Origin of the sequence: Pedobacter frigidisoli, assembly GCF_032678525.1 — a bacterium.
Taxonomy (GTDB): domain Bacteria; phylum Bacteroidota; class Bacteroidia; order Sphingobacteriales; family Sphingobacteriaceae; genus Pedobacter; species Pedobacter frigidisoli_A.
The window spans coordinates 1-57,671 of the sequence record NZ_JAVTSE010000007.1 but is presented as its reverse complement, the minus strand read 5'-3'; the positions used below and the strand labels follow the sequence as shown (position 1 = coordinate 57,671).

Sequence of the window (57,671 nt, the reverse complement as noted above, 5' to 3'; positions counted from 1 at the left end):
ATCGAAAAGATCCATGAAATGACTCACCGACCCGAAAAATAAAGGCCCGGAAACTTGATAGATCGTAACTCCATTTTGATCAACACTTTTACTAGCGCGGATTTGCTTAGCACTTTCCCATGCAAATACCAAAGCGGAAATGATTACCCCAATTAATACAGCCAGGGCAAGATTATGCAACCAGATCGTAATCAGGGCAACAGAAATCCCAATAAATATATCTTGTTTTGGCATTTTATTAATTACCTTAAAGCTCATCCATTCAAATGTTCCTATCGCAACCATCATCATCACGCCTACAAGTGCAGCCATAGGAACCCTGTCGATTACAGGCGCACCCACGAGTATGATAAGAAGAATTGTTAAAGCAGCTATAACTGCAGACAATCTGGCTCTTGCGCCCGCCGATAGATTGACAAGTGTTTGAGCAATCATTGGGCAGCCGCCCATTCCAGTAAAAAAACCATTGGTTAAATTAGCAATCCCCTGGGCTATGCTTTCGCGGTTTCCATTACCCTTACTATCGGTAATCTCATCAACCAAATTCAGGGTAAGCAGACCTTCGGTCAATCCTACACCTGCCATAATGAGTGAATACGGAAATATGACTTTCAACATATCGAGTGTGAGCGGCACGTGAGGGATATGAAATGGAGGGAACCCACCACTAACAGACGAGATATCCCTCACCAACTTAGTTGGTATATTAAAAATCAAAACCAACACAAAAACTACAATGATAGCAACTAAGGAAGAGGGAATGGCTTTGGTTATTTTAGGAAGAAGTATCACAATAGCAATGGTTAATGCCACCAGGAAAAGCATGATGTAAAGCGGCATTCCGGTAATCCAGGCCTCACTTCCATTAACAACTGACTTAAATTGGGTGAGCTGTGAGGTGAAGATGATGACTGCTAACCCGTTAACGAAACCAAACATAACAGGCTGTGGAACTAATCGGACAAATTTCCCAAGCTTAAACAGTCCTACAAGTATCTGAACTAAACCCGCTAGTGCAACTGCAGCAAATACATATTCCAGCCCATTACTTTTCATCAATGCAATAAGCACAATTACTGTTGCACCAGCTCCACCTGAAACCAGACCCGGCCTGCCGCCAAGTACCGCAGTAATCAGCCCCATAATAAATGCAGCATACAAACCAGTTAGCGGTGGAAAACCTGCAAGAATGGCGAAAGACAATGATTCAGGAATCATGGTCATTGCAACGGTGAGGCCTGCCAGCACTTCTGTTTTATAGTTCACTTTTTTTGATAAATCAAAGAGCTGCAGATAGGGCTTCATATTATATTTTAGTTTACCTGCAAATATCATATTTTACAGTGATAAGTGCTTTAACAAATCAATGGATAACATTAAAAATACCAACGCAGCTAATTGGCCTTATAGAAAAATCAGGCAACTTAAACACAGCACAAACAGAAGCCTTACTCACGAGCATGAGCAAGGCTTTTTGTCAACAATTAAAAAATTATATGAGGCGATAATTGAAGCTTGATTTACTGATGTGCTTTAAGCCATTCCAACCTCCGCTGATCGGGAAGGTGTTCAACCTTAAATTTTTCGAATCGGGCTTCAAAACCATTTCCATCCGGACTTGCCGCCATTAGCCCCACCATCACCGGCGAATTATCCTCTAAGGGAGCATTGCGGGTCATCACATAGGTTTTATCATCCAAAGAATAAAAAATCTCCACTGCATCAAGTCGACGTATCACTTTAATCCAAATGAAAGGAGGAACCCGATCTAAAGTAAGTACGCTCCAGTCGCTTTTATCATGAGTCACTACAGTACTTACATTAAATTTTCCATCAACAAACTCAACACCGGTTTTAATGTAATTTTTATGATCAGCACGGATCATTAATCCCATCTGATCGAAACGGGCCTTGTAGGCACCAGTAAGTTTAACCTTCACCTCAAACTCCCCGCCGTAATTTGAATACAAAAAGGGCGCGTCATCTACTGTAAATCCGTAATGTGAAATGCGCCAATAATCACTATTAGGCGTAACCTGCATCACTAAGCTGTTATTCTTAATTTCCCATTTTGCGGGCTCATTAAACCACTGCATTTTCTCCAGTGTCTGTGCATTCAATGTATTCAGATTAAGCAACAGGATTAAGCAAAAAAATAATCTTTTCATTATATATTCCGATAGAAGTTTAATTAAGTTCGCAAAGTTATTTACCTGTTCTGTTTCATTCAATGGTTATAAATAACCATTACAATTGCTGCCCGAAATGCGAAACCTGCTCGACATAAAACTATTTTCTCAACCATTTGAAAGCGACCGTAATCAGGAAATACAGCTTGAATACGGAAAGCTAATTGCAGGAATGTATGCCAGAATGGAAAATAGCATTAGTGTTTTAAGTGACATGAAAGCCAGAAAAAGCTATATCTACTATGCTCCGGTTGCTGATGAACTGGGGTTGCATAAACGTGAAACAGAAATCAATTCTATCTGGGAAGATGAGCTGCTCAATAAAATCCACCCCGATGATTTGTTAAAAAAATACCAACTCGAATTTCAGTTTTTTCAAATGTTGAATTCCATGCCGGTTAATGAAAGAGTAAGCTTTGAGTTGATTACGCGTTTGAGGATTAAAAATAAAAAGGATCAGTATATCGCGCTAAAACACCGCCTCTTGTACATTGGAAATGCCAGTGATGGCAGCATATGGCTGGCACTTTGCCTTTATAATTTCATTCCTGACCATCCCGATTTTGTGGTTCCGCACGGGATAATACTAAACAAGAAAACAGGAGAAATTATCGACCAAAATGAAAATCGTTTCAACACAATATTATCGGTAAGGGAAAAAGAAATCATAAAACTCATTAGTACAGGCAAAAGAAGCAAAGAGATTGCCGAAAAATTAGATTTAAGTATTAATACCGTTAATCGTCACCGGCAAAATATATTTGTTAAGCTTGGTGTAACCAATGTAATAGAGGCCTGCAGGATAGCTGCAAATACAGGAATAATCTAGCGTTTGACCAAAGCCACTAGTTTTGTCAGACCTGAAAATATTGGAACAGCCACTAAACCGGCCACCAACCCCACACCAAACTCTTTAATAATGGACGGAAAATCAGGAAGAAAATGATGAAAAAACTCAATGTTATGTACAAATATTCCACCTCCAACTAAAATTAAAGCGATTGTACCTACTACCCCTAGTATTCTGATAATTACTGGTAGGGCTTTGATTAAAAAATTCCCTAAATAGGACAAGAAACCTTTTTTACCTGAGCTTTTAAGTAATTTGTACCCAGCATCATCCATCCGCACAATAAGGGCAACAATGCCATATACACCAACAGTAGCCAATAGTGCCACCACAGAAACTGTTATGATTTGTATAGTAAGGCTTTTATCTAAAACGGTCCCTAAGGCAATAATCACAATTTCAATAGATAAGATAAAATCAGTGGTAACAGCAGATTTTACTTTACTTTTCTCAGCAGCCTCTCCCTCTTCCACTACCTCTTCTGTATGTTCTTCACCACCCTTTGACCGGTGAAATAAAAATTCAATTATTTTTTCCACCCCCTCATAGGCGAGATAAAAACCTCCTAAAATCAAAATAACTTTTATGGCAACAGGAAAGAATGCATTTAGCAAGAGGGCGATGGGTACAATGATCAATTTGTTCAGTAACGATCCTTTGGTAATGGCCCAAAGAACAGGCAACTCCCTCGAGGCCAAAAAACCTGTAGCCTTCTCCGCATTTACGGCCAAGTCATCTCCTAATATGCCTGCTGTTTTACGTGTAGCAATCTTACTCGCAACTGCTACATCATCCATCAAAGAAGCAATATCATCTAATATTGCAAAAAAACCTGAAGCCATCCTTATCTAATTTGATGGCGCAAAATAGAAATTCGATTCCGGATTCGTAGGTAGATCCTGTTTATTTTTTTTTTAAAACCTTTTGCTACTAAAGGGATGATAATACGAACGGCTCCTGAACTAAATTCAAAAGCCGCCCGGATAAATATTATTACCATTAGTGTCGCCCTTTTTTGTCATTGTGGTTGCCTTGATCTCTGTCAGGGCGATTATTTTTTTGACCATTATTGCCTTTCGAAACCTGATTTGGTCTTGCACCAGCTGATGGCCTGTTATTCCGCGGAGTATTTCGGTTGCCACCGCTGGTATATCTCGAATCTCTGCTATCACGAATAACTGGTTGTTTAGCTTTATAATTTTTAAACTTACCATATTGTGTAATGTGCTTATTATGCGATAAATAAGGTTTTGGCGTATTCATTACAACTTTGTAACCGTTGTACAAATCATAGTTGGCATATCTTGGCGGCAAACTATTTCTCCATACCCATGCACCATTATCTTCGTAAACATATTGTCTGCTTGGTACATAGTAATAAGCATCAATATCAGGCAAATAGTAATAATCAACGTGATCATAACCAGTGGGCCCCCAATTTGGCTGTTGGCCAATATTTATACTTAAACTAACCTGAGCTTTCGTTGGCATGCTGCTAATGGAAGCTACTCCCAATAAAACAGCGAATATCATTCTTTTCATTTTCATTGTGTTTACACAACAAGTCCAATTTAGAGACCAAAATCTCCGGGCAAGCCAGGAATGAGACTAATGGAAGAAGTGTAACGACGAAAGAACGAAATGTGTCGACCAAGAATGAGGTATTTAAACCCAGATCCTGATCTCAAAAAAAACTACTGAATAAATTTTAATACAATCTCCTAATTCCACTTACCTTTGTAACTTCAATATTAACTACACTGGCAAATGAAAATGATATTTTAGAAACATCATTTAAATATTAATTACCGATCCATGTCTGGCATTTACATCCATATCCCTTTTTGCAAAAAGGCTTGTCACTATTGCGATTTTCATTTCAGCACCTCATTAAAATACGCGGATGAAATGGTAGACGCCATTTGTAAAGAGATTAAGATGAAAAAAGACCGGATTGCAGGCCAGGTTGGTTCCATCTATCTTGGGGGTGGAACACCTTCAATCCTTTCTCAACAGCATCTGCAGAAAATATTTGATTCGATTAACCATACCTTTTCGGTTGATTCAAACGCCGAGATTACCATCGAAACTAATCCAGATGATTTAACCGCTGAAAAGATCAGGGAACTTAAGCAACTCCCCGTTAACCGGTTTAGTGTCGGTATTCAGTCTTTTTTCAATGAAGACCTGATCTGGATGAATAGGGCGCACAATGCAACCGAAGCTGAAGATTGCATCAAAAGAAGTCAGGATGCGGGTTTTGAAAACTTAACACTCGACCTGATTTATGGCTATCCTTTGTTAACAGATCAAAAATGGCTGAGCAATATCGCAAAGGGAGTCAGCCTTCAGGTTCCCCATATTTCGGCTTATGCACTTACTGTAGAGCCCCGAACAGCCCTGGCACACGCCATCAAAAATAAAAAGCAAACTCCGGTAAACGATACTCAATCTGCTGAGCAGTTTGTCAATTTAATGGAGAAACTTAACGAAGCAGGCTTTGAGCATTACGAAATCTCTAATTTCGCAAAACCGAAAGCCCGAGCCGTGCATAATACAAATTACTGGAAAGGTATTGACTATATTGGAATTGGCCCTTCAGCCCACGGGTTTGACGGCAGAAACAGATACATGAATCCAGCCAACAATGCCCAATACCTGAGTGATCTTAACGGAAATAAGCTCCCGGAAATAGTCGAAGTATTAACTGTAAACGACCGTTTTAATGAATATGTGATGACATCCCTGAGAACAATCTGGGGCATCAACCTTGATAAAATCGAAACTGATTTTGGAAAAGACTTTCTGGAAGAAACCTTACATAATCTTAGCCATTTTGAAGGTAAAGATTGGTTAGTCAAAACACAAAATAATATAAGGCTAAGCCATAGTGGAAAACTCTTTGCAGACCATATCGCATCCGAACTGTTCATCATTGATTAACCAGAAATATGTTATCATTCAAAAATTCAATAACTGAATAGTATGTCTAAAATCATCTGGATTACAGGAGCATCGTCCGGCATTGGAGAAGCCCTGGTTTATAAATATTTTAAAGCCGGAAATAAACTGATCATCTCCGGACGCAACCGTGATGAATTATTTCGTGTTAAAGGAAATTGCCAGAACTCCTTTAACGTACATGTGCTGCCTTTCGATTTGACTGAAATTGATCTTCTGCCTGCAAAGGCAGAAGATGCCATCAGGATATTTGGAAAAATTGACCTGCTGATCAATAGTGGTGGCGTGAGCCAGCGTAGTTTAGCCCTTCAAACAGATTTGAAAATAGAGCAGCAAATTATGAATACCAACTTTTGGGGTACAGTAGGTATAACGAAAGCAGTGGCAGCATCAATGATCAAAAACGGCGGCGGACAAATTGTGATCGTAAGCAGTCTGGTTGGTAAATTTGGCACCCAGCTTCGTTCTGCTTATGCTGCATCTAAACATGCACTTCATGGCTACTTCGATTCCATGCGAAATGAAGTGTACGATAAAAATATTACTATCACAATCATTTGTCCAGGCTTTATTAACACAAATGTTTCTGTTAATGCATTAACCGAAAGGGGCGACAAACAGGGTGTTATGGATGATGCACAAGCTAACGGAATGAGTGCCGAACTTTGTGCCGCTGAAATCATTAAAGCAATTGAAGCAAAAAAGGAAGAGGTTTATATTGGTGGTAAAGAAACTAAAGCAATTTGGTTAAAGCGATTTTTCCCAAAATTATTGTCGAAGAAAATAAGAGAAGCGAGAGTGACTTAAATTCATCAACGTTTAACCACCCTGGTTTAAACATCATTTACAGCAAACACTTAAATTTTAAAAAACTAAATATCAAGCAATTACAAATCATTTTTCTTTTCAGGAAACCGTAGTACTGTAAACCTCCGTAAATGGAATCAAATAACAGAACTTAAAAAAAAGAAATAATGAAAAAGTTAATCCTATCTGTATCTGCCGTAATTGTTATGGCATTTTCAACCCAAGTTTACGCTCAAAAAAACCCGATGGTAGGTGGTGCTGCCATGTATGCAACTAAAGATATTGTAGACAACGCGGTAAATTCAAAAGACCATACAACACTTGTTGCAGCAGTAAAAGCAGCAGGCTTAGTGGAAACACTGAAAGGTGCAGGTCCTTTTACCGTTTTTGCACCTACAAACGCAGCTTTCGATAAACTCCCAGCAGGCACAGTTGACATGCTGGTTAAACCTGAAAGCAAAGCAATGCTGACTAAAATTTTAACTTACCACGTTGTTGCAGGTAAAATGGATAGCAAAGCCATTGCAAAAGCAATCAAAGCTGGTGGTGGTAAAGCAGAACTAACTACTGTTGAAGGCGGTAAACTTTGGGCCTGGATGGAAGGTAAAAAATTAGTTTTAAAAGATGAAAAAGGTGGAATGAGTACAGTAACAATTGCCGACGTTAATCAAAAAAATGGTGTTATCCATGTTGTTGATACCGTTCTCATGCCTAAATAATCAAAAACATAAACTACCTGTGATATTTTAAAACGTTTCCACTCCGTGGAAGCGTTTTTTAAATTTTAAAATTTTTCATTATTTCAAAAACCATAAATTGTCTGTGTTCGTATATTAACCTAAAGCATAGATAATCCTAAGAAAAACATATCACGTCCCAAATGATTCAAATGAACGTTCCCGCAAGTTGTGGGAACGTTTTTTTTAATCACAAACAACGCTATTTGTCAGCTGTGTTTAAAGTTTTAAAATAGATATGTTTAGCAGGTCCTAACTGTTTAATTTTGACGCTCAAATACTAAGTAACAGGAAATTCGGTTGATATAATTAGCCTGCTACAAATCAACAACATATGCATCACAACATCGTAAGGATTAAGCAAAACATTGAGCCTTTAAGGCAACAAATTATTAACCATAAAGTTTATTCCGCCATCAATGAACTTGAGGACCTTCAGGTTTTTATGGAGCATCACATTTATGCCGTTTGGGATTTCATGTCTTTGCTAAAAGCGCTACAGATTAATTTAACCTGCACAACTCTACCCTGGTTTCCAGTGGGCGATGCCGTTACAAGGCAGTTGATCAATGAAATTGTAGCAGGTGAAGAGAGTGATCTGGATACTGATGGAAATGTGAAAAGCCATTTTGAGTTATACCTGGATGCCATGGTACAGTGTGGGGCCAACATAGCGCCAATTAACCATTTCTTGCGATCTTTACAAAATGGCCGCGATTTTGCCATGGCTTTCGAGCTGGCAGATGTTCCACAGGCGGGACGTAATTTCATCAGCTCCACTTTCGAAACTATTAATAGTGGGAAAACACATCTGCAGGCTGCGAGCTTTACTTTCGGACGCGAGGATTTAATTCCTAATATGTTCTTTAGCATGGTGAATGATCTGAACAGCACACAACCTGAAAAAGTATCCATATTCAAATATTACCTTGAACGTCATATTGAAGTTGATGGAGATCACCATAGCCACTTAGCGCTTTCGATGACAGAAAAATTATGCGAGAAAGATGAGCAATTCTGGATTGAGGCCGAAGCAACAACCAAACTTGCACTGCAAAAACGAATCGACCTTTGGGATGCTGCATATGACCAAATTGTAAGCCGAAAGGTGCTGGTTTAGATTAACAAATGGTTAACAAATAGCGAGAGTTAGATTAAGTAATTTGCGTCACTTTTCTTTGCAGTTATATTATTTGTAAAATAAAATTTACACATTTGTTGTTTGGCAACAAATAACCGATTTATTCGCATGAGCTTCATTTTAAAACCTGTTGATATCGTAGAGAATATTACTCCCGAAGATTTCAAAAAGAACTACTTAAAGACTAAAAAACCATTGGTAATCAGAGGCCTTACAAAAGACTGGCCGGCGAGAGAAAAATGGACCACCGAATACTTGAAAGAGGTTGGTGGAGAGTTGGAGGTTCCGCTATACGATAACTCGAAAGCTGATCCGTCAAAGCCTATTAACGCTGCTACGGCGCACATGAAGTTTGGCGATTATTTAGACCTGATCAAACGTGAGCCAACAGAACTGAGGATATTTTTCTTTAATCTTTTCAAAAAAGTTCCTAGTTTAATCAACGATATCAAAATCCCTAAAGATTTAATGGGTGGCTTTATTGAAAGCATGCCTGCCATGTTCTTTGGAGGATCCAACTCAGTAACTTTCTTACATTACGACATCGACTTACCTCATATTTTCCATACACACTTCGGTGGCAGAAAACACATCATCCTTTTCGATTACAAGTGGAAAGACAGATTATATTGTCTGCCTAACGCAACTTATGCTCTGGAAGATTATGATGTCGCCAATCCTGATTTCGAAAAATTCCCTGCGCTGAACGGCGTAGAAGGATATGAGGTTTTTCTGGAACATGGTGATACGTTATTCATGCCTACAGGAATGTGGCACTGGATGAAATATGTTGACGGATCATTCTCATTAAGTCTCAGGGCATGGGATCAGTCCATTAGCCGCAAAGTGGCCAGCGTTTGGAGCTTATTCACACATGGCGCTATTGACAGCTTAATTAAAATGACTTTCAAAGAAAAGTACGCTCACTGGAGAGAGAAGAAAGCAGTTAAAATTGCAGAGAAAGCTCTCGCAAAAGGAAGACCTTAAAATAAATTTCAATAAAGTCCGTTATAGGATTTTGGGGAAAGCAATTTCAGCGGGGAGTCGGGTTTCGATAGCCCCGTTTTTTGTTTTACAACATCTGAGACATTGCCATTCTTATAATCTTTTCTACCTTCGGGTTATGGAAAACGAAATACTTAGCGAGAAACAAAAGATGCTTGCCGGAAAGGCCTACCAGGCGGGCGATGCCGAACTATCCAAAGAAAGACTAAAAGCAAGAGAGGTGGTTTACGAGTTCAATAACCTGGCACCAAAATTCATCAAGCAACGCAAAGAACTTTTAAAGCGGCTATTCGGTAAAACAGAAAAAATGTTTTACATCGAACCCCCATTTCGCTGCGATTACGGTTACAACATTGAAATTGGCGACAATTTTTACGCAAACTTTAATCTGGTTATTTTGGACTGTGCAAAGGTAAGTATCGGAAACAGCGTTTTTATTGCCCCAAACGTAGCAATATACACTGCAGGTCACCCTATACATGCACACCTACGTGATCAGGAGCACGAATGGGCACAGGAAATCACAATAGGAAACAGCGTCTGGATTGGTGGAAACGTAGTCATCAACCCTGGTGTAAAAATAGGTTCAAACGTGGTAATTGGCTCGGGAAGTATAGTTACCAGAGATGTGCCGGATAATGTTTTCGCAGCAGGAAATCCTTGCAGGGTGATCAGGGCAATTACAGACGAAGATAAAGATTACTATTATAAAAACTTTAAGCTGGGAGAATAACCAGCTTAAAATATGTTTTTGTGCCTTTGTTGCCTGGAATTGTTAGCTGGAATGATCTACAAAAATTTTCCACTCTCCCGATATCTTTTTGAATAACAGCGTAAAATATCCCTTAGGTTCATCTTTCTCCCGTTTCAAATGCCAGCTCCCCAATACAAAAGCAACATCCTTATTTAAAAAGTCAACCTTTTTAATTCCAAAAGTTAAAAAACCCATCCCAGCTTTGCCCTGATAAGTTTTTTTATAATTATCCAGTGTTTTTTGCCATCCGTAAGTGGGCCCGCTACCACCAACAAAGAGCAGGCTGTCGCTTTTCACATACCCTTGCATAAAAGCTTCCAGATCGCCTTTATTCCAGTCGCCACGCTGTTTTTCCAATACGTTCAGTATAGCCTGTTTGTCTTTAGCCGTTTGTGCATGAGTTCCAATTGAAACCAGCAGGAAAGCGATAATTAAAAGTCTTTTCATAATATTGATGCCTGATTGTAAAGATATAAAACAAATTATTTCGTTCCATGCATAAAAATTGTTTCTTTACATTTTCAATCTTCATCATATGCAGCATAAAGTAATTACAATTGGCGAGATACTATGGGATGTTTTTCCTGAGGGCAAAAAAGCAGGAGGCTCTAGCATGAATGTAGCTTTGAACCTTCACAAGCAAAGCATCGGAAGTAGTTTCGTTAGTGCCGTTGGGGAGGACGATAACGGAAAAGAGTTGCTGAGCTTTCTGGTAGGTAATCAGTTTAACACTGACTTGGTTCAAATACATCCAACTCTGCCTACCAGTACAGTAGTTGTTCAGCTGGATGAAAATCACCAGGCTACCTATACCATTAAACAGCCGGTAGCATGGGATGATATCGCCGTGAATGATGCAAACGTTCAGGCGGTCAAAGAAGCTGATGCTTTGGTATACTGCAGTTTAACCTGCCGGGAAGAAAAGTCAAGAAACACCATATTTTCATTGCTGGACAGTGCCAAAATAAAAATATTCGATATTAACTTACGGGCACCTTTCTATGAAAAAGAACTGATAGGAAAGTTGCTATCGAAAGCCGATATTTTAAAAATTAATGAAGATGAAATTATTTGGGTGCGCGATAGTTTCCAATTGACAGGCAATGATGAGGAACAAATCCTTAAACAGTTATCAGCTCAGTTTAATATCGACGTCATATGCCTCACCCTGGGCGATAAGGGCGCATGTGTACTGAAGGATGGGAAATTATTCCGTCATTGTGGATATAAAGTTCAGGTTGCCGATACGGTTGGGGCTGGAGATGCCTTCCTGGCTACCTTTACAGCTTGTTATTTACAAGGCTACCCTATGGAAGCAACCCTGGATAATGCTTGCAAAGTTGGTGCATTTGTGGCCTCCCAGGCAGGAGCAAATCCAGACTATAACAAAAAAATTTACCACATGGCATTAGGTAACTGACATTAATTGTTCCTGTTGTTTTACATCCCAGATCTTATGCTCCGCTCTTTGGCCGAAATATGACATCCTGCTTAAATTAGTCAGTTCTCAAACCTTTATCTTTAATTATTCGTTAATACAAATACATGAGAGGTTTTCGTTTTTCTGATTATAAGCCTGGCGATACGCCAAAAGGTGGGTTTGATGAGTTGTTGAAATTATTCAGCGAACTGCTGAACTATACAGCGGGTGATGCAGCGGAGGCTTTAAGCTGGCTGAATGAACTCGATAAACAATACAAATTAACCAATAATGACTATGGCATAGGAAATTTCATTGATGACCTTAAAGACAAAGGTTACCTGACTGAAGACAATAAATCCGGTGAGTTTAAAATAACGGCCAAAACCGAACAAACCATTCGCAAATCTGCGCTGGATGAAATTTTTGGAAAGCTTAAAAAATCTGGCAGAGGAAATCACAACAGCAATCAATCTGGCATTGGTGAAGAAAAAAATGCCGACAGGCGAGAATATAATTTCGGCGATAGTTTAGACCAGATCGACATGACGGCATCCATACAGAATGCTCAGATTAACCATGGCATTGGTGACTTTACGTTAACCGATAGGGATTTAGAAGTCGAAGAGAAAGATTTTAAAACCCTTACCTCCACCGTTTTAATGATTGACATTTCCCATTCGATGATCTTATACGGAGAAGACCGGATTACTCCAGCGAAAAAGGTGGCAATGGCGCTCGCAGAACTCATTAAAACAAAATATCCTAAAGACACATTGGATATTGTGGTTTTTGGTAATGATGCATGGCCAATTACGGTGAAAGATCTCCCTTATCTACAGGTGGGGCCATACCATACCAACACTTTTGCAGGTCTTGAACTGGCTACTGATTTACTACGCCGAAGAAAAACTCATAACAAGCAAATCTTTATGATTACCGATGGGAAACCAACCTGTTTGAAGGAGAATGGGAAGTATTACAAAAACAGTATGGGCCTGGACAGAAAGGTGATTAATAAAACCTTAAATATGGCTGCACAATGTAAGCGACTCAAAATACCCATCACCACTTTCATGATTGCCAAAGATCCATATCTTCAACAGTTCGTCCGACAATTTACTGAGATTAACGGGGGCAGAGCTTTTTACAGTTCACTTAACGGGCTCGGTGAGTATATTTTCGAGGATTACATTAAAAACAGAAGGAAAACAGTGAAATAAAACTTAAGCTCCAACATTTATTCTTTAACCATTTCCCATACATGCAAAATACAACTTTAGGCCAGTTAAAGGCAACAGATTATAAATCGAGAAGCGTCAAAGAAGAGCTTAGAGAGAATCTGATTAAAATACTTCGTGATAAGAAAACACAATTTGAGGGAATTATCGGTTATGATGAAACGGTAATTCCAGAACTGCAAACAGCAATACTTTCCCGGCATAACATTTTGCTTCTTGGCTTACGCGGGCAGGCGAAAACTCGTATAGCCCGCTTAATGGTCAATTTGCTCGATGAATATGTTCCTTATGTGGCAGGTAGCGAGATATTCGATGATCCTTTGAATCCAATTTCATGGTATGCTAAAAATGAAATTGCTAGCAAAGGCGATGAAACTGAGATTGCCTGGTTACACCGCAGCGAACGTTATACAGAAAAACTGGCTACGCCTGATGTTACTGTTGCTGATTTGATTGGCGATGTCGACCCGATTAAAGCTGCTACCTTGAAACTCACTTACAACGATGAACGGGTAATCCATTTTGGTTTAATACCACGTGCTCACCGCAGTATTTTTGTGATTAATGAATTGCCCGATTTGCAGGCCCGTATCCAGGTGGCACTCTTTAATATGCTACAGGAAAAAGATATTCAGATCCGCGGGTTCAAATTACGTTTACCGCTGGATATTCAGTTTGTATTTACCGCAAACCCTGAAGACTATACCAATCGTGGAAGTATTGTGACACCTTTGAAAGACAGGATTGAAAGTCAGATTTTGACGCACTATCCAAAAAGTATTGAAATCTCCCGCAAAATCACTTTTCAGGAAGCTAAACTTACTGCCGAACAGAAAGCAAGCATCGAAGCTGATGGCCTGGTAAAAGATTTAGTAGAGCAAATCGCATTCGAAGCACGTAAAAGTGAATATATCGACCAAAAATCCGGTGTTTCAGCAAGGCTAACCATCTCAGCCTACGAAAATCTAATTAGTACTGCTGAACGCAGAATGCTAATATCGGGCGATAAGAATACATTTGTCCGCTTATCTGACTTAGCCGGTATTATCCCTGCTATCACTGGTAAAATAGAACTGGTTTACGAAGGTGAACTTGAAGGTCCTGCGCATGTAGCTACGACACTGATTGGTAAGGCTGTTAAAACGCTTTTTGCCCGTTACTTCCCGGATCCTGAAAAAGCGAAAAAAAGCAAAACTGCAAACCCTTACACGGAAATTACAGAATGGTTCACAGAGGGAAATAATGTCGACGTTACAGATAGCTTAACCAATGTACAGTACAAAAAAGAACTGATGCTAGTGCCCAGCTTATATGATACCGTTAAAAAATTTCACCCAAAGCTAAGTGAAAATCAGACATTGTTATTGATGGAGTTTGTGTTACATGGACTAGCCGAATATTCTCAGTTGAGTAAAAACTTCTTAAATGGTGGGTTTGGATTTTCAGATATGTTTGGCAGCTTATTCAACGCCGAATTTGATGAAGAGGAGGATGAAGACGACTTCAGATAATTAATAAATTGCACATTTTTTATAGCTTTGATTGATTCTTCGTACGGAGTAAGAATCAATCAAAGCTTTTTATTTACCAAAATCTAATGGGAAGATTACCTTTTATTATTGCCGCCTGTGTCCTCATTACCGCATTCGATGTATATTTCTATAAAGCAATAGTTGCCGTTTTTAAAAAATGGAAACCACTCACAAAAAAAATATTTGCCATTGTTTACTGGAGCTACAGTTTTCTACTCATTATTGGGGTCTTCGCCGGAATTTACCTGAACTTGTTTTTAACACTTAGGGCCATTATTTTAGTCGCTTTCTTTTTAACAGTAGCCTGCAAAATGGCCATGTTGCCTTTTCTGATTCTGGATGATTTACGGAGATTATTCGTCAGGATTTTTAAAAAGAAAGAAGTCATAAAAGATCAACCCGTTAGTGAGGTTGAACCTATTTCACGTTCAGAATTTTTAGTTAAAGCGGGTTTGGTTGCGGCAGCAGTGCCATTAACTTCGCTCAGTTGGGGAATTATTTCTGGCGCTTACGATTACCAGATCAGAAGGGTAAACCTAATCCTTCCAAATTTACCTAAAGCGTTTGACGGGATCACTATGGGGCAGATTTCGGATATCCACTCAGGAAGTTTTTACAATAAAACCGCTGTAAAGGGAGGCGTAGAAATGCTGTTAGCTGAAAAACCAGACTTCATTTTTTTTACGGGAGACCTTGTTAACAATTTGACTAACGAAGTAAGAGACTATCAGGATATTTTCTCAAAAGTAAAAGCGCCGCTTGGTGTATATTCTTCTTTGGGTAACCACGATTATGGAGACTACTATTTTGGAAAAGAATCTTCTCCGGCGAAAGTGAAGAACCTTAAGGATATGGTCGACGTTCACAAGATTATGGGTTACGATTTGCTGATGAACGAAAACAGAAAACTAAAAGTTGACGGAGAAGAAATAGGAATTCTAGGAATCGAGAACTGGGGCATGGGGCGTTTTCCCAAATACGGAAAAATGGAACTGGCAGTACAAAATACGGATGACTTGCCTGTAAAACTATTGCTAAGCCACGACCCCTCTCACTGGCGTGGAGAAGTCTTACAAAAATATCCGCAGATAGACGCCATGTTTAGTGGACACACCCATGGCATGCAGTTTGGTGTTCGTTTGAAAGAATATCAGTGGAGCCCGGTTCAATATATTTACAAAGAGTGGGCAGGCCTTTATCAGGAGCAGCAGCAACAACTTTATGTTAATGTTGGCTATGGCTTCTTGGGCTATCCGGGTAGAGTAGGTATCCTTCCTGAAATAACCATATTTACCCTTAAGCGCGCATAACAAATGAGTGGGTTTTTAAGCGATTGAATGAGTAAATGTTTGTAGCGTCAGGCTAGCAGTCATTCACTCATTCAATTATTCAATTAACCTGCATTAAAACGATATCCTACCCCCCTTACAGTTTGCAACAGCTGAGGGTTATCAGGATTTAATTCAATTTTTTTACGTAAACGTACAATGTGCATGTCAAGCGTGCGGGTATTTACATCAGAGTTGTATCCCCAAACCACTAGCATTAGTTCGTCGCGGTTAATTACTTTCCCGGGATTCCGCAAGAAATAAAGTAGAATACGGTTCTCTAAAATAGTAAGCTCTATTTTCTTTCCGTCTCTAAATAAAGTATGGATATTTGGATGATGCTCCATATTTCCAAACCGGTGAATTTCAGCCGAATCTTTATTTACAATGAATTTAACCTTACTATCTAACATCGCCACCAATACATCCATGTTAAATGGTTTGGTAATGTAATCTGAAGCGCCAAAGTTATAAGCATCAATCTTATCAACATCCTGTGCTTTGGCAGTCATCATAATCACCAGATTTTCGAAACCCTGCTTACGTACATTTTCGCATACCTCTGCACCTTGCTTGCCGGGCATCATCCAATCCAATAAAACGATATCTGGCTGGTCGGCGATGATCATTCGCTCTCCTGCATCACCGTCATTAGCTTCCAATACACTGTATCCCTCGGCTTTTAAGCGGTGTGCCACAAGAAAACGAAGATTCTCATCATCCTCTACAATTAATATTTTTACTTCTTTAGACATTTGTATTTGTGTGTTTAATTTTAGAAGATGTTAACAATACGCTTTACGATACCTCTTCATTTTAACTATTATAGGGGAGCACAATTTTAAATTCCGTACCTACCCCTACTTTACTTTTTACAGTGATTTCACCATCCATAAAGTTAATCAGTTCTTTGCAGAATGCCAAACCCAGGCCAACACTTCCCATCTGATTATATTCGTTCTGAATCCGGAAAAACTTTTTAAAAATATTATTCAATTCAGATGAGGCAATTCCTATACCTTTATCCGTAAAACGGAAAACCAATACCCCCTTAATCAGCTTCGCAGAAATGTGCAGCTTCTTATTCTCAGGCTTGGAATATTTGTAGGCATTTTCTGCAAGGTTATCAAACAAGCTACCCAATAACACAGGATCACTGATAAAGGTTTTGAAGCCCACAACCTCATAGGTCATTGCAAAATCAGGATGCTTCAAGGTGTGCGACTCAATAGTACTTTCTATAAAATCAACGATATTGACTGATTCCTGGTTCAGTTTTATTGCCTTATTCTCAATTTGAGTAAAAGCAAGCAGCTTATTCATTAGTCCGTTGAGTTTATCTGCCTCTTCATCCAAAATCTTACCGTAAAGCTGTTGTTCTCTTGCACTTAGTGTACTTGCGCTCTTGATATTATTACCAGCTATCTTGATTACACTGACGGGTGTTTTGAATTCGTGGGTAAGGTTATTAACAAAATCATACTGCAGCTTAAACATTTTGCTGTTGATATTCAGGTTGCGGTAAATTAAAAATGCCACCAGCAACAAAACGCCATAAACCAAAAGCAGCACCAGCGCTATAGGCATAAAATATATGAAAATCTCTTTCTTAATATATGATTTGGAAGAAACCAGGTAAAACTTAAAATCTGAGAAAGCACCTGGCAATGCAATTTCGGTTGTAATTTTTTCTTCTGATGTATCAATAGGATCATAGGTTAACGGCTCTATTTTAATGCTTTGATACAGCAGGGGCCTTGTATTTATAATCTTGATTTTTGATGCGTCCAGGTTAAAGACCAAAACATCCTGTTGATAAACGGGCGCAGGATTTAACTTCTTCCTGATCATATCTTTGTAACTTCTCAAGTCTTCTCCCCTGGGGATGTTGAGGTAGGTAATCTTATTATCATTGGAATTAACGATAGAAAAATTAGTAAAAAGCTCTTCCTGACTGGGTACCGATGCCGTATCAAGAGACTCAACAAAGGTAGCCAGCTTAATAGCCATGGCATTAAAATCACTACCAACATTAAATGACCGGGTATCTTCCGCTGAATAGAGCTTTACGGAATCAGGGCGAATGCCTTTGCCAAATTGATAAATGGCCTTCGGACCAATACCCAGATGGTTGGCATTTACACCATCCTTTACCGGCATGTTTTTTACTTCGGTATCATAAAAAGTTACCTTTGAGATGAACGGATATTTTAACAGGATGGTATCAACAAATTTAGCAGCGGTTGATGAATCCAGAAATCCATTGTAATAGGACACCTCAGGCATTTTATTTTGAAAGAAATCATTATAAGGTTTTATACTCTGTTCTAACACATTCACCTTTTCAGACACAAAATCATTCTCGATCGATTTCTTACTGTAGTTAAAAGCTAAGAAAAGAGATAGGATAAATAATATCGAGATGAGGGAAATGAAAGTAACGCTAAGCGAGAAATTCTTTCGGTAACCACTTTTTTTGTCTAAAGCCATTCCTACTTCTTACTTAGATTCTCCTGCAAAAACACTTCTAATGCTTTGTATAATGCTGTTCGTCCCTGTTGCCGCATAACGGGATTCGGGCCTTCTTCCTTCTCAATGTAAGTAACTGGGACATTCCGCTTTTTGAGCTCCTTTATAAACTGAACCCCTTCAGCTACATTAACGCGCGGATCTTTGGGATTCTGAGCAATGAATACGGGCGATTTAAAACGATCAGCATGGAAAACCGGCGAGGCAAAACGCATGTATTCTGTATCAGTAATGGGATTGCCTACAATTTCGTAATACATCTGCAGATTGGTTTTCAAAAATGGTGGAATGGTTTTAAAATAGCTAAATAAATTAATAACGCCGGAATTTGATCCCCCGCACTTATAAATATCGGGATTTTTGTATAAACAATTCAAAGCAATATAACCGCCAAAGCCATTCCCATAAATGGCAATCTTTTTAGGATTGGCAACCTTTTGATCAATTAACCACTGCACGCCATCATTAACATCCGACTGAATCTTATCGCTCCATTGCTTGAAGCCTGCGGCATAGAATGATTTTCCGTAGCCTGTAGAGCCACGGTAATTTACCTGTAAAACAGCATAACCACGGTTGGCTAAAAACTGAACCTCCGCATTATAACCCCAGTTATTCCTTCCCCCCGGACCATTATGTGGTAAAACGACAACAGGAAGATTGGTGGCTTTCTTGACCCTGGGCAAGGTGAGGTAACCATTAATGGTTAAACTGTCTTTACTTTTGAAACTAATTGGCCTCATAGCACACATTGATTCCTGTTTTATCGCCGGGTTAATGTCAGTTAGCTTCTTGAGTTTATTATCCTGTGCAGTATACAAATAATAGGAACCTGGGTTTTTGTCGGTAAACGTACGCACTACAAAAACATTGTCCATTTTGTCCTTATCCATAATACGCCATTCCGTACCTGGCAATAACCTGTCTATTTTGGAATAAGTTGTCCGGGTGCTGTCATCAAGATAGAATTTCTCTTTCTTCCAAGTTTCACAGGTTACAAAGAGCATTTTCTTTTGCGTCCGTGAGTATTTTGCATCCACCACATTGAGCGTATCGCTGGCGAAAAGAACCTGTTTTTCTTTACCGGTTTTCAAATCAAGCGCAACAAGGGCATTCTTATCCCGGTTCACATTGGAAATCGCATACAACACGTTCGCTTCCTTTTCCGAGAAAGCAATGGGTTGCAGGGTGGTCTCGAAGTTATTCGTGATAACAGGTGAAAACTGCTGACTTTCATTTTCCCTGTACATAAGCGTTTCATTCACGCCATCACTGGATACTGCAATTTTTAAAACACCTTTATTATCCGTTATCCACTCTGTAATATTGCCTGGGTTTTTAGCGGCAATATCCATTTTACCATCCCTGACATTCAGGCGGTAGACATCGAAAACTGTCGAATCTCGTTTATTTGAAGCTACAATAATATATTTGTCGTCTATCAACTGATCTTCAATTACATGGAGGCGGCTTTTCTCATTGGAGCTTAACTGAACCTGCTTACTGCCATCCTTGTTGATCACGAAAATATCCGAACGCCTTTCCTTCGATTCATCTTCAGTATAATATATCAGTTCATTATTGCTGGTCCAAAAGTAAAAGCTAATACTTTTTTCTGTCAGATGTGTTAACTGAACACTATTCCCCGTAGCAATGTCTTCTACAAATAAATCAAGCTTTTTAGCTTGTAATTTTAAGTATGAAAGGCTTTTGCCGTCTGGAGATAAGCGATAATAAGCCTTATCCTGTGTTTTGAAGAAATCATCAACAGGTATAATCCCGTCATTTTTATTGCCATTACAGGCAGAAATGACAGCAACTATAACAATTAAAAATATCCTCTTCAACATAAACAAATAATTACGGGATGACAAAAATACGCATCACAATAACTTAAGCATGATTTACACCAACAATGTTACTTATGCAACGTTTATTATGTCAGTGCGTTCAATTTAATATTTATACCATACACGTAAAATAAAAAGCAGGTAACATTTAAAATACGTTTGATGCAGGGAGCTGATTTAGCTAAAATTGTATTAAAATGTTACATTTAAACCTTATAATGCAAGCTTATGAACCGCTTAATCCTCATTTTTCTTTTCCTGGCATCATTTGGGGCAAATGCACAGATTTTTCGTCAAAATCAACAAGTTGCACAAGACGATATTTCCCTTGCCATCCAATTCTACCAGGACGGTGATTATGAAAAAGCTGCAGTATTGTTAGAGAAACTTTTAGAACGCCCGAACAATGAGGGTTATTTTGACATTTATTTCAACTCGCTCATTAAGCTTAAAAGATATGATGTTGCCGAAAAATTAGTCAAAAAACTAATTCGTCAAAACCCTGCCAATGATGGCTATGACATTGCCCTGGGTAAACTTTATCAGGAGAAAGGTGACGTACAAACGGCCAACAAAATTTTCAACGAGGCCATCTCCAAACTTCCTAAAGAGGAATTTAAAATCAGGAACCTTGCAAATAACTTTTACCGCTTTGAAAACTACGATCTCGCCATACAAGCCTTCAAACAAGGAAGAAAAATTCTGGGTAATGAGCAGGCATTCACATTTGAACTTTTAAATATATACCGCTTTAGAAAAGATAAGTCTATGCTCATGCAGGAATACCTCGATGTACTGGAAACAATGCCGCAGGTATTGCCACAGGCAGAAGCGGTATTATCATCTGTTTTCGAAGATAAAGCAGACTATCAGACTTTTCAAACCGCTATCTTGCGTAAAGTGCAAAAATCGCCAGATGCAGAAGTTTACATTCAACTCTTAACCTGGAATTTTATTCAGCAGCAGGAATTCGACATGGCTTTACGTCAGCTCATTGCTTTTGATAAAAGAACAAAGGCGAGTGGCGAAACACTCTTTAACACTACTAATATTTTCGTGGATAACAAAGCATATGAAACCGCGATTAAAGCTTACGAATATTTATTAACAAAAGGCAAAGACAGCCCTTTTTATCTCCCATCGCAGATTGAATTGTTAAATACTAAATATAACTTACAAACATCTGGAAAGTATACAGCGGCAGATTTAGCTACTCTGGCGAAAGACTATCAAGTACTGATAGATGAAAATGGTAAGAACAAAAATACTTTGTTCGCCCTAAAGAAGCTGGCCAACTTGCAGGCCTACTATCTGAGTCAACCAGACAAAGCAGAGAAAATTCTGGAAGATGCCATTCAGATGCCTGGCCTGAGCACCCAGGATATTGGCCAATTGAAGCTCGACCTTGGCGATGTTTACATTCTTACTAACGAACCCTGGGAAGCTTTTCTAGTTTATGAGCAGGTAACCAAACAGTTTGAAGGGCAGCCAATTAGTAATGAAGCCCGTTTCAGAAGCGCAAGACTTTCCTTTTATCAGGGTAATTTTGAATATAGTAACGGGCAATGTTTAGTGCTCAAAGCTGCAACCTCTCAACTCATCGCTAATGATGCACTAAATTTAAGCCTGTTAATTTCAGATGATATTCAAAGCCCTGCAGACAGCAATGCCTTAAAGATGTATGCCGATGCTGAAATGCTTGTATTCAGAAATTTACCAACCCAGGCGATCAAAAAACTCGATAGTATTTCCATCGCCTTTCCGGGAAATGGTTTGACAGATGCTGTGATGATGAGTAAGGCCAGAATCCTGATTAAATCCGGCGAATTTCTGCCAGCATCAAACATTCTAAAAAAGATCACAGAAGATTTCAAAGATGGCATCTGGACGGATGATGCCCTCTTTACGCTCGGGGATCTTTATGAAAAGAACCTGAACGACATTGCACAGGCGAAAATTTATTTCCAAAAGCTGATAACCGATTATCCGGGAAGCATGTTCAGTGGAGAGGCAAGGAAAAGATTTAGAAATTTGAGGGGCGACGGGGTTTAAATTCAGCACTTCTTGCTAAAACCCTGTTTAAGCATCCAGTGCGATAATCACCAATGTAAGCAGAAGTATCAGGCAAATACCAGACAGGATCAGGATTCTGGCCCCATGTTGTCGGTCGCTTAACGAATAAGCAAATCCCTTTTCGCCAGTGGCAAGAGAACGGCGTTTTTTCATTAAATCCCATCCTATTACAACACCCAATAAACCACCAAAAATAGCGGTAAGGTATCCGGTATAAACATAGTTTCGGGTTGAGTTATCTACTTTGTGAGCGTTATGTGACAGCATTACTAAACAATAGGGTTGTGCAAATTTAATTTTTTGCAAATAATTAAACGAAAGAAAAATGATATTCTAATGTTTTTTTTAACATTTCCCAAATGGTTATCTTTGCAACATGCTTTTATATAATGTCACTTTAATTTTAGAAGAAACTGCTGCGGAAGACTGGTTGAAATGGATGCACGAAGTTCATGTTCCCGCGGTTATGGCCACCGAGATGTTTGTATCAAACAGACTCCTGAAGGTTTTGGATTCGCCGAATGAAGGAGTAACCTATTGTGCCCAGTATGTTGTAGAATCTGTTGAAAATTATAACAAGTATCAGGAAGTTTATGCTCCCACCCTTCAAAACGAGTTAAATGAGAGATATAAAAATCGTTTTGTTGCTTATCGTACTTTAATGGAGTTTATTCCTCCAATCGCTTAGCAAGCTTAAGGGTTAATCTTTTTGTTGTGCTTATGCCGGTCTGCATCGCGGATACTTTTCTTTTCCAGGTTTTTCTCCAGGGCTGCAGTAAGATTGATCCCTGTTTGGTTGGCCAGGCATATCAGCACAAACATGACATCAGCCATTTCATCGGCGAGATTAACCTCCTCATCGCTTTTTTTAAAAGATTGTTCACCGTATTTCCGGGCCATGATCCGGGCAACCTCTCCTACCTCTTCCATCAAAATAGCCGTGTTTGTTAATTCGTTAAAGTAACGGATTCCGGTAGTTTTAATCCATTGATCAACTGTTTCCTGTGCTTCTCTGATTGTCATAAATGAAGTTATCTCTTATTCTTTATCTTTTGTATCAATTAAAATGGTAACTGGCCCGTCATTCAGAAGCGAGATTTTCATATCGGCCCCGAAAATACCAGTTTCTACTCTCTTACCCAGTAATTGTGAAAGCTTTTCGACCATTTTTTCATATAAGGGAATAGCAACATCGGGCCGTGCAGCTTTCGTGAAACCCGGTCTGTTACCTTTTTTAGTAGATGCAAATAAAGTAAACTGACTGACCAGAAGAATATCACCGTTAATGTCTGCCAATGCTTTATTCATTAAATCATTTTCATCAGCAAACACCCGCATGTTCACAATTTTTTGTGCCAGCCAATCTATATCCTCACTATTATCAGCATCCTCAATACCTAAAAGTACTAAAAAACCAGTACCAATCTGTCCTGTAATGTTGCCATCGACAGTGCAACTTGCCTGTGTAACCCTTTGTAAAACTGCGCGCATTCTATGTAGCTAAAGATGAAAGATTAAAGCGAAGATAACATTTGGCTACAAAACAGCAAATGCGATCACCACCTGATTAATGCGCTGGCCCAGGTAAAGCCCGATCCAAATGCAGCAAGGCAAATCAAATCGCCTTCTTTGATCTTACCAGCTTCCCAGGCTTCACATAAAGCTATAGGAACTGATGCTGCGGTGGTATTTCCATATTTCTGGATGTTATTAAAAACCTGATCGTCCCTCAAGCCTAATAACTGCTGTACATATTGACTGATTCTTAGGTTAGCCTGATGAGGCACCAACATGTCGATATCTTTCTCGGTTAAGTTGTTGGCCGCAAGGGCTTCCTTAATCACCTCAGGAAATTTAACCACTGCCTTTTTAAAAACCGATGGCCCGTCCATGTAAGGCAGGGCTGCTCCGCTTTCTAAAATTTCGGGAGTCATAAATAAACCACCAAGCTCCTGATCAGGAAAAGCAGGCTTATCCTTCATCCATTTATTGGCGTGTGAACCCGGATAATACATTGCCAGTATTTCGGCATCGGCACCATCACTATGCAGGTGTGTACTTAAAATCCCCTTACCCTTATCATCTGTTGGCTGTAAAACAACCGCCCCGGCCCCATCTCCAAAGATGACAGAAACATTTCTGCTCCGGGTTTCAAAATCCATCGCAAACGAATGTTTTTCACTACCTACTACCAAAACATTTTTATACATACCGGTTTTAACAAACTGATCGGCTACTGATAATGCATAAACAAACCCTGAACACTGATTACGGATATCCAGTGCCCCAATCTCGCCCATTTCCATTTCACGTTGCAGTAAAACACCACAACCGGGAAAATAATAATCGGGACTCAATGTGGCAAAAACAATAAAATCCACGTCTTTTGCGGTGATCCCCGCACGCTCTATCGCAATCTTCGCGGCTTCTATGCCCATGGTAGTCGTTGTCTCTTCATTGCGGTCCGCAAAACGACGTTCCTTAATTCCGGTCCGTTCCTGTATCCATTCGTCGCTTGTTTTCATAAAACGACTCAAATCATCATTGGTATATACATTTTTAGGAACATAGTAGCCTATTCCCCCTATTTTGGATTGGTGCATGTTTATTGCTTTATATTGTGGTTACACAAAGTTAATCATTTATTGCCGAAGCCATTATTATTCACAAACGAACAAAATCTTAAAACATGATACTAAATACTTGATAGTAATGTTTATTTTTGCACCCATGTCTACAGAAACCAAAGAAGAGACCTTTACGCTCGAAGAAATTCTAACTTCCCTAAAAACCGTACATCGCCTTATTTTGTGGAATGATGATGTAAACACCTTTGATCATGTTATTCATTGCATGATGAAGTATCTGGATTATAGTGAATCTCAAGGCGAAAAAATTGCCTGGAAAGTACATAATGAAGGAAAATGTCCGGTATTGGAAGGATCTTTTACTGAAATGGAAGTTTACAGAAAAATTCTGCAGCAAGAAGGATTGACAGTTTCTGTCGATTAGACTCAAGTAACTGAAAGCAATTTATTGGGGCAATTATTTTTCCAGCCCCTTCAAAAGTTCATTCAATTCTGATTGAGTACTTTGCGTTTTATCTTTAGCATACCATCCGTGCAGTTTCTCAGCAAGTATTGGCATTTCAGTACTTTCTTTTTTCCACTCTTTTAAAAGTTCCTGTAAAACCTGAGGACGTGGCGCCCAGGTAGCCAGCACCCGATCTGCATTTTCATCGAGTATAATCAAAACAGGAATTGCTCTGCCACCATTAGTTAAATGTGCATCAATTAACGGCAGGTTTTGATCCCGAAGGACAAATTTCAGTTCAATTTTGCCCAGTGATGCAATAGCAATTTTATTGAAAACCGGAATAATCTGTGCAGCATCGCCACACCATCCCTCAGTAATTACTAAAAATTTATACCTGGCTTTAAGGCTTTCAATAGTTGATACAAACTCATCAGATAAGCTAATAGTCTTATCAACGCGGCTCATCCTTTGCACATTCATTTTGGTGTAGTGCAAATCGTACGTCACTTCGCCTGTAGCTTTGCTTTCTGATAAAAGCTGATCTACCAATGCACGATAAGTTAAGTAATCCATCCCCCGACCGCTAAATATTTCGCTGTAATTAACCATGATATTTAAGAAATTGCACCGCAAAGAAAAGGAGAAAATTAACGAAAATCATCATGGATTTGCAAGAAATAGATTAGCCAAAACTATCCTTCCATCAGCTTACTCACATGCTGTGTTAAGGCTACAAAATCCGCAACGGTTAGCTGTTCAGCCCTTTTCTCGAAATATATATGGTTATCCATTTTATCTTTTGGCATTACGGCCGATACGGCATTGCGCAGTGTTTTCCTGCGTTGATTAAAACCAGCTTTTACTACACGCCAAAATAATTTTTCATCGCAATCTAACGTCTGCACTTCATTACGGGTTAAGCGGATTACAGCAGAATGGACTTTAGGTGGCGGATTGAAAGTGCCGGGTTTAACGGTAAAAAGATATTCGATTTTATAGTAAGCCTGCAGAAATACACTTAAAATACCATATTCCTTACTTCCTGATGGAGCAGCACATCGTTGAGCAACCTCTTTTTGAAACATACCAACCATCTCCACCACTTTATGCCGGTTATCTAAAATCTTAAATAAAATCTGTGATGAAATGTTATATGGAAAGTTGCCTATGATGGCAAACTGATCAGCAAAAATGGCATCGAAATCAAGCTTTAAGAAGTCGCCATTAATTAAACGATTGCCAAGCTGAGGATATTTCTCATTTAAAAAATGGAATGATTCCGTATCAATATCAATAAGATAAGTCTGAAAATCTTCACGTTGAAGCAAAAAGTCAGATAAGATCCCCATTCCAGGACCAACTTCAAGAACCTGGTTGTACTGATCAGTACGCACCAGACTATCTACAATTCTATTGGCAATCCCTTTATCAGTTAAAAAATGCTGACCTAAATGTTTTTTTGCTTTTACTAAACTCATCCTTATAATTTCTTGCCAGGCAAACACAGAAAACATGAAGAACAATCTGTTCGTCATGGCCCAAAAGCTGTGTTTTGTTTACTGACTTTTTTTTACAAAATAACTAATTTTTATCCGGTAAGCACCTGTTTAACCGAAAATCAGTATTTTGCGCTAAAATTTTTCAGTAACGATGAGCGATAAACTTAAAATTGGTATTAGTATAGGCGATGTAAATGGCATAGGTTTAGAGGTAATTATTAAAACATTATCTAACCCGGCCATTTTAAACTATTGCACACCAATTGTATACGGACACACCAAAGTTTCTTCGTTTCATAGAAAAGCCAACAACCTCGGAGATTTTAGTTTCAATGTAATTAATCATCCTAATCAGGCGCAATCGAAAAAAGCCAATATGATTAACTGCTGGGAAGAAGATGTGAAAATCGAACTGGGCCAAGTGACCGCAACAGGCGGAAAATATGCCTTGCTTTCATTGGAAAAGGCAACTGCCGACCTGGTAAATGGTGATATCGATGCGTTGGTTACCGCTCCAATCAATAAACACAATATCCAGTCAGATACTTTTGCTTTCCCTGGTCACACCGAATATCTTCAGGAGAAGAGTGGTAGTAAAGATGTATTGATGTTTTTGATTAGCGAAAATCTACGTGTAGGTGTGGTTACCGGTCACATCCCTGTTAAAGACGTTCCAACATCAATCACAAAGGAAAAGATTATCAGCAAACTGAAATTAATTAATGAAAGTTTGAAAAAAGACTTCTGGATCGAAAAACCAAAAATTGCCGTACTAGGTTTAAATCCGCATGCAAGTGATAACGGCTTACTGGGAGCTGAAGAGGCAGAAATTATAACTCCCGCCATTCAGGAAGCATATGATAAAGGAATGATGGTTTTCGGACCCTACCCTGCTGATGGTTTTTTTGGAAATGGTAGCTATAAAAAATTCGATGCTGTACTAGCTATGTATCACGATCAGGGCCTAATTCCTTTCAAAACATTGGCATTTCATAATGGGGTAAACTATACTGCCGGATTAAAGTTTGTACGTACCTCTCCTGACCATGGTACCGGATATGACATTGCCGGAAAAGATCTTGCTGATTCAACTTCATTTACCGAAGCATTATTTTCCGCCATACATATTGTTAAAAATCGTAGAGAACAGGAAGAAATGTTGAGTAATCAACTTCGTACAGGTGGAAAAATTGTAGAAACGCAATTCGATATCAAGGATGATGCTTCTTAGTTTAAGGGCCATAGAAAAGCGACTTCCAGATTCACTTTAACACATAGAAAATCTGCTTCCAAATTTGATGTAATCCATTGAATTCTGGTATGGAGAATTTGTGCCCAAATGATCTGATTCATCGGAGTTTGTACGGAGATTGTACGGAGTATCAATGGAACTTAACGCAACAGCCCGGTACGAATTCCATTTGATGTTGGTATCATTTTACTTATTTTTCTGTCTTGTCAGATCACTAGGTATACAGCCTTAAATATCATTTCTACACGAACTAAATTCAGGTTCCTGTTCTCGCAGGTTTCCTAGTTTCAATTAGCGGGGAAAATGCCCTGTTCATCCGTTTATTTTATTTAAAATTGTGATACAATTTTCAAATGCCGACTACCAAAAAATTCAGATACATCTTACACATAATTGTGCTATCACAATTTCTATGCACCTCTTTATGGTTCGCAGGCAATGCAATACTTTTCGATATCATTAAAAAGTTCCCCGGCGAAATAAATCTTCTGGCCAACCTTACCAGCATGGTTCAGTTTGGTTTTATTAGTGGCACACTGATATTTGCGTTTTCCACAATAGCAGACATTTTTTCACCGTCTAAAGTTTTCTTTGTTTGCGGTATAGCAGCAGCACTGTTTAACCTCTGCATCTGTTTACAAGTGAACGATATCCATATGATTCTTTTATTTCGTTTCCTGACAGGCTTTATGCTGGCTGGGATTTACCCTATTGGAATGAAAATCGCAGCCGACTACTTTAAAGACGGTTTAGGCAAATCGTTGGGTTTTCTTGTTGGAGCATTGGTTTTAGGAACTGCGTTTCCACACCTGCTTAAAATGTTTACCGGAAAATTTTCGTGGCAATACGTAATTTACGCCACATCAGCGCTATCAGGTATTGGTGCATGCTGCATCCTATTTTTTGTGCCAAATGGGCCATTTAGGGTTGCAGGGCAAAAATTCAGCCTAGGCTCCTGCTTTGGGGCTTTTAAAAACCCGGAGTTCCGTGCAGCGGCGTTTGGTTATTTCGGACACATGTGGGAACTGTACACTTTCTGGGCATTCCTCCCTGCTATGCTCATACTTTATAGTCAAACACATGCAAATGCGGGTTTAAACACTTCCCTTTTCTCTTTTTTAATTATTGCTTCAGGGAGCATATCATGTATGCTTGGAGGCATACTCTCTCAGAAATTCGAAGCTAAAAAATTAGCAACCATCGCTTTATCTATTTCAGGATTGTGCTGTATTCTATCACCCATTTTTCTCTTCCTTGAAAACACCTATCTGTTTTTGATCTTCCTTTTTTGTTGGGGTCTATCAGGCACAGCAGATTCGCCTCTGTTTTCATCACTGGTTGCTAAACATGCACCGGAAAGATTAAAAGGAACTTCACTCACTTTAGTTAATTGTATAGGCTTTGCTGTCACAATTATCAGCATCCAAACCATCAATATTTTATCAAAAGAAATGAATTCGCATTATATTTACATGATTTTGGCCATTGGCCCCGCGATAGGTGTATTTTCATTATTAAAAAATCTTAACTGAATATGTCAAAACTATCCCCAATTATAAAACCCGAGGATTTAAACTGGCTGAACCTTGATGATGAAATTGTAATCATTGATGCAAGTGCTGGCGCTAAAGCCAGGTATCATGAACAGCATTTAGCCGGCGCTTTATTTGCCGATGTAAATGAGGATTTGGCAAACATCGCAGATTACGCCATTGGTGGAAGGCATCCCCTACCTCAACCTGAACAATTCGCTTTAGTTTTGCAAAAACTCGGCATTACAAAGCACAGCCATGTGATTATTTACGACGATAAAAATGGCGGAAACGCTGCTGCCAGACTTTGGTGGATGTTAAAAGCTATTGGCCATAAAAAAGTACAGGTAATTGACGGTGGATTTCAGGCGGCAGTTAAAGCGGGTTTCCCGACGACGAATAAATCAGAAACACCAAAATCGGTAGAACAATATGAAACCCAAGACTGGAATCTTCCCTTAGCTGATATGGACGAAGTGGAGACTGTTGCGAAAAAAGATGATTACCTCGTAATTGATGTTCGCGATGCCAATAGATTCGCTGGCTTAGTGGAGCCAATTGATACCATCGCGGGGCACATTCCGGGTGCGATCAATATTCCATTTACTGAAAATCTAGATGTTAACGGACGCTTTTTAGCGCCTGAATTACTAAATACCCAATACGCCAAAGCGCTGGAGCACATTAAACCTGCAAATATTATTGTGCACTGCGGTTCTGGAATTACTGCATGCCATACCTTGCTGGCGATGGATTATGCAGGTTTACCTATCCCAAAATTATACGTTGGATCGTGGAGTGAATGGAGCAGAAACAACAAGGAAATGGTACTGAAAAGTTAAAGGGCTGAAATTTTCAAATGCACATAAGTTTTTAATAGCCAACAATTTTCAAAAAACATTTTTAATCTAATAATTTTATCCCTACATTTGCAGGCTAAAATTTTACAGTACTTTGAAGCCATTAAAACAATTTTCGATACCGTTCACCGGATTAAAATTGGGAGCTCATCATTTTGATTATGAGCTTGATGACCGTTTTTTTAATGCATTTGAGTATTCATTAATTAAAAGCGGAAATTTAAAAGTAGACCTGGAACTTGAGAAACAAGAGACCATGTTGCTTTTAAAATTCAAAGTAAAGGGAACAGTAAATCTCGATTGCGATAAGTGTTTATCAGAGTTTGCGTACCCGGTAAATTTATATGAAAGGCAAATTGTAAAGTTTGCTGAAGATGAGCTGGAAAGCGATGATGAAGAAATTATCACGCTTAGCCGTAAAGATTCTGAGATTGATATATCAGAACCTTTATACGAAATGATTAACGTAGCTGTACCCTATATCAAAAACTGCGAGCAGGCAGATAAGGAGTGTGATCAGGAAATGATTGAAAGACTGGAACAACTCTCTATCGACAAGCAGGGAGAAGAAAACGAACAAACAAGCGACCCTCGTTGGGAAGCCCTTAATAAGTTAAAAAAATAATTAGATTATACACCAATGGCACATCCAAAACGGAAAATCTCGAAACAGAGAAAAAATAAAAGAAGAACACACTATAAAGCAGTGACTCCTTCTTTAGCAACTTGCGCAGCAACAGGTGCTATCCACGTACCTCACCGTGCATACAACGTTGATGGTAACCTATACTATAACGGTAAATTGGTTATCGAAAATACTCAAATCGGGTAATTTTCTTAAAAAATTGTTTGTGTTCAGCGGCTTTAGTCATACCTTAGTCAACTGAAAAATCAGGATTTAGCCTGACCCTAACACAAACAGATTTTTTCTATGAAAATAGGCCTCGACATAATGGGCGGAGACTATGCTCCCAAAGCAATTGTTTTGGGAGCAATAGCAGCTCATCAATCGCTAAACGCTGGAGAACATTTGGTTCTTATTGGCGATACCGAACAGATTAAACCCATTCTCGCGGAAGAGGGTTTCAATCCAGATCATTTTGAATACGTTCATACTGATGAAGTTATTGGTATGGGTGAGCATCCCACCAAAGCAATTGTTCAGAAACCTAATTCGAGCATCGCAGTTGGTTTTAATCTTTTAAAAGAAGGTAAAATCGATTCATTTGCAAGTGCTGGAAATTCTGGAGCAATGTTAGTAGGCGCTGTTTTCAGCGTTAAAACAATTCCGGGCATTATCCGCCCATGCTTATGCTCTATTCTTCCTAAATTAAAAGGCGGCACCGGCTTATTATTAGATGTTGGCGCCAATGCAGATTGCAAACCTGATATTTTATTACAATTTGGCGTGCTGGGTAGCCTTTACGCTGAAAATTTATTTAAAATAGACAATCCCAGGGTTGCTTTAATGAATATTGGGGAAGAAGATGAAAAAGGCAATATGCTCAGCATGGCTACTTTCCCATTGATGAAAGAGACGAATCTGTTCAATTTCGTAGGTAATGTGGAAGGCAGAGATTTATTTAATGATAAATCGGATGTAATCGTTTGCGACGGATTTACAGGAAATGTAATGTTAAAACTAGCAGAATCATTTTATGTAATTACCATTAAAAAGGGTTTGAAAGATGAGTTCTTCGATCGTTTCAATTATGAACAGTACGGTGGAAGTCCGGTTTTAGGCGTTAACGCTCCTGTTGTTATCGGACATGGAATTTCTAGTCCGCTGGCTGTTAAAAATATGGTTCTTCAATCCAGGGAAATGATTACAACTGGCTTGGTAGAAAAGATTAGAATGGCATTTAAATAATTGATTAAATTTTTTAAAATGAGTAAAATTCACGCTGCTATTACGGCAGTAAATGGTTACGTCCCCGACTATATACTCACAAATGCAGAGTTAGAAACCATTGTTGACACTTCGGATGAGTGGATTACTAGCAGAACGGGAATTAAAGAACGTAGGATTTTAAAAGGTGAAGGCCTGGGTACTTCAGATATGGCTGTTCATGCTGTAAATGGCTTACTTAAAAAAAGAGGTATTGATGCAAAAGAAATCGAATTGATTATTTTTTGCACCACTACTCCAGATTTCACCTTCCCTGCAACCGCAAATGTTTTAGCGGATAAAGTTGGCGCTACAAATGCCTGGGGTTACGATTTACAGGCAGCCTGTTCAGGTTTCCTGTTCGGTTTATCAACCGGAGCATCATTTATTGAATCAGGAAGGCATAAGAAAGTATTGGTAATTGGAGGCGATAAAATGTCATCAATCATTAATTACGAAGACCGCACCACTTGTATCATTTTCGGCGACGGATGCGGATGTGCTTTATTGGAACCGAATGAAGAAGGGCTGGGCGTTCAGGATTCTATTTTAAGAACTGATGGCTCTGGCAGAGACTTTCTGGGCATGAAAGCCGGAGGATCTGTAAAACCAGCTACTCACGAAACAATCGATGCGAGAGAGCATTTCGCGCATCAGGAAGGACCAACAGTATTCAAATTTGCGGTAACAAATATGGCAGATGTAGCTGCCGAAATTATGGAACGCAACAGCTTAACATCTGATGATGTTGCATGGCTGGTTCCACATCAGGCAAATAAGCGCATCATTGATGCTACTGCTAACCGTATGGGGGTTTCCACTGATAAGGTGATGATTAATATTGAACGTTATGGAAATACAACAAACGGAACAATCCCATTATGCTTATGGGAATGGGAAAGCAGGTTGAAAAAAGGAGACAACATTGTATTAGCTGCTTTCGGAGGAGGATTTACATGGGGGTCTGTTTACCTTAAATGGGCATACGATACCGTTTAAACTACATTCGTTTATCATAGCCAGGAGTTTTAAAGGCTCCGCTTTTCAAAGAAAAAATAAAACAAAAAAAGTATAACTTAGTTAATTCATTTATACACTATTTTTTACATAACAAGGATTAAAAAATGGATATCAAACAAATTCAGGAACTGATTAAATTTGTTTCTCGTTCTGGAGTAAACGAAGTTGCTATTGAGCAGGAAAACTTTAAGATTACGATCAAAACAAATCAAGCACCAACAGTTGTTCATGCTACCGTACCACAAGCTCCGCTTGTACAGGCTGCTGCTCCTGTTGCTACAGCTCCTACTGCTCCCGTTGCAGCAACTCCTGCTGTACCAGCTGCAGAAGATACTTCAAAATACATTACAATTAAGTCTCCAATGATTGGTACATTTTACCGCTCATCAAGCCCTGATAAGCCAATGTTTGTGAATGTTGGTGATGAAGTCGGCACAGGCAAGGTAGTTTGTATTATTGAAGCAATGAAACTTTTCAACGAAATTGAAAGTGAAGTTTCAGGCCGTATCGTTAAAATATTGGTTGATAATGCATCACCAGTTGAATACGATCAACCATTATTTTTAGTAGAGCCAATTTAAAAGACTGTCTGTTTTACAAATTGACTTGTTTTCGCAAGCCAAATAAAATATAATATGGTTCGTGGAAACACGAACCATGGCATTTAATTTAAGCTGATCACACGAGTTATGATGGTTAAACTGATGGGCATTGACGCTCCGGTTTGATTGTTCACCAGTGTAATTACAAAGAAAGAAATTATGTTCAAAAAAATACTAATTGCCAACAGGGGTGAAATCGCTTTGCGTATTATCCGCACCTGTAAGGAAATGGGCATCAAAACTGTTGCAGTTTACTCCACCGCAGATCGCGAAAGTTTACATGTACGTTTTGCTGATGAGGCTGTTTGTATTGGTCCTCCACCTAGTAAAGATTCATACCTAAATATTCCTAATATTATTTCAGCAGCAGAGTTAACAAATGCTGATGCGATACATCCAGGCTATGGCTTTTTATCCGAAAATGCGAAGTTTTCGAACATTTGCCGCGAATATGGTATAAAATTTATCGGCGCAACCCCTGAACAGATTAATGGTATGGGCGATAAAGCTTCTGCCAAGGATACGATGAAGAAAGCTGGTGTACCAACTATTCCGGGATCGGAAGGATTGCTTAATAGTGTAAAGGAAGGGATTAGCATCGCAAATGAGATGGGTTATCCTGTAATCCTGAAAGCTACTGCCGGTGGTGGTGGTCGTGGTATGCGTGTAGTTTGGAAGGATGAAGATTTTGAAAATGCATGGGATAGCGCACGCCAGGAATCTGGTGCAGCTTTCGGAAATGACGGCTTATATCTGGAAAAGTATATCGAAGATCCCCGTCACATTGAAATCCAGGTTATTGGTGATCAGTTTGGTAAAGCTTGCCACTTATCTGAGCGCGATTGTTCCATTCAGCGCCGTCACCAGAAACTGGTAGAAGAATCTCCTTCACCATTTATGACTGAAGAACTCCGCGTTCGCATGGGTGAGGCAGCCATTAAAGGTGCACTTGCAGTTAGCTACGAAGGGGCAGGAACAATTGAATTCTTAGTCGACAAACACCGTAACTTCTACTTCATGGAGATGAATACTCGTATCCAGGTAGAACATCCGGTTACTGAAGAAGTTATCAACTTCGACTTGATTAAAGAGCAAATCAAAGTTGCTGCAGGGATACCGATATCAGGAAAAAATTATTTCCCTGATATGCATGCAATCGAATGTCGCATCAATGCTGAAGACCCAGCGAACAACTTCCGCCCTTCACCAGGCAAGATTACGAACTTCCACTCTCCTGGAGGACATGGTGTTCGTGTAGATACACACGTTTATGCAGGATATTCTATTCCGGCAAACTACGATTCAATGATCGCAAAATTAATTTGCGTAGCACAAACTCGTGAAGAAGCCATTTGTACTATGGAACGTGCTTTGGGTGAATTTGTAATCGAAGGCATTAAAACAACTATTCCTTTCCATTTACAGTTAATGAAAGATCCGAACTTCAGAGCGGGTAATTTCACTACGAAATTTATGGAAACCTTCGAATTCTCAGAGTAATAATTCCCTTTAAGATTTAAAAGGCTGTTCAATAAAATGAATAGCCTTTTTTCGTAAAAAGCGTTCCGTTATTCGACAAGCCCTTAAGCATTAAGAGATTATTTTTCAAAACTGGTAGCGTTTTGCGAAGTCATATCGTATTAGCCTTAAAAACCACTAATCATGAAAAAAGTTCTAATTAACGGATTACTCTTAATGCTTACTCTAGCAGTACTTACCCAGTGTAAAAAAGGAGAAGAGTTTGAACAGATACAGATCTCGAAATTGATGTCTGCTCAGCAAATGAGGGCCTTGCCAGTAGGCATTACAAAAGCAACAAAGCCAAAAGAAACAGGCAAGATTTATATTTTCAACGACTACCTGTTCATTAATGAGCCTGCAAAGGGCATTCATATCTATAACAACAGTAATCCGGCTAATCCTGTTAACATCGCGTTTCTTCAGGTTCCTGGAAATGTAGATCTGGCCATCCAGAATAATATATTATACGCCGATAGTTATGTTGACCTGTTGGCATTTGACATCTCAAACATTGGTAATATAAAACAGGTGAAACGGGTAAATGACGTGTTTAAACAGTTCTACACTGACTTTAACCTCCAAAAATATGTGATTGTTTATAAAGACACACTTGTAAGGAAAAATTATAATAAAAACATCATGTATGATGCGGCATCGTATAGCAGCGGAAGCAGCAGTTCAACAGGCCAGGGCGGATCAATGGCCAGATTTACCTTATTGAACGACTATTTGTACACTGTTGGCAGCTTTGACTTAAGCCTATTCGATGTAAAAACACCAGCAAACCCTTCCTTTGTTAAGGCAATCAATTTAGTTTGGGGTGTTGAAACTATTTTCCCTTACGAAAATAAATTATTTATGGGCACAAATACCGGGATGCATATCTTCAGTGCAGCAGATCCGGCGAACCCGGTGAAACTTTCTACCTATAGTCACGTTTTTGCCTGCGATCCGGTGGTAGTGCAAGGCAGATATGCATACGTAACCTTACGTACAAGAAATTCCTGCAGACAGGCGAGTAATCAGCTGGAAGTTGTGGATATTGCAGATCCCAAACAGCCTAAACAGATTGCCGTTTTTCCAATGCAAAACCCACATGGTTTGAGCATCAGTGGCAATAGCTTATTTTTATGTGAAGGAACTTTTGGAATAAAGAGTTTTAATATTACTGATAACACTAAAATTGGTAATAACTTGTTGCAACATATCAACAGCGTAAAAAGCTTTGATGTAATTGCTGGTCCAAAATCATTGATTGTAACTGGCGAAGATGGTGTACACCAGTTCAACTACAACGATCCCGCTAATCTAAAACCACTCAGCGTGATTAAGCTTCAGATTTGATAAAAACAAATGAAGCATCTCCTGATTTTTGTTTTCAGGGAGTGTGGGCATTATTTTAATACAATTCTCACAATAACATAAACTATTTCTATATTTAACACGTAAATACCATTCTATTCATTTAGAATGGTATTTTTGTTTTCAACATGAGCGACTTAAAAAAAACACTACTTACAAAAGCTATTGGACAAAAGAGTACAACCTTAGAGGCAGAAATGTCGTTCTTTGATCACCTTGACGTTCTCCGTAAACACCTCATCAGGGCAGTAATTGCCATTGCTGTTTTTACAGGTATCGCATTTTATTTTAACGAAGAAATTTTAGATAAAGTTATATTCGGTCCTAAAAAACCCAGTTTCTGGACGTACAGGATGATGTGCAAACTGGTTGAACACTTTCCATCATTGGGTAAGGACATGTGTATCACTAAAATAAATGGTGAAATCATCAATACTGAAATGGCCGGCCAGTTTAATTTACAGCTAAACGTGTGTGTAATGTGCGGCATTGTTGCTGGCTTTCCTTATTTATTATGGGAAATATGGCGATTTGTGAAACCTGCTCTTCATGATAATGAGCGTAAATCAGCAAGTGGTTTTGTATTTTTTGCCTCTGTTCTTTTTGTTATTGGTATATTATTCGGGTACTATGTGGTTTGTCCCCTGTCCGTAAACTTCCTGACAGGTTACACCGTAAGTGAGGAAATCAAGAATACATTTACTGTAGATTCCTATCTTTCATCAGTGGCCACGCTAACATTGGGAACGGGCATTATTTTCGAACTTCCCATCATCATTTTTATTCTCTCTAAACTCGGGTTAATGACACCTAAGCTAATGAGATCGAGCAGAAGGTATGCTGCTGTGATTATCTTAATCATTGCTGCCATTGTTACGCCTACTCCTGATATTATGACGATGCTGATTGTAGCTACTCCTCTATTTCTGCTATATGAGTTAAGTATTTTTGTTTCTGCTTACATAGAGAGGAAAAAAAGAAAAGCTGAGAAAGCATTTTATGCTAACTAACGAAAACATTATGTTTAGATTTTATATTTCTCTCTAAATTTGGAAATGCCTGAGAATAAAATAACAATTGCAATTGGCGGAGACCATGCGGGTTTTGAATACAAAGAAGTACTTAAAAAATTTCTGGCTGACTATGATGTAAAAGACTTCGGGCCATATACTGCTGATTCAGTGGACTATCCTGATTTCGCACATCCTATAGCTGAAGCAGTAGAAAATAGTGAATTTACTTACGGTATTTTATTATGCGGATCTGCAAATGGTGTGGCCATCACAGCTAATAAGCATCAGGGCATCCGGGCCGGCCTCTGCTGGGAGAAAGAAGTAGCCTCACTTGTTCGCAAACATAATAATGCTAATGTGCTTTGTATCCCGGCAAGATTTGTGTCAGAAGACGAGGCAAAAGAGATTACTAAAACCTTTCTAAACACCAAATTTGAAGGTGGCCGTCATCAGAACCGGGTAGAAAAAATATCTTGCTAAACCAACCTTAAAACTAACTTACAAATGAATAAACAATTTTTGACCCTTAGCTTAGCTACCCTGCTTTCTGCAAGTTGCTTCGCTCAAGTAAAACCTCTCGTACCCAACAAGGATGCAATGAGGTTCAGTAAAGCGATCAATCCTGCGGACGGCTTTAAACATCTTTCTGTGCTGGCATCAGATGAATATGAAGGCCGGGAAACCGGAACGAAAGGAGCATGGATGGCTGCAGATTATATCCGTAATTATTTTAAAACTATCGGTTTGAAAGGACCCGTTAATGGTGAGTATTTTCAGAAAATAGACCTGGTTAACGTTACCCTGAAAGAAAGCCATGTGACGGTGAACGGCCAACCTAAAGAATACCAGAAAGATTATGTATTAACACCAAGCTTAATCTCTGATAAAGGCTTCACTTTCTCGACAGATGAAATTGTCTTTGTTGGTTATGCGATCAAGAAAGATAATTACAATGATTTTGCCGGAACTGATATTAAAGGCAAAGTGGTAATGATGTTTGGTTCCGGAGATCCGACATTAAAAGCAGGTGCAAGAATTGACAGGGCTACTTATAGAGCAATGTTGGAGGAAAGAGCAAAATATTTTGCAGCAAACCAGGTAAAAGCAATCATTATCATCGACCCTGCTGTAGATAGAATAACAGAAAACACCAAACAGGCTCAAAATAAAGGAAGAGTTTTGGTGAAATCCAATAGTGCACTTGAAGCACAAAATGCGGCTCCCCGCATCGCCATCTCAACCGCTTTGGCAAATGATTTATTTAAATCAGCAAACACTACAGTTGCAGATGTACAAAAGAAAATAACCGACAACCAGGCACCAGCTTCGCAGATTTTAACTATTCCATTTTCTGCAAGTGCTGCAAAAGCAGAAACAGCTGTTCGTTGTGAAAATGTTCTGGGTTATCTTGAAGGTTCAGATCCTGTGTTAAAGAAAGAAGTACTGGTACTAACGGGTCATTATGATCATATAGGACTGGTAAATGATCCCAATGCTACAGATAAAGTAAATAATGGTGCCGATGATGATGGCTCGGGAACAACCGGAGTATTGTTAATGGCAAAGGCCTTTGTTGATGCTAAAAAAGCTGGTAAAGGTCCGAAACGAAGTATATTATTTATGACTGTTGTTGGTGAGGAAAAAGGCTTATGGGGATCAGACTGGTATTCTGAGCACCCGGTATTCCCTGTTGCCAATACTATTGCAGATTTAAATACCGACATGATTGGCCGTATTGGCGAGGAGTATCTGGGCAAACCAGATTCGGCAAACTATATCTATTCGGTTGGTTCGAAAATGTTAAGCAGCGAATTACACGAATTGAATGAGCGTGTAAATGCTACCTATACCAAAATGAAGCTGGATTATAAATATGACGATCCAAAAGATCCTGAACAAATTTACTACAGATCAGATCACTATAATTTCGCCAAATTGGGCATTCCAATTATCTTCTTCTATGACGGTATGTTGCAACAAGATTACCACAAACCAGGTGATGAGGTTAGTAAAATTAACTTTCCATTGCTGGCTAAACGTGCTCAACTTACCTATTACACCGCATGGGAGCTGGCCAACCAGGCAAAACGCCCGGCTGTTGACATGGATGGTAAAGGAAATGCTAAGAAATAAAAATTTTAAGCCCTTCGATACCCGAAGGGCTTTTTTATGCATTATACTTTCCACGGAAACATAAAATCCTATCTTTGAATTATGATGAAAACTGCGGAGGAATTTTTAGAGAAATCTGATGAGAAGGCGTTCGATTTACCACATCGTAAAACCATTAATTACAATATTGGCAAATACAATACTGCGGTAGAAAGGGGATTGTCTAAATTTGAAAACCTCGAAGCATCGAAAAAGAAGGCACACGTAATTAAATGGCGTGTGATGGAAAACCTGGATAAATTCCTCCCTGAATTTGAGTCAAACTTCCAAAGACGGGGTGGAAAGGTAATCTGGGCAAATGATGCCGAAGAAGCTCAGCGGGAAATTCTTAGTATTATTAAAAGAAATAATGGAAAAACAGTCATCAAATCCAAATCGATGACTACCGAAGAAATTCATCTGAACGATTTTCTGGCGAGCAATAAAATTGAATCTTTAGAAAGTGATTTGGGTGAATACATTGTGCAGCTTCTCGGGCAAGCCCCCTACCACATTGTTACCCCGGCAATGCATTTAAGCGCAACAGATATTGCTAAATTATTCCATGAGAAATTTGGAACACCCATTGATGCTACACCACCTCAATTGGTTCAAAAAGCACGTGAATTACTCCGGGAAAAGTATTTGAATGCAGATATCGGAATAAGCGGTGGAAACTTTTTGATTGCTGATACCGGAAGTATTGCCATTACGGAAAATGAAGGGAACGCTCGTTTAAGTACAACTTTCCCAAAAATTCATATCGCCATCGTAGGAATTGAAAAAGTAATACCATCCATTAACGACCTTGATCTGTTCTGGCCTTTGCTGGCATCTCATGGAACCGGCCAGAACCTGACCGTTTACAATACCATTTTGAGTGGTCCACGTCAGCCTGATGAAACTGATGGGCCTGAAGAAATGTACGTCATCCTTTTAGATAATGGACGTACCAATTTACTTGCTCAAAAAGATCAACGCCAGGGTTTATATTGCATCCGATGTGGAGCATGTTTAAATGCCTGTCCTGTGTACAAAAATATTGGTGGGCATACCTACAACACCACCTACAGCGGTCCCATTGGATCGGTGATTACCCCACATTTGAAAGGCATGGAAGAATTTAAACATCTAAGCTATGCCTCCAGTTTATGTGGAAAATGCTCAGAAGTTTGTCCTGTAAAGATTGACATCCATAAGATGCTGTTACTTAACCGCCGGGATGCAGCAGCAACGCATGAAAACGGCAAGACAGAAGAAATGGGTTGGAGCATGTTTAGCCGCATGATGCAAAAACGTAAGTGGATGGATTTTTTCGGTGGCAGGTTTAAAAACTTTATGCTAAAACGTTTCTTTAAAAAAAGCTGGGGAGCATACCGGGAACTCCCAACATTAGCGGATAAATCTTTTGCGAAGCAATATGAAGAAATGAAGAAGGGTAAGCAAGAGTAATTTTAGCTAACAATTAAATCATCATATTATGCATTTCAACCGAGGCAACAAAAGCGATAGTTTTTTATTGAGCTTGTACAAAAGATTGCTTTATCCCCGTATGGTTGAGGAAAAAATGCTAAAGCTCCTGCGTCAGGGTCGCATCGGCAAGTGGTTTTCAGGTATTGGCCAGGAAGCAATTGCCGTAGGCTCAACTTTGGCAATGCAAAGTGATGAATATATTTTACCCATGCACCGCAACCTTGGTGTTTTCACTTCAAGGGAAATTTCTTTAAAAAAACTTATGGCACAGTGGCAAGGGAAACTTACCGGCTTTACCAAAGGCCGTGATCGCTCTTTTCATTTTGGCACACAGGACTACAAAATCATTGGAATGATTTCACACCTCGGTCCACAATTGGCCTTAGCTAATGGAATTGCACTTGCAGATGTACTGGACGAAAAACAGAAAGCAACCCTTGTTTTTACTGGCGAAGGGGCGACAAGTGAAGGTGATTTCCATGAAGCCCTGAATGTAGCTGCTGTATGGAATTTACCAGTAATTTTCCTGATCGAGAACAATGGTTATGGACTATCGACACCGGTTGAAGAGCAGTTTCGATGCAAACACCTGGTTGATAAAGCCCTGGGTTATGGTATGGAAGGTTTTCAAATTGATGGCAATAATATTCTGGAAGTTTATGATGCGATTGACAGGATTGCGGCAGACATCAGGCAAAAACCAAGACCAGTGTTGGTAGAGTGTTTGACATTCAGAATGCGGGGGCATGAAGAGGCTTCAGGAACTAAATATGTACCGCAGGAATTATTTGATGAGTGGGAGAAGAAAGACCCTCTAAGTAACTATGAACATTTTTTACTGGATCAAGGTATCCTTACAACAGACGTAATGGTCGACATTAAAATTGAAATCAAAAAGACCATTGAGCTCGATGTAGAAGAAGCCTTTGATGAGCCGGAGCCGGAAGCAAATTTGTTTACAGAATTAACTGACATGTACTATCCTCACGAGCAAACAGTGAGTGAACCCACCGGCTTAAAAAGGGAAATGCGTTACCTTGATGCAATATCAAATGCTTTGGATCTGGGTATGGAAAAATATCCAAATCTGGTTTTAATGGGGCAGGATATTGCAGACTATGGAGGCGCTTTCAAAATAACAGAGGGATTTTCCGTTAAATACGGAAAGTCAAGGGTTCGGAATACACCTATCTGCGAATCGGCAATAGTTGGTGCAGGCCTCGGGTTATCTATAAATGGTTACAAATCTGTCGTAGAAATGCAGTTTGCCGATTTTGTATCGGTAGGTTTCAATCAGATCGTAAATAACCTGGCCAAAACACATTATCGATGGGGACAAAATGCAGATGTAGTGGTGCGTATGCCTACAGGAGCAGGAACTGGTGCCGGGCCATTTCATTCGCAAAGTAATGAGGCATGGTTTACCAAAACGCCAGGCTTAAAAATTGTTTACCCAGCCTTTCCCGATGATGCTAAAGGCTTGCTCTTAGCAGCTATTGAAGATCCAAATCCAGTAATATATTTTGAACATAAATACTTATACAGGAGTTTAACAGGAAATGTACCTGATGGCTATTATACCACAGAAATTGGCAAGGCGGCTAAGCTTAGAGAAGGTAATCGATTTGTCATCGTCACTTACGGATTAGGGGTGCATTGGGCATTGGATTATCTGAAAGACCATCCAGATGTGAGCGCAACATTAATTGATTTAAGAACCTTGCAGCCCTGGGACAAAGATACTGTTGCAGCTGCTGTAGAAGCTACAGGAAGGGTATTAATTTTACATGAAGACACCTTAACCAATGGTTTTGGATCTGAAATATCTGCGTGGATCGGTGAACATTGCTTTCAGTTCCTGGATGCACCTGTGATGCGCTGCGGCAGTCTGGATACCGCAATTCCAATGAATAGAATACTGGAAGATAACTTTCTGGCTAAAGCGAGGCTAGCAGAAACAATTGATAAATTATTAAAATATTAGAGAGTTTTACCACTATAAAACAAAATCATGTGTTACCGTGGTTAATTTATATAAACAGGATGAGCAATTTTACAGTTGAAGGAAACATAGTTGATATTGCAAAGCGTAATATTTTCTTTGGTGAAGTGAGGGTTGAAGATGGAAAAATAAAATCTGTTACTTCGCTTTCTCAAATGGTGGATAAGGCTCACTTTATTCTTCCCGGATTTATAGACAGTCATGTCCACATTGAGAGCAGTATGCTTATTCCAAGCGAATTCGCCAGGCTTGCTGTTATTCATGGAACTGTCGCAACAATAAGTGATCCTCATGAAATTGCAAATGTTTGCGGTATGGAGGGAGTTGAATTTATGCTGTCTAATGCTAAGACTGTACCTTTTAAATTCAACTTCGGAGCACCTAGCTGTGTTCCTGCCACGAAATTTGAGACTGCAGGTGCTGAACTTAACCATGATGACGTAAAGTCACTTTTAGCAAGACCGGAAATCAAATACCTGAGTGAGATGATGAATTTTCCCGGGGTGCTATACAAAGATGAGGAAGTATTAAAAAAGATAGCTGCTGCACATGCGGTTGGCAAGCCAGTAGACGGCCACGCACCTGGTTTGCGCGGCGACGCTGTTCAACAATATATAGACGCAGGAATATCTACGGATCATGAATGTTTCACGGCAGAGGAAGCTTTAGACAAACTTCAACGCGGCATGAAAATTCTCATAAGGGAAGGCAGCGCTGCCAAAAATTTTGACGCGTTAGTAGACCTGTTAAATGACTGGCCGGAAATGATTATGTTTTGTAGCGATGATAAGCACCCTGACAGTTTGGTTGAGGATCATATTAATGCCTTATGTGCCAGGGCAGTTGCCAGAGGAATAAACATCTTTAATGTATTACAGGCAGCTTGTATTAATCCTATAGCGCACTATAACTTAGAAGTTGGTCAGCTTCGCCTCGGTGATGATGCCGATTTCATTATTGCCAATGACCTTAAAGATTTCAAAATAAAACAAACTTATGTGAACGGGATTTTACTTGCAGAGCAGGGAAAAACCGTTGGAAATTGGGTCAAGGATATAGAAGATCAGGAATCCGTAAATCACTTTGACTGTAGCTTTAAAACGGAAGCAGATTTTGTATATCCATTCACTTCACAAGATGAAATTGCAGTAATTGAAGCATTGGATGGTCAGCTGATTACAAACAGACTTTCTGCCAGGCCAAAAATCTTCGATCAGAATATCATAAGTGATACAGAAAACGACGTTTTAAAAATAGTAGTGGTGAACCGCTATCATGATGCGCCTGTGGCGGTTTCATTTGTTAAAAACTTTGGGCTGAAAGCTGGTGCTATTGCTTCAAGCGTTGCACACGACAGTCATAACATAATCGCTGTTGGAGTTGATGATGCGAGTATTTGTGAGGCAGTAAATCTGGTAATTAAAGAAACGGGCGGAGTTGTGGCTATTGGAAATGATAAAAGACAGGTTCTGGCATTACCGGTAGCAGGCTTAATGAGCAACCAGAATGGCTATCAGGTAGCAGAAAGTTATACGCAGATTGATCAGTATGCTAAAGAACTGGGCTCGACGCTCAAAGCTCCATTCATGACACTGTCTTTTATGGCTTTACTGGTTATTCCACGCTTGAAACTGAGCGACAAAGGTTTATTTGACGGGGATAAGTTCGAATTCGTTTAGCAGTTTGCCTAACGCAAGCTTAATCGAGCAAAAAAACCTCGGCGAGGGGATTAAACAAATATACCCTTTTGTCATCCATACAGATGCAGCGATAACGTTTTCTAATGCGCTCACCTTTGGTAAAACGGCGGCCATCTTTGATTCGGAAATTGGTATTTACGGGTAACTGTTCCACATGTAAAATATCTGCCTTACCAGAATCGTATTTTTTTAAAGCCCTGGATAAGTGTAAATCAGAACAACTTGATGCCGCAGGGTTCGACATGTAATTGTCAATTGCCTGATGGATATCAGCAGGAAAAACGTTCATTTCAAAAAAAGGATTCATCATTCGCTGGAAATTTTTCTTCCATTCTGATCCATGTGGTTTTACTTTATTTTTGAAATCGTTCCAGGTTAACAGATGGGCAAATTCATGAACCGTCGTCACCAGAAAGGCATAGTGATTGAGGTTGAAATTCACTGATATCCGGTGTCCTTTATCGCGGTAAGGATGACGGTAATCACCAAGCTTGGTTGCACGGGTTTTAGCAATTTTGAATTCACACTGAAAATAATCTATCCATTTTGCAATCAGCGGTGCCGCTTCGGCCGGCATGTATTGAGCTAAAAGGTTTGTATTATCCACGAATGCTAAGATAGGAATTTTTGATTTTCTTAAAGACAGCGGTTACCAGGAATTACAATGGAAAAACAGAACTCCAAATAATTTTAGGGTAAACTTATAATGATTCACTCATCATTCCTCTGATGGAAACAAGGAAGCCAAGACCATTTTAATTTCTCCAAAGGAATAATCCTTACCCAAAAACTCCCGTATAGCAGCCATTGATTTTGTTTTCTGACTCTCGACAGCATTGGCGATGTTTTTAATTTTATTGGGCTTGACCAATTTCCCTACATCGATTTGCTGGGTAGAGATGAAGTAGGCTAAATGCCCTTCAACAGTTCCAACTGAGAGACCCCGCTCCTTTGCTATTTCCTGGACCGTTTTACCCTGTTCATACAATTCGAAGCTGACAAACTTAGTATCGACTTTTGGTTCTTTTTTCTTTTTTTCAACAGCCGATTTTACTTTTAATGCGACGCCTTTTAGCTGAATAGCCTTTTGTAGTTGTGCGTTACGCTCGGTTGTATTTAACAAGGCATCAGTATCGGCCTTACTGAATTCTTTACCCTCGATAATTGCCAGCAACAAGGCTTTCGCCTTGTGTATTTTTTTCAACTGCTCATATATCAGAATTTCAAGTTCGAGTAGTTCTGTTAAATAGGTTTTAATCTGTTTTTCTTCTTTGATAGATTCAATTTGCGAAAGCAGTTTATCTGATACCTGTTTGATTAGGGGGCTAAAATACTTCACGGCAGCCTCTACTCTCTTGGAAACGTTGAATAGCGTATGTTCAGTACGCTGGGCAAACAAAGCTTTAAGCTGATTGATGAAAGTATCTGCTGTAGATGTGATCTGCTGAAAATCCTTATATAGCGCCATGGTCCAACCATCATAGCGTTGTTTGGTAGATTTTGCTTCACTTTTATCGAAGGTTTCTACATGCTCCTTTAAATAATACCGTACCAGATTCAGGTCAAATGCAGACAGCAAATATGTTCTGGCAAAATCGTAACTTTCTAAACCAATTTGCTCAGTGAGGATTTCCGCCGGTTGCCGTGTTTTCGAGAAATAATGTATATTCTGGTCTTGCATTAAACCATTTTCACGCAAGTGAGAGGTTAATACGAGCCCTTTTAAAGACCTCAAACGCGACAGGGCTACGTAAGCCTGGCCAGGTGCAAACGCATCACCGATATCGATAATCGCTCTGTCAAACGTTAAACCTTGACTTTTATGTACTGTAATTGCCCAGGCCAGTTTAATTGGATATTGAACAAATGAACCAGCCACATTCTCGTCAATCTCATTGGTAGCCTCGTTCAGTTTATATTTAACATTCTCCCATGTGTAAGGTGAGATCTTAATTACCGTTTTATCTTCAGTCAATTCAATTTCAATGGTATCTTTTTCAATGTGATGAACGACACCGATTTTGCCATTATAATAACGTTTTTCGGCAGTCATATCATTTTTGATAAACATGACTTGTGCACCAACCTTTAATTCCAGGCTCCTGTCATTCGGATATGCATATTCATTAAACTCGCCATTGACTTTCGCATCAAAAAAATATGACTTTGCAGCTAACTGTGTTAAGCGTTCGCGATTGATGGTATCTGCTTTATTGTTATGTGTGGTGAGTGTGATGTAGTTTTCATTTGCGCCCGGCTTAAAATCCTGTTTGAAATGCTGTTTCAACAATGCAGTATCGTCGGCTGTGATCTGATTGTTTCTCAGGTTATTCAGCAAGTCAATGAAAACAGCATCGTCCTGACGATAAATTTTATCCAGCTCGATATAGACAGGTGGATTGGTCTGTAAGGCCAGAGCATCGAAAAAATAAACGCTTTTATAAAAACCCGCCATTACTTTCCATTCATCATTTTTGATTACCGGAGGAAGTTGGTACAGATCACCTATAAAAAGCAACTGCACACCACCGAAAGGTATATTTCTGTTTCTGCGAATGTAGCGTAATGAGAAATCGATCGCATCCAGCATGTCGGCTCGCAACATACTAACCTCATCAATGACCAGCAATTCGAGCTCCTGAATCATGCGGCGTTTATTTCCCTGCATGTTCAGGTGTTTTACTATCGTTCGAGGCGTATTGAAGTTGAAGGTAATGTTCTGATTAATAATTCCGGTAGCAGCATCTGGCAAAAAGGCGCCGAAAGGGAGCTGAAACAAAGAGTGAATCGTTACTCCTGATGCATTGATTGCCGCAATGCCAGTGGGTGCACAAATCATTACCTTTTTGTGCGTAAGTTGAATTAATTTACGCAGGAAAGTAGTTTTTCCTGTTCCCGCTTTCCCTGTTAAAAAAACGTGCCTGGAGGTATAATTAACAAATTTAGCCGCGATTTCTGCAGGCATAGAAGTTTCTTCTAATGTTGGCATTGGCAAAATGATTTTAGTTTGCTTTATTTTGGAGGGATATTTAAAGCTAACAATTTTAGCACAAAAATAGGCATGATTTATAAGATTAAATATTTTATCGGTGATAATTTTAAGGTTAATTAACCACAATAAAAATCAATATTTATATTCGTTTGTTTATTTAATCATATGATCGAAACAGATAGACTCATTTTGAGGCCACTTACCCACAAACAACTGGTCAAATACATCAAAGACGATCATTCGCTTGAAAAAGAGTTTGGTCTTCTGCCTACAAAAAAAAACATCTCATCATCACTTCGCTCGGCATTAAAGCAAAGTGTATTGCCTAATGTATCTGATCAGGATAAAGATTATCTGTATCACACTTTTTGGACAATTATCTCTAAGCCCGACCATAGAATGGTTGGCGACATCTGCTTTGTGGGAGAGCCTGATCTGAACGGAGAAATAGAAATCGGTTATGGTACCTATGAAGAATTTCGGGGGAAAGGTTTTATGACTGAAGCAGTTGGCCGGATCATCGGCTGGGCAAAGGCACAGCCAAAAGTGAAATCCATATTTGCAGCAACAGAGAAGGACAATGTTGCTTCATATTCTATTCTTGAAAAAAACGGCTTTAAACATATTGGGGAAGTAGATGATATGATGAGCTGGAAACTTCAGTTTTAGATTATTTTAAATTAGCCAAGGCTTTTTCTGATAGCAAAAAGGGCTACCATTGTTTGAATGGTAACCCTGTATTATTTAAATTAAGCTTCTGATGTTTATCAGAAATAATGTTATTTCTGTCTGAAGAAAATCTGAACAGGCGCACCTGCAAAGTCAAAGTTTTCTCTCAGTTTATTTTCCAGAAAGCGCTTATAAGGATCTTTAATATATTGTGGCAAATTACAGAAGAACGCAAACATCGGTGAAGTTCCATTAATCTGCGTAATATATTTAATTTTAATGTGCTTACCTTTTAACGCCGGAGGTGGGAATTTCTCGATTAAAGGCAACATTACATCGTTAAGTTTTGAAGTTGGGATTTTCTTACTTCTGTTTTTGTATACTTCTAAAGCAGCTTCGATGGCTTTGAAAATACGTTGCTTGTTTAATACTGAAGTAAAAATGATGGGCACATCTGTAAATGGTTTAATACGCTCCTTAATCTGCTCTTCAAAAGCTTTCATGGTTTGGGTATTCTTCTCGATCAAATCCCATTTATTGATCAGGATTACGATTCCCTTTTTATTTTTTTCAGCTAGGTGAAAAATGTTAATATCCTGGCTTTCGATACCTTCCTGAGCATCGATCATCAATACAACCACATCAGCCTCTTCTAAAGCTTTAATGGTACGCATTACCGAATAAAATTCCAGATTTTCTTTAACTTTTGTTTTCTTACGTAGTCCGGCAGTATCAATTAACATAAACTCATGACCAAACTGGTTATAGTGGATTTTAATCGAATCGCGGGTAGTACCTGCATTTGCAGTAACGATATTTCTTTCTTTACCAATTAAAGCATTAACCAGAGATGATTTACCTACGTTAGGCCGCCCAGCTATGGTTATCTTAGGCAATTGGTTTTCTTCCTCAGGAATATCTTCAAAGTTTTTAACTACTTCATCCAATAGCTCTCCAGTGCCAGAGCCCGTCATGGATGACAAGGGATAAACTTCCCCTAAGCCAAAACCATAAAAGGTGTGAATCTCGTTATATAAGGCTGTATTGTCTACCTTATTGGCACAAACAAAAACAGGCTTTTGACTTCTGCGAAGTACCTGAGCAATGTCATCATCAAGGTCTGTAATTCCGGTAGTTACATCTACCATGAAAATCAGCACACTGGCTTCTTCGATAGCAATCATTACCTGCTCACGAATAGCAGCTTCATAAACATCTTCAGAATTGGCTACATAACCACCTGTATCGATTACGGTAAACTGTCTGTCTGTCCACTCACCTACACCGTAATGCCTGTCGCGGGTTACACCGCTCATGTCATCAACAATGGCTTTGCGGCTTTCAGTCAGCCTGTTAAAAAGGGTACTTTTACCTACGTTGGGTCTGCCTACAATGGCGATAATATTACTCATGTTACGTATTATTGATAGTTAATGGCTTATAGTTAACAATCGTGGTGTTAAGCAAGCTTGCTTAAACTATTTGGCTATCAGCCATTGACTATCAACTATAACCCAATTATTTCGGGCTGCAAAGGTACTGTTAATTTCTGTAACCTTTAACTTAAAATTGTTTTTTATACTTATTCAGCAGATCTTAATCGCTTTATCTGTCAGTTCATTAACCTGGAATGATGGTTAGTTATCGTAACCAAAACTTTTCAGATAATTCTTTTTACTTCTCCAGTCAGGGATTACTTTGACAAATAATTCGAGAAAGACTTTGCTGTCTAAAAATTTCTCTACCTGTATGCGTGCTTCGGTACCTACTTTTTTTAGCATACTGCCTCCTGTACCTATTAAAATATTTTTTTGCGAATCACGCTCCACTACAATTTCTGCACTGATCCTGATCATTTGCCCTTTGCCATTTTTAAGCGGCTCTTCTTTAAAGCTTTTCACAATAACTTCGGTACTATAGGGAATTTCCTTCTGGTAATTCAGGAAAATCTTTTCCCGGATGATTTCAGAAACAAAAAAACGTTCAGAGCGATCAGTAAGATCTTCCTTATCGTAATAAGCCGGATGTTCAGGCATCAGCTCAAGAACATGGTCTAAAATACCTGTTACGTTATGGTTATGTAATGCAGAAATGGCATAAATTGAAACAGGCTTTAGCTTTTCCTGCCAGTAAGCGATTTTTTCATCTACCTGTTCCTGCAACGCGGTATCAATTTTATTAATCAACACAATGGTTGGAATGTCGCGATCGAGGATTTTATCGAGAACATCGTCTTCATCATGCGTCTCGTTTATATCCGTAACGAATAAAAGTACATCTGCATCAGTTAAAGAGCCATTAACAAAGCTCATCATACTCTCCTGCAAAGAGTACTTTGGTTTAATTATACCCGGGGTATCAGAGAAAACAATCTGATAATCTTCTTCATTTACTATACCTAAAATACGGTGTCTTGTAGTTTGCGCCTTTGGAGTAATAATACTAAGTCGCTCACCTACAAGCACATTCATTAAGGTTGATTTACCAACATTTGGTTTACCTATAATACTAACAAAACCTGCTTTATGCGCCATCGAAATATTTTTTAAAAAAAATTTGCAGCACAAAGAAACGAATTATATCTTTGCATTCCAATTCGGAAACAGAGTTAAGGATTTAATTCAAGTGAAAAGCCGAGCTGTATGTAGTGCGGGGTGGAGCAGTTGGTAGCTCGTCGGGCTCATAACCCGAAGGTCGCACGTTCGAGTCGTGTCCCCGCTACCAAATTGAGTAGAAAGTTGTAAATCGAGGTTTGAGTTTCAGCCTTTGAAGTAAGAACTTAGAACTAATTTATTGGCCCGTTCGTCTAGGGGTGAGGACGCCAGATTTTCATTCTGGAAACAGGGGTTCGATTCCCCTACGGGCTACAAAAATCAATATCAAATAATTTAAAACCCTGCAAATATGTAATTTGCAGGGTTTTTTATTGATATCAAAATCCTAAAATATGCATCAAATCACAATAAAAAAGTGTGTAATTCGGTGCGTATCCAAAACAAAAACACTAAGCACCGATTTTACTTCAATCAACTGAACACCAACATGTTCAGTTATTAAACATCTTGATACCAGAAAGCTGCTGTCTTACTTTAATTTCACTCTAAGTAAGTAATTATGAAAGGTAATTTCCATCTGCTTTATTATATTATCTAAGAAAGCAAAAAAAATACTTGGCATACTGCCTTAAAAACTACTCAGCACTATGCAAAAGTTCTTGATACCAAGGTCAGTCATGATATGGGTAAGCTTAAACAACAGTTTAGTAGTAATTAAACTTTAATTTAGCATTTAACGTAAATGTTAAAGGCTACATTTTTTTTTTGCTGCTTTTAACATTTTATAATATCTAGTCGGGGGTTATATTTCAAATTTGCAATAGATTATCTTTTTAAAGATTAAGGTACTTAATGCCGCTGGGATGTGAACTTCGTTCACTTTTCGGCGTCTAAGGGCTATCTGGAAGGTTTTTGAAAAGTGACTCACCGAATCACTCACCTTTTTCGACTGTATTTTTTAGTTGCAATTGCTATAAGCAAATATAAGTCGGGATTTCGCTAAAAATGTGCACCCAGCTTTTTACCATCCGGTCTTAATGGAATTGTAAAGACAGAGCCAAATATATCCGATCTAGACGAACAATATTGAATCTATCCCCGCTTTTCAGAAGCTTAAAACCGCTTAAAACGAGTCAAGTGACCACTTTTAAGCGAGATCTAGTGAACAATATAGACCGAAACAGGTGGCCACGATAGATGAAAACCAGTGGCCACTTTTAGCGGAACTCACACACTACCCTGAAACCAAATAGCCCGGCATCATTGTTGTTTAAAATTTGGAATTACTAAAGGATGAAATTAATAAAAGCCATATCGGTCATTTTATTGCCGTTTTTTGTTGCCTGTGAAAGCGATGAAAAGAAGTTTGCGAGGGCTGAAAGGGAATGTTCGCAAAAAAACAGCGTGGATCAATTAGATGTCAGTCTTTTTGGCTATTCTTATGATGACGCAGATTCAGTGTCGATAAAAATACAACGCGACGGTAAGATCATAGCAGATTATAAGGATGCGCTTCCCAAAAAGTATTTTGATTCCTTAAGGCACCAAAGATACTACACCATTAAAAAGAATATCCTGCTGACCGATACGCTTATGGTCAAAATAGCAAAGGAGCCAATTAGAAAAATATATGGGTTTAGCTATGCTGTTAAACCCCACTTTACCATGATGAACAGAGATTTTGGATGCGAATTCAGCAGTTTTGTAATGGATGGAGAGATAGTGAATGAATCTACAGTTAGCCTGGTTAAAAAATCAGCAAAATAAGCTGAAATATCGTCATTGGTGGTTAAGGCATCTTGGCTTATATTAAATTTGAAAAAATGCTGAATATCATTCTCCTGATAAAGCGATTTGGAAGATGATACCGCAAATTAAAATAGTTGGTTAAATTTTGGAAAAATAAAAATATAAAGACCATTAATTATTGTTTTATGCAATTTGAACAATCAGAAAAACAACTTACACAGGAAGAACTCAACAACTTTGAGGAAAATTTTCAAGTCAGCCTTCCAGACGATTTTAGGCAGCACTACCTGAACTACAATGGTGGTTATCCACCTTATGATTATGTTAAAGGTTTAAAAAATATCTTTACCATCAACGGATTTGATTCAATAAAATATGGAACGCTGCCGATAGAACAAGCCATAGCTGATCATAAAAAAAGCGGAATTACTTTTGAAAAAAAAATTCCATTTGCATACGATAATGGCGGGAATGTTTTTCTGATCTCCGAAGATGGTGCTATTTATATCTTAGAATCCGAATTTCTGAAAGACAAAAACTACATCCTGGTTTCCGAATCATTCACCGATTTTTTGAATTCATTTTATAATCAGTAGTTAATTAAGGAAAGGTTACTAGATTGGTGTACACTGTTTAGGTCTACCATTCTTAAAATAGAGAATAGGGATGTGTTATCGATAAAAATTGAAAATAAATTTATTAATGAAATTAATCTAAAAAGAGAATGGCAACAAAGTCATTCAGGGTTTTTGATCCAAAAGATATCCTTTGTCCATCATGACTAAAAAAGCCAAAATAATACTAAGCTTGATTTTCTTTTTAGAGATCCTATTTCTAATTAGAACTTACCTTATTTATTCTTTTTATAAGAATGATGAAACTTATGGTGATGGATTACCAAATCCGTCTAAATATGATCATCATTTTTATTCTGCCATATTTCTTTCATTGGTAATAATGATGTTATTGATGTTTGGTTGTATTTTACTCTTAAAAAAATCAAAACGAAAATGATAAACTGATATAAATTGAATACAATAAAAAAATCACTAATTATGAGCCTAGTTTCTGCACTGGTAGGCGGATTACAAATGGCTTTATTTTTACCAGATGGCATTTCATGCTTAGATGGAACCAGTTCACTATTTGATGGGATCTTATTTTTAATGCCAATTCAATTGGTCATTGTCTTTTGCTTAGGATTTATAGATAAAAAAATAACAGCCTATTTGATCCCTGCATTTTTGCTGATTTTTTGGCTGTTTATAAATAGACATGAATTTGTCGCCAGAAAAGCATGTTGGTCTACATTTTCAGATGCTGAAATTTTAAAAGTAGTTCTGCTAAAATCTGCGATTACTTGTACGATATGCCTTTTGCCCTTATATTTTTTGCTAAAAAAATATATCATTCGTTAAATCTAAACAGAATAGACATTTAGGGTGTAGTCCTATCTTAATTAGGCAGCCATAAATATTAATGTAAAAAACCTTACAGGTCTTTTTTCAATTTGTATGTCTCTCTGGTACCGACCAGCTGATCTATAAAATTGCTTTTAAAAATATATTTATTGCTGTTTTTAGTGATTATTAAAGTCAAACTACGATCTTCTTTATCAGCAAAAACTATTTTAGACGGTTGTGTTTTTACTCTTATCAGATCTTTCTTTACATTTTCCACATAACTATCAAGTTGAAAATTAGCTGATGCGTTATCGACATTTATTTTAATTGTTCCCCAACCTCGTGCATCTCCCGATTCCTCTTTCATTCTTAAAAAATGACCGGTATAACTTCCTGTAAATTGGTTACCGCTTGCTGGAAACTTATGTTTATCAAAAGTCCATTTCTTAAGGAGTTTTTCATTTGACTTTAAGTACAAAATTTCATTGCTGCCGAGATCATCAATACTCACACTTACATCTGCAAATCTTAGGTTGATCGTATCGATGATCCTGTATTTTTCAACGTCTTCACTTTTTAAAGATCTTTCCAGGGAAAAGATATAGCGGTTATTTGTTCTTTCTTTATAAATACTGTATGAAATACTGTCAATCCCAGTTTTCTGTTCTCTGAAAGTTTCGACGCTATTTAGCTCATCGCCGGAAAAGAATTCCTTACCAATATAAACATCTTTCTGATTCGATATCTTATCTATGGCTTTATTGGTTTTAGGCACAGTATCAATGGCCCTTCGAGATGACTTGTTTTGGTTGCATGATACTAATACTGCAATGATTAATAAGAGACTGTAAAGTATAGACTTCATCATATCGTTAATATATAATTTTTTTTAATTTATCGTAGTATGTATGCCTTTTGCCACTAGATTTTCCATCAGGAAATTGTTAAGTTCGATTAAAAAAGTCAATGGAAGCGAGAATCAGCCCAGCAGCCGCAGTTTTTTAATTACAAAAACCAGCTCCTTACAAATTGCCAAAACCTATGCACAACGTCCAACTCAAAAACCATTAACCGAAATTTCTGAGATCACTCCCGAATTTCCGCATCTTACCAAGATAATTTTAGCATAGTTTTATGCTCCTATTACATACATATAAAACCAACATTTCCATTTCTCCTGATGAAAACAATCATTACTCTGTTAACAGCTAGGCTATTTTTTATCGGTAGTTTAAGTGCGCAGGCCCAGTCTTACTACCTGAATTCGGTTGATGAAGAAAAGCCCTTTAGCTTATATATTTACCACGGCCCTGATGGCAAGGGTGCTTTTGTTCAGTATTACGGCAGAACGGGACTGATCGCATTAAAGCAGAGAAATTTAAAAGGGATAATTCCAATTCTTACAGGTGGATAGAGGTAGTAAACGGAAAGGCATCAGGAGCCTATTAGTTGATAGAAAAAAATGGTAACGTACTGAGCGCCTGGTACGATAGAGGGTCAGACCACCGTCGTTTTAAGTTTTCAGAAGTTAATTTAGAACCTGCCGGGAAGGAAATTCAAAAAATGCTGCTTAATGATATCCTGATTAATTATAGCACTGATGCTGTTAAAAACCTTGTTTACTTCAGGAGTGCTAAAGGTGAGGGGCAAATGGCAAATACCGATGCAATAGATGCATTGGAAGCCGAAAGAAAAAGTTACATCGAGGATTACAATTTTGGTGGCTATGATGATTTCGCGTTTTCAATTCCGGACGCTGGAATGGGTATTTATCGGGCGTTCAACATTTGGCTTTATACCCCTAAGACCAGGCGATATAATGCACTACTACCGTCTGGGGATAAAAGAAGTAAATGCAATTGCCTTTGCGATGTTACACCCGGCAAAAAAATAAAATGATTATTACCTCTTGCCGTGGAGATGCAAAATGGTGGCAGGATATTTACCGGGTTACAAAAGATAACCGGCTTGTTGGGATCGTTCTAAAGAAATAAGTCAATGATTGTCATGAGGGATCTGCATTTTTTTGAAGAATTGCTTTCGCTAAATTTAAGTCATTTTTATAGACAGCGATATAATGTAGTGCAACCATTCCCTTATTATTCTGGTAGTTAACATTAACGCCCTTTTCTATTAAGTAATGTGCGATTTCATCTCGTTTATTCTGAAGTCCTACTTGTAAAAGGGACATATCATTAACGTTCAAAACATTTATATTTGTTTCACTGATTTTTTCTTTTACAGCTTTCAAGTCGCCGTCTGTGACGATTTTAAAAAAACTTTCCATTGAACTTTAGTTTGTATATTTTACTTCGATTAATCAAAGGCGTTCCTGACAATAATTATGATATTTCCATCATCTTAAAGATTTTTTGAAGATAAGATCTCTTTCATAATTATCACATAAATCCACTTATGAAGGCCCTCACTTTTAGGAAAGTCTGCCTTTCCTTTGCTCCTCTGCGTTTAATTCAATTAGCAATTTCAGCACATTTCCAGTTCAGAATGACACCAATAGCCTACAGGAAAGAGTTTGGGAAGAAGAGATAATCTTGCATTCATTATTGGATATCCCCCAACCTCGGTAAAGACCGTTACAAATAAGTAACGAACCAAAATTTTCTTTTTTAAAACACTTCGTAAAATACCTTAGTAAGCCTGAAAAGCACATATTATCTCATCAAATGGCGGCTTGGCTGAAAGACTTAGAATCTTTTAGCTATCAGCTATCGGTTCGATTCCGGCATCAGGCTCGTGTCGCTAGACGATACAATAGTCATAGAGCAACCAAAGCGTAGAGGAGATGAAAATCACGCGGTTCAAAGAAGGTGGTTAAAAAGGGTGAAGTTTTTTATTTGCAATATGATAGTTATATTCTTATGAATTAGACAGTTATCATATGTAAAGTTTTTCGGCACTGCTTAACATTAATCCGGAGATGCTGCCTTTGTCTTAAAACTAATTATATGAGCCCT

The 57,671-nt window shown here is 38.7% G+C and carries 56 protein-coding genes and 2 tRNA genes (1 of these 58 running past the window's edge); 38 read left to right on the top strand and 20 right to left on the bottom strand.

Features of this window, described 5'->3' with window-relative positions; translation table 11 throughout:
* A protein-coding gene (locus R2Q80_RS18165; RefSeq protein WP_316800964.1) for a SulP family inorganic anion transporter crosses the window boundary here: on the bottom strand, positions 1-1,305 show its 5' portion. 225 nt of this gene lie to the left of the window's left edge; the window shows 1,305 of its 1,530 coding nt (coding positions 1-1,305); its start codon is at positions 1,303-1,305; its stop codon lies beyond the left edge, outside the window.
* A 215-nt stretch (positions 1,306-1,520) separates the two neighbouring features.
* Complete coding sequence (locus tag R2Q80_RS18160; protein ID WP_316800963.1) at positions 1,521-2,168, bottom strand: DUF1349 domain-containing protein; 648 nt, start codon at positions 2,166-2,168, stop codon at positions 1,521-1,523.
* A 97-nt stretch (positions 2,169-2,265) separates the two neighbouring features.
* Here R2Q80_RS18160 and R2Q80_RS18155 point away from each other — a divergent pair, with 97 nt between their 5' ends.
* Positions 2,266-3,018: a response regulator transcription factor gene (locus R2Q80_RS18155; RefSeq protein WP_316800962.1), complete on the top strand. Its 753-nt coding sequence runs from the start codon at positions 2,266-2,268 to the stop codon at positions 3,016-3,018.
* Here R2Q80_RS18155 and R2Q80_RS18150 read toward each other — a convergent pair.
* Positions 3,015-3,881, bottom strand: coding sequence for a DUF808 domain-containing protein (locus R2Q80_RS18150; RefSeq protein ID WP_316800961.1), 867 nt, complete (start codon positions 3,879-3,881; stop codon positions 3,015-3,017). The genes R2Q80_RS18155 and R2Q80_RS18150 overlap by 4 nt on opposite strands.
* 157 nt (positions 3,882-4,038) lie before the next feature.
* Positions 4,039-4,581, bottom strand: a complete 543-nt coding sequence (locus R2Q80_RS18145; protein WP_316800960.1) for a hypothetical protein — start codon at positions 4,579-4,581, stop codon at positions 4,039-4,041.
* A gap of 273 nt (positions 4,582-4,854) precedes the next feature.
* On the opposite strand from R2Q80_RS18145, the gene hemW reads away from it, so the two are divergent.
* The 6 genes from hemW to R2Q80_RS18115 all read left to right on the top strand — a co-directional run bounded on the left by hemW (position 4,855) and on the right by R2Q80_RS18115 (position 10,423).
* Positions 4,855-5,982 carry a radical SAM family heme chaperone HemW gene (gene hemW, locus R2Q80_RS18140; protein WP_316800959.1) on the top strand — a complete coding sequence of 376 codons (1,128 nt, stop codon included), beginning with the start codon at positions 4,855-4,857 and terminating at the stop codon, positions 5,980-5,982.
* Between the two features lie 42 nt (positions 5,983-6,024).
* Positions 6,025-6,807 carry an SDR family oxidoreductase gene (locus R2Q80_RS18135; protein WP_316800958.1) on the top strand — a complete coding sequence of 261 codons (783 nt, stop codon included), beginning with the start codon at positions 6,025-6,027 and terminating at the stop codon, positions 6,805-6,807.
* A gap of 167 nt (positions 6,808-6,974) precedes the next feature.
* Positions 6,975-7,526, top strand: coding sequence for a fasciclin domain-containing protein (locus tag R2Q80_RS18130; protein ID WP_047798926.1), 552 nt, complete (start codon positions 6,975-6,977; stop codon positions 7,524-7,526).
* A gap of 352 nt (positions 7,527-7,878) precedes the next feature.
* On the top strand, positions 7,879-8,664 hold the full coding sequence (locus R2Q80_RS18125) for a DUF3050 domain-containing protein (protein WP_316800957.1): 786 nt from the start codon (positions 7,879-7,881) through the stop codon (positions 8,662-8,664).
* Between the two features lie 129 nt (positions 8,665-8,793).
* A complete protein-coding gene (locus tag R2Q80_RS18120; protein WP_047798928.1) occupies positions 8,794-9,672 on the top strand; it encodes a cupin-like domain-containing protein in 879 nt (292 codons plus the stop codon).
* Between the two features lie 136 nt (positions 9,673-9,808).
* Positions 9,809-10,423, top strand: coding sequence for a sugar O-acetyltransferase (locus R2Q80_RS18115; RefSeq protein ID WP_316800956.1), 615 nt, complete (start codon positions 9,809-9,811; stop codon positions 10,421-10,423).
* Between the two features lie 42 nt (positions 10,424-10,465).
* Here R2Q80_RS18115 and R2Q80_RS18110 read toward each other — a convergent pair whose 3' ends face one another.
* Positions 10,466-10,891: a YybH family protein gene (locus R2Q80_RS18110; protein ID WP_316800955.1), complete on the bottom strand. Its 426-nt coding sequence runs from the start codon at positions 10,889-10,891 to the stop codon at positions 10,466-10,468.
* Positions 10,892-10,979: 88 nt separating this feature from the next.
* Here R2Q80_RS18110 and R2Q80_RS18105 point away from each other — a divergent pair, with 88 nt between their 5' ends.
* The 4 genes from R2Q80_RS18105 (at position 10,980) to R2Q80_RS18090 (ending at position 15,947) form a co-directional block, all read left to right on the top strand.
* Positions 10,980-11,864, top strand: coding sequence for a carbohydrate kinase (locus R2Q80_RS18105; RefSeq protein WP_316800954.1), 885 nt, complete (start codon positions 10,980-10,982; stop codon positions 11,862-11,864).
* Positions 11,865-11,989: 125 nt separating this feature from the next.
* Positions 11,990-13,087, top strand: coding sequence for a vWA domain-containing protein (locus R2Q80_RS18100; protein ID WP_316800953.1), 1,098 nt, complete (start codon positions 11,990-11,992; stop codon positions 13,085-13,087).
* Between the two features lie 41 nt (positions 13,088-13,128).
* Positions 13,129-14,616 carry a sigma 54-interacting transcriptional regulator gene (locus R2Q80_RS18095; protein WP_316800952.1) on the top strand — a complete coding sequence of 496 codons (1,488 nt, stop codon included), beginning with the start codon at positions 13,129-13,131 and terminating at the stop codon, positions 14,614-14,616.
* 86 nt (positions 14,617-14,702) lie between these two features.
* Entirely contained in the window at positions 14,703-15,947 is a 1,245-nt protein-coding gene (locus R2Q80_RS18090; RefSeq protein WP_316800951.1) for a metallophosphoesterase, read from the top strand.
* Between the two features lie 83 nt (positions 15,948-16,030).
* Here R2Q80_RS18090 and R2Q80_RS18085 read toward each other — a convergent pair whose 3' ends face one another.
* From R2Q80_RS18085 to R2Q80_RS18075, 3 genes are all read right to left on the bottom strand, one after another.
* Entirely contained in the window at positions 16,031-16,720 is a 690-nt protein-coding gene (locus tag R2Q80_RS18085; protein WP_316800950.1) for a response regulator transcription factor, read from the bottom strand.
* Positions 16,721-16,781: 61 nt separating this feature from the next.
* Positions 16,782-18,455, bottom strand: coding sequence for a HAMP domain-containing sensor histidine kinase (locus R2Q80_RS18080; protein ID WP_316800949.1), 1,674 nt, complete (start codon positions 18,453-18,455; stop codon positions 16,782-16,784).
* A gap of 2 nt (positions 18,456-18,457) precedes the next feature.
* Positions 18,458-20,344 carry a S9 family peptidase gene (locus tag R2Q80_RS18075; protein WP_316800948.1) on the bottom strand — a complete coding sequence of 629 codons (1,887 nt, stop codon included), beginning with the start codon at positions 20,342-20,344 and terminating at the stop codon, positions 18,458-18,460.
* Between the two features lie 228 nt (positions 20,345-20,572).
* Here R2Q80_RS18075 and R2Q80_RS18070 point away from each other — a divergent pair, with 228 nt between their 5' ends.
* Positions 20,573-22,396, top strand: coding sequence for a tetratricopeptide repeat protein (locus R2Q80_RS18070; RefSeq protein WP_316800947.1), 1,824 nt, complete (start codon positions 20,573-20,575; stop codon positions 22,394-22,396).
* Between the two features lie 27 nt (positions 22,397-22,423).
* On the opposite strand, the gene R2Q80_RS18065 is transcribed toward R2Q80_RS18070, so the two are convergent.
* Complete coding sequence (locus R2Q80_RS18065; RefSeq protein WP_316800946.1) at positions 22,424-22,684, bottom strand: hypothetical protein; 261 nt, start codon at positions 22,682-22,684, stop codon at positions 22,424-22,426.
* A gap of 109 nt (positions 22,685-22,793) precedes the next feature.
* Between R2Q80_RS18065 and R2Q80_RS18060 the strand changes: the two genes are divergently transcribed.
* Positions 22,794-23,105, top strand: coding sequence for a DUF4286 family protein (locus R2Q80_RS18060; RefSeq protein WP_316800945.1), 312 nt, complete (start codon positions 22,794-22,796; stop codon positions 23,103-23,105).
* Positions 23,106-23,110: 5 nt separating this feature from the next.
* Here the strand turns inward: R2Q80_RS18060 and R2Q80_RS18055 are convergent, their stop codons facing one another.
* The 3 genes from R2Q80_RS18055 to R2Q80_RS18045 all read right to left on the bottom strand — a co-directional run bounded on the left by R2Q80_RS18055 (position 23,111) and on the right by R2Q80_RS18045 (position 25,020).
* Positions 23,111-23,440, bottom strand: a complete 330-nt coding sequence (locus R2Q80_RS18055) for a nucleotide pyrophosphohydrolase (protein ID WP_316800944.1) — start codon at positions 23,438-23,440, stop codon at positions 23,111-23,113.
* A gap of 15 nt (positions 23,441-23,455) precedes the next feature.
* Positions 23,456-23,908: a D-aminoacyl-tRNA deacylase gene (gene dtd / locus R2Q80_RS18050; protein ID WP_316800943.1), complete on the bottom strand. Its 453-nt coding sequence runs from the start codon at positions 23,906-23,908 to the stop codon at positions 23,456-23,458.
* Positions 23,909-23,973: 65 nt separating this feature from the next.
* Positions 23,974-25,020: a beta-ketoacyl-ACP synthase III gene (locus tag R2Q80_RS18045; RefSeq protein ID WP_316800942.1), complete on the bottom strand. Its 1,047-nt coding sequence runs from the start codon at positions 25,018-25,020 to the stop codon at positions 23,974-23,976.
* A 127-nt stretch (positions 25,021-25,147) separates the two neighbouring features.
* Here R2Q80_RS18045 and R2Q80_RS18040 point away from each other — a divergent pair, with 127 nt between their 5' ends.
* A complete protein-coding gene (locus R2Q80_RS18040) occupies positions 25,148-25,429 on the top strand; it encodes an ATP-dependent Clp protease adaptor ClpS (RefSeq protein ID WP_047798943.1) in 282 nt (93 codons plus the stop codon).
* Between the two features lie 33 nt (positions 25,430-25,462).
* Here the strand turns inward: R2Q80_RS18040 and R2Q80_RS18035 are convergent, their stop codons facing one another.
* Both R2Q80_RS18035 and rsmA read right to left on the bottom strand, forming a co-directional pair.
* The gene (locus R2Q80_RS18035) at positions 25,463-26,062 is read right to left on the bottom strand and encodes a thioredoxin family protein (RefSeq protein ID WP_316800941.1); all 600 of its coding nucleotides are present in this window, start codon (positions 26,060-26,062) and stop codon (positions 25,463-25,465) included.
* An 83-nt stretch (positions 26,063-26,145) separates the two neighbouring features.
* A complete protein-coding gene (gene rsmA / locus R2Q80_RS18030) occupies positions 26,146-26,931 on the bottom strand; it encodes a 16S rRNA (adenine(1518)-N(6)/adenine(1519)-N(6))-dimethyltransferase RsmA (protein ID WP_316801081.1) in 786 nt (261 codons plus the stop codon).
* A gap of 172 nt (positions 26,932-27,103) precedes the next feature.
* Here rsmA and pdxA point away from each other — a divergent pair, with 172 nt between their 5' ends.
* From pdxA to ade, 16 genes are all read left to right on the top strand, one after another.
* Complete coding sequence (gene pdxA, locus R2Q80_RS18025) at positions 27,104-28,183, top strand: 4-hydroxythreonine-4-phosphate dehydrogenase PdxA (protein ID WP_316800940.1); 1,080 nt, start codon at positions 27,104-27,106, stop codon at positions 28,181-28,183.
* Between the two features lie 416 nt (positions 28,184-28,599).
* Positions 28,600-29,736: an MFS transporter gene (locus R2Q80_RS18020; protein ID WP_316800939.1), complete on the top strand. Its 1,137-nt coding sequence runs from the start codon at positions 28,600-28,602 to the stop codon at positions 29,734-29,736.
* A gap of 2 nt (positions 29,737-29,738) precedes the next feature.
* Positions 29,739-30,578, top strand: a complete 840-nt coding sequence (locus R2Q80_RS18015; protein ID WP_316800938.1) for a sulfurtransferase — start codon at positions 29,739-29,741, stop codon at positions 30,576-30,578.
* A gap of 157 nt (positions 30,579-30,735) precedes the next feature.
* On the top strand, positions 30,736-31,221 hold the full coding sequence (locus tag R2Q80_RS18010; protein WP_316800937.1) for a DUF177 domain-containing protein: 486 nt from the start codon (positions 30,736-30,738) through the stop codon (positions 31,219-31,221).
* Positions 31,222-31,236: 15 nt separating this feature from the next.
* Positions 31,237-31,428: a 50S ribosomal protein L32 gene (gene rpmF / locus R2Q80_RS18005; protein ID WP_010600130.1), complete on the top strand. Its 192-nt coding sequence runs from the start codon at positions 31,237-31,239 to the stop codon at positions 31,426-31,428.
* Between the two features lie 99 nt (positions 31,429-31,527).
* Positions 31,528-32,466, top strand: coding sequence for a phosphate acyltransferase PlsX (plsX, locus tag R2Q80_RS18000; RefSeq protein WP_047798949.1), 939 nt, complete (start codon positions 31,528-31,530; stop codon positions 32,464-32,466).
* 18 nt (positions 32,467-32,484) lie between these two features.
* The gene (locus R2Q80_RS17995; protein ID WP_316800936.1) at positions 32,485-33,483 is read left to right on the top strand and encodes a beta-ketoacyl-ACP synthase III; all 999 of its coding nucleotides are present in this window, start codon (positions 32,485-32,487) and stop codon (positions 33,481-33,483) included.
* 125 nt (positions 33,484-33,608) lie between these two features.
* Positions 33,609-34,085, top strand: coding sequence for an acetyl-CoA carboxylase biotin carboxyl carrier protein (gene accB / locus R2Q80_RS17990; protein WP_316800935.1), 477 nt, complete (start codon positions 33,609-33,611; stop codon positions 34,083-34,085).
* 180 nt (positions 34,086-34,265) lie between these two features.
* Positions 34,266-35,606 carry an acetyl-CoA carboxylase biotin carboxylase subunit gene (gene accC / locus R2Q80_RS17985; protein WP_316800934.1) on the top strand — a complete coding sequence of 447 codons (1,341 nt, stop codon included), beginning with the start codon at positions 34,266-34,268 and terminating at the stop codon, positions 35,604-35,606.
* Positions 35,607-35,768: 162 nt separating this feature from the next.
* Entirely contained in the window at positions 35,769-36,971 is a 1,203-nt protein-coding gene (locus R2Q80_RS17980) for a hypothetical protein (protein WP_316800933.1), read from the top strand.
* Positions 36,972-37,117: 146 nt separating this feature from the next.
* Positions 37,118-37,999 (top strand): twin-arginine translocase subunit TatC, encoded by an 882-nt coding sequence (gene tatC / locus R2Q80_RS17975; protein WP_316800932.1) that lies wholly within the window; start codon positions 37,118-37,120, stop codon positions 37,997-37,999.
* Between the two features lie 45 nt (positions 38,000-38,044).
* On the top strand, positions 38,045-38,482 hold the full coding sequence (gene rpiB / locus R2Q80_RS17970; RefSeq protein ID WP_316800931.1) for a ribose 5-phosphate isomerase B: 438 nt from the start codon (positions 38,045-38,047) through the stop codon (positions 38,480-38,482).
* 24 nt (positions 38,483-38,506) lie between these two features.
* The gene (locus R2Q80_RS17965) at positions 38,507-40,135 is read left to right on the top strand and encodes a M28 family peptidase (protein WP_316800930.1); all 1,629 of its coding nucleotides are present in this window, start codon (positions 38,507-38,509) and stop codon (positions 40,133-40,135) included.
* An 81-nt stretch (positions 40,136-40,216) separates the two neighbouring features.
* Positions 40,217-41,605 carry a LutB/LldF family L-lactate oxidation iron-sulfur protein gene (locus tag R2Q80_RS17960; protein WP_316800929.1) on the top strand — a complete coding sequence of 463 codons (1,389 nt, stop codon included), beginning with the start codon at positions 40,217-40,219 and terminating at the stop codon, positions 41,603-41,605.
* A 28-nt stretch (positions 41,606-41,633) separates the two neighbouring features.
* On the top strand, positions 41,634-43,610 hold the full coding sequence (locus R2Q80_RS17955) for a dehydrogenase E1 component subunit alpha/beta (protein WP_316800928.1): 1,977 nt from the start codon (positions 41,634-41,636) through the stop codon (positions 43,608-43,610).
* A 59-nt stretch (positions 43,611-43,669) separates the two neighbouring features.
* Positions 43,670-45,307 carry an adenine deaminase gene (gene ade, locus R2Q80_RS17950; protein WP_316800927.1) on the top strand — a complete coding sequence of 546 codons (1,638 nt, stop codon included), beginning with the start codon at positions 43,670-43,672 and terminating at the stop codon, positions 45,305-45,307.
* A 19-nt stretch (positions 45,308-45,326) separates the two neighbouring features.
* On the opposite strand, the gene R2Q80_RS17945 is transcribed toward ade, so the two are convergent.
* Together R2Q80_RS17945 and R2Q80_RS17940 are read right to left on the bottom strand one after the other, a co-directional pair.
* Positions 45,327-45,905: a SprT-like domain-containing protein gene (locus tag R2Q80_RS17945; protein WP_410478764.1), complete on the bottom strand. Its 579-nt coding sequence runs from the start codon at positions 45,903-45,905 to the stop codon at positions 45,327-45,329.
* Between the two features lie 141 nt (positions 45,906-46,046).
* Positions 46,047-48,317 carry a helix-turn-helix domain-containing protein gene (locus R2Q80_RS17940; RefSeq protein ID WP_316800925.1) on the bottom strand — a complete coding sequence of 757 codons (2,271 nt, stop codon included), beginning with the start codon at positions 48,315-48,317 and terminating at the stop codon, positions 46,047-46,049.
* 168 nt (positions 48,318-48,485) lie between these two features.
* Between R2Q80_RS17940 and R2Q80_RS17935 the strand changes: the two genes are divergently transcribed.
* Positions 48,486-48,989: a GNAT family N-acetyltransferase gene (locus R2Q80_RS17935; protein ID WP_316800924.1), complete on the top strand. Its 504-nt coding sequence runs from the start codon at positions 48,486-48,488 to the stop codon at positions 48,987-48,989.
* Positions 48,990-49,099: 110 nt separating this feature from the next.
* On the opposite strand, the gene der is transcribed toward R2Q80_RS17935, so the two are convergent.
* Both der and era read right to left on the bottom strand, forming a co-directional pair.
* Complete coding sequence (gene der, locus R2Q80_RS17930; protein WP_316800923.1) at positions 49,100-50,401, bottom strand: ribosome biogenesis GTPase Der; 1,302 nt, start codon at positions 50,399-50,401, stop codon at positions 49,100-49,102.
* A 225-nt stretch (positions 50,402-50,626) separates the two neighbouring features.
* Positions 50,627-51,523: a GTPase Era gene (era, locus tag R2Q80_RS17925; RefSeq protein ID WP_316800922.1), complete on the bottom strand. Its 897-nt coding sequence runs from the start codon at positions 51,521-51,523 to the stop codon at positions 50,627-50,629.
* A gap of 114 nt (positions 51,524-51,637) precedes the next feature.
* On the opposite strand from era, the gene R2Q80_RS17920 reads away from it, so the two are divergent.
* From R2Q80_RS17920 to R2Q80_RS17900, 5 genes are all read left to right on the top strand, one after another.
* Positions 51,638-51,713 (top strand) — tRNA-Met (locus R2Q80_RS17920).
* 71 nt (positions 51,714-51,784) lie between these two features.
* Positions 51,785-51,856: transfer RNA gene (locus R2Q80_RS17915), tRNA-Glu, on the top strand.
* Between the two features lie 981 nt (positions 51,857-52,837).
* Entirely contained in the window at positions 52,838-53,311 is a 474-nt protein-coding gene (locus R2Q80_RS17910) for a hypothetical protein (RefSeq protein WP_316800921.1), read from the top strand.
* 167 nt (positions 53,312-53,478) lie between these two features.
* On the top strand, positions 53,479-53,889 hold the full coding sequence (locus R2Q80_RS17905; protein WP_316800920.1) for an SMI1/KNR4 family protein: 411 nt from the start codon (positions 53,479-53,481) through the stop codon (positions 53,887-53,889).
* A 459-nt stretch (positions 53,890-54,348) separates the two neighbouring features.
* The gene (locus tag R2Q80_RS17900; RefSeq protein WP_316800919.1) at positions 54,349-54,711 is read left to right on the top strand and encodes an MFS transporter; all 363 of its coding nucleotides are present in this window, start codon (positions 54,349-54,351) and stop codon (positions 54,709-54,711) included.
* 73 nt (positions 54,712-54,784) lie between these two features.
* On the opposite strand, the gene R2Q80_RS17895 is transcribed toward R2Q80_RS17900, so the two are convergent.
* Positions 54,785-55,471, bottom strand: a complete 687-nt coding sequence (locus R2Q80_RS17895; RefSeq protein WP_316800918.1) for a hypothetical protein — start codon at positions 55,469-55,471, stop codon at positions 54,785-54,787.
* Positions 55,472-55,876: 405 nt separating this feature from the next.
* Between R2Q80_RS17895 and R2Q80_RS17890 the strand changes: the two genes are divergently transcribed.
* Positions 55,877-56,110, top strand: coding sequence for a hypothetical protein (locus tag R2Q80_RS17890; RefSeq protein WP_316800917.1), 234 nt, complete (start codon positions 55,877-55,879; stop codon positions 56,108-56,110).
* Positions 56,111-56,145: 35 nt separating this feature from the next.
* Positions 56,146-56,595: a hypothetical protein gene (locus R2Q80_RS17885; RefSeq protein ID WP_316800916.1), complete on the top strand. Its 450-nt coding sequence runs from the start codon at positions 56,146-56,148 to the stop codon at positions 56,593-56,595.
* Positions 56,596-56,701: 106 nt separating this feature from the next.
* Here R2Q80_RS17885 and R2Q80_RS17880 read toward each other — a convergent pair whose 3' ends face one another.
* Positions 56,702-56,983, bottom strand: a complete 282-nt coding sequence (locus R2Q80_RS17880) for an ankyrin repeat domain-containing protein (protein WP_316800915.1) — start codon at positions 56,981-56,983, stop codon at positions 56,702-56,704.
* Positions 56,984-57,671 lie beyond the last annotated feature (688 nt).

Excerpts from the sequence above, each read along its gene's own strand:
- R2Q80_RS18160 (WP_316800963.1), bottom strand. The coding sequence starts at position 2,168 with ATGAAAAGATTATTTTTTTGCTTAATCCTGTTGCTTAATCTGAATACA.
- R2Q80_RS18155 (WP_316800962.1), top strand. The coding sequence starts at position 2,266 with ATGCGAAACCTGCTCGACATAAAACTATTTTCTCAACCATTTGAAAGC.
- R2Q80_RS18150 (WP_316800961.1), bottom strand. The coding sequence starts at position 3,881 with ATGGCTTCAGGTTTTTTTGCAATATTAGATGATATTGCTTCTTTGATG.
- R2Q80_RS18145 (WP_316800960.1), bottom strand. The coding sequence starts at position 4,581 with ATGAAAAGAATGATATTCGCTGTTTTATTGGGAGTAGCTTCCATTAGC.
- hemW (WP_316800959.1), top strand. The coding sequence starts at position 4,855 with ATGTCTGGCATTTACATCCATATCCCTTTTTGCAAAAAGGCTTGTCAC.
- R2Q80_RS18135 (WP_316800958.1), top strand. The coding sequence starts at position 6,025 with ATGTCTAAAATCATCTGGATTACAGGAGCATCGTCCGGCATTGGAGAA.
- R2Q80_RS18130 (WP_047798926.1), top strand. The coding sequence starts at position 6,975 with ATGAAAAAGTTAATCCTATCTGTATCTGCCGTAATTGTTATGGCATTT.
- R2Q80_RS18125 (WP_316800957.1), top strand. The coding sequence starts at position 7,879 with ATGCATCACAACATCGTAAGGATTAAGCAAAACATTGAGCCTTTAAGG.
- R2Q80_RS18120 (WP_047798928.1), top strand. The coding sequence starts at position 8,794 with ATGAGCTTCATTTTAAAACCTGTTGATATCGTAGAGAATATTACTCCC.
- R2Q80_RS18115 (WP_316800956.1), top strand. The coding sequence starts at position 9,809 with ATGGAAAACGAAATACTTAGCGAGAAACAAAAGATGCTTGCCGGAAAG.
- R2Q80_RS18110 (WP_316800955.1), bottom strand. The coding sequence starts at position 10,891 with ATGAAAAGACTTTTAATTATCGCTTTCCTGCTGGTTTCAATTGGAACT.
- R2Q80_RS18105 (WP_316800954.1), top strand. The coding sequence starts at position 10,980 with ATGCAGCATAAAGTAATTACAATTGGCGAGATACTATGGGATGTTTTT.
- R2Q80_RS18100 (WP_316800953.1), top strand. The coding sequence starts at position 11,990 with ATGAGAGGTTTTCGTTTTTCTGATTATAAGCCTGGCGATACGCCAAAA.
- R2Q80_RS18095 (WP_316800952.1), top strand. The coding sequence starts at position 13,129 with ATGCAAAATACAACTTTAGGCCAGTTAAAGGCAACAGATTATAAATCG.
- R2Q80_RS18090 (WP_316800951.1), top strand. The coding sequence starts at position 14,703 with ATGGGAAGATTACCTTTTATTATTGCCGCCTGTGTCCTCATTACCGCA.
- R2Q80_RS18085 (WP_316800950.1), bottom strand. The coding sequence starts at position 16,720 with ATGTCTAAAGAAGTAAAAATATTAATTGTAGAGGATGATGAGAATCTT.
- R2Q80_RS18080 (WP_316800949.1), bottom strand. The coding sequence starts at position 18,455 with ATGGCTTTAGACAAAAAAAGTGGTTACCGAAAGAATTTCTCGCTTAGC.
- R2Q80_RS18075 (WP_316800948.1), bottom strand. The coding sequence starts at position 20,344 with ATGTTGAAGAGGATATTTTTAATTGTTATAGTTGCTGTCATTTCTGCC.
- R2Q80_RS18070 (WP_316800947.1), top strand. The coding sequence starts at position 20,573 with ATGAACCGCTTAATCCTCATTTTTCTTTTCCTGGCATCATTTGGGGCA.
- R2Q80_RS18065 (WP_316800946.1), bottom strand. The coding sequence starts at position 22,684 with ATGCTGTCACATAACGCTCACAAAGTAGATAACTCAACCCGAAACTAT.
- R2Q80_RS18060 (WP_316800945.1), top strand. The coding sequence starts at position 22,794 with ATGCTTTTATATAATGTCACTTTAATTTTAGAAGAAACTGCTGCGGAA.
- R2Q80_RS18055 (WP_316800944.1), bottom strand. The coding sequence starts at position 23,440 with ATGACAATCAGAGAAGCACAGGAAACAGTTGATCAATGGATTAAAACT.
- dtd (WP_316800943.1), bottom strand. The coding sequence starts at position 23,908 with ATGCGCGCAGTTTTACAAAGGGTTACACAGGCAAGTTGCACTGTCGAT.
- R2Q80_RS18045 (WP_316800942.1), bottom strand. The coding sequence starts at position 25,020 with ATGCACCAATCCAAAATAGGGGGAATAGGCTACTATGTTCCTAAAAAT.
- R2Q80_RS18040 (WP_047798943.1), top strand. The coding sequence starts at position 25,148 with ATGTCTACAGAAACCAAAGAAGAGACCTTTACGCTCGAAGAAATTCTA.
- R2Q80_RS18035 (WP_316800941.1), bottom strand. The coding sequence starts at position 26,062 with ATGGTTAATTACAGCGAAATATTTAGCGGTCGGGGGATGGATTACTTA.
- rsmA (WP_316801081.1), bottom strand. The coding sequence starts at position 26,931 with ATGAGTTTAGTAAAAGCAAAAAAACATTTAGGTCAGCATTTTTTAACT.
- pdxA (WP_316800940.1), top strand. The coding sequence starts at position 27,104 with ATGAGCGATAAACTTAAAATTGGTATTAGTATAGGCGATGTAAATGGC.
- R2Q80_RS18015 (WP_316800938.1), top strand. The coding sequence starts at position 29,739 with ATGTCAAAACTATCCCCAATTATAAAACCCGAGGATTTAAACTGGCTG.
- rpmF (WP_010600130.1), top strand. The coding sequence starts at position 31,237 with ATGGCACATCCAAAACGGAAAATCTCGAAACAGAGAAAAAATAAAAGA.
- plsX (WP_047798949.1), top strand. The coding sequence starts at position 31,528 with ATGAAAATAGGCCTCGACATAATGGGCGGAGACTATGCTCCCAAAGCA.
- R2Q80_RS17995 (WP_316800936.1), top strand. The coding sequence starts at position 32,485 with ATGAGTAAAATTCACGCTGCTATTACGGCAGTAAATGGTTACGTCCCC.
- accB (WP_316800935.1), top strand. The coding sequence starts at position 33,609 with ATGGATATCAAACAAATTCAGGAACTGATTAAATTTGTTTCTCGTTCT.
- accC (WP_316800934.1), top strand. The coding sequence starts at position 34,266 with ATGTTCAAAAAAATACTAATTGCCAACAGGGGTGAAATCGCTTTGCGT.
- R2Q80_RS17980 (WP_316800933.1), top strand. The coding sequence starts at position 35,769 with ATGAAAAAAGTTCTAATTAACGGATTACTCTTAATGCTTACTCTAGCA.
- tatC (WP_316800932.1), top strand. The coding sequence starts at position 37,118 with ATGAGCGACTTAAAAAAAACACTACTTACAAAAGCTATTGGACAAAAG.
- rpiB (WP_316800931.1), top strand. The coding sequence starts at position 38,045 with ATGCCTGAGAATAAAATAACAATTGCAATTGGCGGAGACCATGCGGGT.
- R2Q80_RS17965 (WP_316800930.1), top strand. The coding sequence starts at position 38,507 with ATGAATAAACAATTTTTGACCCTTAGCTTAGCTACCCTGCTTTCTGCA.
- R2Q80_RS17960 (WP_316800929.1), top strand. The coding sequence starts at position 40,217 with ATGATGAAAACTGCGGAGGAATTTTTAGAGAAATCTGATGAGAAGGCG.
- R2Q80_RS17955 (WP_316800928.1), top strand. The coding sequence starts at position 41,634 with ATGCATTTCAACCGAGGCAACAAAAGCGATAGTTTTTTATTGAGCTTG.
- ade (WP_316800927.1), top strand. The coding sequence starts at position 43,670 with ATGAGCAATTTTACAGTTGAAGGAAACATAGTTGATATTGCAAAGCGT.
- R2Q80_RS17945 (WP_410478764.1), bottom strand. The coding sequence starts at position 45,905 with ATGCCGGCCGAAGCGGCACCGCTGATTGCAAAATGGATAGATTATTTT.
- R2Q80_RS17940 (WP_316800925.1), bottom strand. The coding sequence starts at position 48,317 with ATGCCAACATTAGAAGAAACTTCTATGCCTGCAGAAATCGCGGCTAAA.
- R2Q80_RS17935 (WP_316800924.1), top strand. The coding sequence starts at position 48,486 with ATGATCGAAACAGATAGACTCATTTTGAGGCCACTTACCCACAAACAA.
- der (WP_316800923.1), bottom strand. The coding sequence starts at position 50,401 with ATGAGTAATATTATCGCCATTGTAGGCAGACCCAACGTAGGTAAAAGT.
- era (WP_316800922.1), bottom strand. The coding sequence starts at position 51,523 with ATGGCGCATAAAGCAGGTTTTGTTAGTATTATAGGTAAACCAAATGTT.
- R2Q80_RS17910 (WP_316800921.1), top strand. The coding sequence starts at position 52,838 with ATGAAATTAATAAAAGCCATATCGGTCATTTTATTGCCGTTTTTTGTT.
- R2Q80_RS17905 (WP_316800920.1), top strand. The coding sequence starts at position 53,479 with ATGCAATTTGAACAATCAGAAAAACAACTTACACAGGAAGAACTCAAC.
- R2Q80_RS17900 (WP_316800919.1), top strand. The coding sequence starts at position 54,349 with ATGAGCCTAGTTTCTGCACTGGTAGGCGGATTACAAATGGCTTTATTT.
- R2Q80_RS17890 (WP_316800917.1), top strand. The coding sequence starts at position 55,877 with ATGAAAACAATCATTACTCTGTTAACAGCTAGGCTATTTTTTATCGGT.
- R2Q80_RS17880 (WP_316800915.1), bottom strand. The coding sequence starts at position 56,983 with ATGGAAAGTTTTTTTAAAATCGTCACAGACGGCGACTTGAAAGCTGTA.